The sequence below is a fragment of the Devosia sp. genome (genome assembly GCF_017744655.1).
Taxonomy (GTDB): domain Bacteria; phylum Pseudomonadota; class Alphaproteobacteria; order Rhizobiales; family Devosiaceae; genus Devosia.
In genome coordinates this window covers 226,425-280,116 of sequence record NZ_JAGIAW010000009.1, presented here as the reverse complement: position 1 = coordinate 280,116, position 53,692 = coordinate 226,425, and the positions used below count along the sequence as shown (strand labels likewise).

Annotated in this window: 60 protein-coding genes and 2 tRNA genes (1 of these 62 running past the window's edge); 39 read left to right on the top strand and 23 right to left on the bottom strand. The window is 61.6% G+C overall.

Annotated elements, in window-relative coordinates; translation table 11 throughout:
* Window positions 1–61 precede the first annotated feature (61 nt).
* Window positions 62–1,261: a class I SAM-dependent RNA methyltransferase gene (locus tag J7557_RS17740; RefSeq protein WP_291421367.1), complete on the bottom strand. Its 1,200-nt coding sequence runs from the start codon at window positions 1,259–1,261 to the stop codon at window positions 62–64.
* Between the two features lie 70 nt (window positions 1,262–1,331).
* Window positions 1,332–2,330: a complex I NDUFA9 subunit family protein gene (locus J7557_RS17735; RefSeq protein ID WP_291421366.1), complete on the bottom strand. Its 999-nt coding sequence runs from the start codon at window positions 2,328–2,330 to the stop codon at window positions 1,332–1,334.
* Between the two features lie 144 nt (window positions 2,331–2,474).
* On the opposite strand from J7557_RS17735, the gene J7557_RS17730 reads away from it, so the two are divergent.
* From J7557_RS17730 to J7557_RS17720, 3 genes are all read left to right on the top strand, one after another.
* A complete protein-coding gene (locus J7557_RS17730; RefSeq protein WP_291421365.1) occupies window positions 2,475–2,837 on the top strand; it encodes a GFA family protein in 363 nt (120 codons plus the stop codon).
* A gap of 56 nt (window positions 2,838–2,893) precedes the next feature.
* A tRNA-Leu gene (locus J7557_RS17725) sits at window positions 2,894–2,978 on the top strand.
* 107 nt (window positions 2,979–3,085) lie between these two features.
* Complete coding sequence (locus tag J7557_RS17720) at window positions 3,086–3,817, top strand: SDR family oxidoreductase (RefSeq protein ID WP_291421364.1); 732 nt, start codon at window positions 3,086–3,088, stop codon at window positions 3,815–3,817.
* Here the strand turns inward: J7557_RS17720 and J7557_RS17715 are convergent.
* From J7557_RS17715 to J7557_RS17705, 3 genes are read right to left on the bottom strand one after another with little or no spacing between them, the layout of a single operon-like run.
* A complete protein-coding gene (locus J7557_RS17715; protein ID WP_291421363.1) occupies window positions 3,807–4,223 on the bottom strand; it encodes a DUF2177 family protein in 417 nt (138 codons plus the stop codon). The genes J7557_RS17720 and J7557_RS17715 overlap by 11 nt on opposite strands.
* Before the next feature lie 15 nt (window positions 4,224–4,238).
* Window positions 4,239–4,886 carry a ChrR family anti-sigma-E factor gene (locus J7557_RS17710; RefSeq protein ID WP_291421362.1) on the bottom strand — a complete coding sequence of 216 codons (648 nt, stop codon included), beginning with the start codon at window positions 4,884–4,886 and terminating at the stop codon, window positions 4,239–4,241.
* On the bottom strand, window positions 4,883–5,560 hold the full coding sequence (locus tag J7557_RS17705; RefSeq protein WP_291421361.1) for a sigma-70 family RNA polymerase sigma factor: 678 nt from the start codon (window positions 5,558–5,560) through the stop codon (window positions 4,883–4,885). The genes J7557_RS17710 and J7557_RS17705 overlap by 4 nt, the downstream gene beginning before the upstream one ends.
* Window positions 5,561–5,694: 134 nt before the next feature.
* Between J7557_RS17705 and J7557_RS17700 the strand changes: the two genes are divergently transcribed.
* The 3 genes from J7557_RS17700 to J7557_RS17690 are packed head-to-tail and all read left to right on the top strand — an operon-like array spanning window position 5,695 to window position 8,056.
* Window positions 5,695–7,038 carry an NAD(P)/FAD-dependent oxidoreductase gene (locus tag J7557_RS17700; protein WP_291421360.1) on the top strand — a complete coding sequence of 448 codons (1,344 nt, stop codon included), beginning with the start codon at window positions 5,695–5,697 and terminating at the stop codon, window positions 7,036–7,038.
* The gene (locus tag J7557_RS17695) at window positions 7,035–7,823 is read left to right on the top strand and encodes a DUF1365 domain-containing protein (RefSeq protein ID WP_291421359.1); all 789 of its coding nucleotides are present in this window, start codon (window positions 7,035–7,037) and stop codon (window positions 7,821–7,823) included. Before J7557_RS17700 ends, J7557_RS17695 begins: the two co-directional genes overlap by 4 nt.
* Window positions 7,824–7,849: 26 nt before the next feature.
* Window positions 7,850–8,056, top strand: a complete 207-nt coding sequence (locus J7557_RS17690; protein ID WP_291421358.1) for a CsbD family protein — start codon at window positions 7,850–7,852, stop codon at window positions 8,054–8,056.
* Window positions 8,057–8,103: 47 nt separating this feature from the next.
* Here J7557_RS17690 and lnt read toward each other — a convergent pair whose 3' ends face one another.
* Window positions 8,104–9,735, bottom strand: coding sequence for an apolipoprotein N-acyltransferase (gene lnt / locus J7557_RS17685; RefSeq protein ID WP_291421357.1), 1,632 nt, complete (start codon window positions 9,733–9,735; stop codon window positions 8,104–8,106).
* A 136-nt stretch (window positions 9,736–9,871) separates the two neighbouring features.
* Here lnt and tsaB point away from each other — a divergent pair, with 136 nt between their 5' ends.
* The 5 genes from tsaB to J7557_RS17660 all read left to right on the top strand — a co-directional run bounded on the left by tsaB (window position 9,872) and on the right by J7557_RS17660 (window position 12,583).
* Window positions 9,872–10,483 carry a tRNA (adenosine(37)-N6)-threonylcarbamoyltransferase complex dimerization subunit type 1 TsaB gene (gene tsaB, locus J7557_RS17680; RefSeq protein WP_291421356.1) on the top strand — a complete coding sequence of 204 codons (612 nt, stop codon included), beginning with the start codon at window positions 9,872–9,874 and terminating at the stop codon, window positions 10,481–10,483.
* Complete coding sequence (gene rimI, locus J7557_RS17675; protein ID WP_291421355.1) at window positions 10,483–10,962, top strand: ribosomal protein S18-alanine N-acetyltransferase; 480 nt, start codon at window positions 10,483–10,485, stop codon at window positions 10,960–10,962. Before tsaB ends, rimI begins: the two co-directional genes overlap by 1 nt.
* A gap of 90 nt (window positions 10,963–11,052) precedes the next feature.
* The gene (locus J7557_RS17670; RefSeq protein ID WP_291421440.1) at window positions 11,053–11,451 is read left to right on the top strand and encodes a Fur family transcriptional regulator; all 399 of its coding nucleotides are present in this window, start codon (window positions 11,053–11,055) and stop codon (window positions 11,449–11,451) included.
* Complete coding sequence (locus J7557_RS17665) at window positions 11,451–12,257, top strand: 1-acyl-sn-glycerol-3-phosphate acyltransferase (protein WP_291421354.1); 807 nt, start codon at window positions 11,451–11,453, stop codon at window positions 12,255–12,257. The genes J7557_RS17670 and J7557_RS17665 overlap by 1 nt, the downstream gene beginning before the upstream one ends.
* A 77-nt stretch (window positions 12,258–12,334) precedes the next feature.
* Window positions 12,335–12,583 (top strand): hypothetical protein, encoded by a 249-nt coding sequence (locus tag J7557_RS17660; RefSeq protein WP_291421353.1) that lies wholly within the window; start codon window positions 12,335–12,337, stop codon window positions 12,581–12,583.
* Between the two features lie 189 nt (window positions 12,584–12,772).
* Here J7557_RS17660 and J7557_RS17655 read toward each other — a convergent pair whose 3' ends face one another.
* The 6 genes from J7557_RS17655 to J7557_RS17630 all read right to left on the bottom strand — a co-directional run bounded on the left by J7557_RS17655 (window position 12,773) and on the right by J7557_RS17630 (window position 18,857).
* Window positions 12,773–13,021, bottom strand: a complete 249-nt coding sequence (locus tag J7557_RS17655) for a hypothetical protein (protein WP_291421352.1) — start codon at window positions 13,019–13,021, stop codon at window positions 12,773–12,775.
* A gap of 123 nt (window positions 13,022–13,144) precedes the next feature.
* Window positions 13,145–14,452: a nicotinate phosphoribosyltransferase gene (gene pncB, locus J7557_RS17650; protein ID WP_291421351.1), complete on the bottom strand. Its 1,308-nt coding sequence runs from the start codon at window positions 14,450–14,452 to the stop codon at window positions 13,145–13,147.
* A 114-nt stretch (window positions 14,453–14,566) separates the two neighbouring features.
* Complete coding sequence (locus tag J7557_RS17645) at window positions 14,567–17,485, bottom strand: FAD-binding and (Fe-S)-binding domain-containing protein (RefSeq protein WP_291421350.1); 2,919 nt, start codon at window positions 17,483–17,485, stop codon at window positions 14,567–14,569.
* Between the two features lie 73 nt (window positions 17,486–17,558).
* Window positions 17,559–17,687: a hypothetical protein gene (locus J7557_RS17640; protein ID WP_291421349.1), complete on the bottom strand. Its 129-nt coding sequence runs from the start codon at window positions 17,685–17,687 to the stop codon at window positions 17,559–17,561.
* A 27-nt stretch (window positions 17,688–17,714) separates the two neighbouring features.
* The gene (locus J7557_RS17635; RefSeq protein ID WP_291421348.1) at window positions 17,715–17,894 is read right to left on the bottom strand and encodes a hypothetical protein; all 180 of its coding nucleotides are present in this window, start codon (window positions 17,892–17,894) and stop codon (window positions 17,715–17,717) included.
* A gap of 42 nt (window positions 17,895–17,936) precedes the next feature.
* Window positions 17,937–18,857, bottom strand: a complete 921-nt coding sequence (locus tag J7557_RS17630) for a LysR family transcriptional regulator (RefSeq protein ID WP_291421347.1) — start codon at window positions 18,855–18,857, stop codon at window positions 17,937–17,939.
* A 436-nt stretch (window positions 18,858–19,293) separates the two neighbouring features.
* On the opposite strand from J7557_RS17630, the gene J7557_RS17625 reads away from it, so the two are divergent.
* The 8 genes from J7557_RS17625 (at window position 19,294) to J7557_RS17590 (ending at window position 27,213) form a co-directional block, all read left to right on the top strand.
* Complete coding sequence (locus J7557_RS17625; protein WP_291421346.1) at window positions 19,294–20,586, top strand: extracellular solute-binding protein; 1,293 nt, start codon at window positions 19,294–19,296, stop codon at window positions 20,584–20,586.
* 154 nt (window positions 20,587–20,740) lie between these two features.
* Window positions 20,741–21,682, top strand: coding sequence for a carbohydrate ABC transporter permease (locus tag J7557_RS17620; protein WP_035084395.1), 942 nt, complete (start codon window positions 20,741–20,743; stop codon window positions 21,680–21,682).
* Window positions 21,683–21,740: 58 nt separating this feature from the next.
* A complete protein-coding gene (locus tag J7557_RS17615; protein ID WP_291421439.1) occupies window positions 21,741–22,559 on the top strand; it encodes a carbohydrate ABC transporter permease in 819 nt (272 codons plus the stop codon).
* A gap of 4 nt (window positions 22,560–22,563) precedes the next feature.
* Window positions 22,564–23,583 (top strand): Gfo/Idh/MocA family oxidoreductase, encoded by a 1,020-nt coding sequence (locus tag J7557_RS17610; protein ID WP_291421345.1) that lies wholly within the window; start codon window positions 22,564–22,566, stop codon window positions 23,581–23,583.
* Window positions 23,580–24,659, top strand: a complete 1,080-nt coding sequence (locus tag J7557_RS17605) for a Gfo/Idh/MocA family oxidoreductase (RefSeq protein WP_291421344.1) — start codon at window positions 23,580–23,582, stop codon at window positions 24,657–24,659. The genes J7557_RS17610 and J7557_RS17605 overlap by 4 nt, the downstream gene beginning before the upstream one ends.
* Window positions 24,660–24,676: 17 nt before the next feature.
* Window positions 24,677–25,732 (top strand): ABC transporter ATP-binding protein, encoded by a 1,056-nt coding sequence (locus J7557_RS17600; protein WP_291421343.1) that lies wholly within the window; start codon window positions 24,677–24,679, stop codon window positions 25,730–25,732.
* A gap of 107 nt (window positions 25,733–25,839) precedes the next feature.
* Window positions 25,840–26,652, top strand: coding sequence for an alpha/beta hydrolase (locus J7557_RS17595; RefSeq protein WP_291421342.1), 813 nt, complete (start codon window positions 25,840–25,842; stop codon window positions 26,650–26,652).
* Between the two features lie 90 nt (window positions 26,653–26,742).
* Complete coding sequence (locus tag J7557_RS17590) at window positions 26,743–27,213, top strand: VOC family protein (RefSeq protein ID WP_291421341.1); 471 nt, start codon at window positions 26,743–26,745, stop codon at window positions 27,211–27,213.
* Window positions 27,214–27,246: 33 nt separating this feature from the next.
* On the opposite strand, the gene J7557_RS17585 is transcribed toward J7557_RS17590, so the two are convergent.
* Both J7557_RS17585 and J7557_RS17580 read right to left on the bottom strand, forming a co-directional pair.
* Window positions 27,247–27,948: a glutathione S-transferase N-terminal domain-containing protein gene (locus J7557_RS17585; RefSeq protein ID WP_291421340.1), complete on the bottom strand. Its 702-nt coding sequence runs from the start codon at window positions 27,946–27,948 to the stop codon at window positions 27,247–27,249.
* A gap of 138 nt (window positions 27,949–28,086) precedes the next feature.
* Window positions 28,087–28,161, bottom strand: a tRNA-Gly gene (locus J7557_RS17580).
* 192 nt (window positions 28,162–28,353) lie between these two features.
* On the opposite strand from J7557_RS17580, the gene J7557_RS17575 reads away from it, so the two are divergent.
* The 3 genes from J7557_RS17575 to J7557_RS17565 are packed head-to-tail and all read left to right on the top strand — an operon-like array spanning window position 28,354 to window position 30,198.
* Window positions 28,354–29,286 (top strand): co-chaperone YbbN, encoded by a 933-nt coding sequence (locus tag J7557_RS17575; protein ID WP_291421339.1) that lies wholly within the window; start codon window positions 28,354–28,356, stop codon window positions 29,284–29,286.
* Between the two features lie 10 nt (window positions 29,287–29,296).
* Window positions 29,297–29,962: an LON peptidase substrate-binding domain-containing protein gene (locus J7557_RS17570; protein WP_291421338.1), complete on the top strand. Its 666-nt coding sequence runs from the start codon at window positions 29,297–29,299 to the stop codon at window positions 29,960–29,962.
* Entirely contained in the window at window positions 29,962–30,198 is a 237-nt protein-coding gene (locus J7557_RS17565) for a Trm112 family protein (RefSeq protein WP_291421337.1), read from the top strand. Before J7557_RS17570 ends, J7557_RS17565 begins: the two co-directional genes overlap by 1 nt.
* A 63-nt stretch (window positions 30,199–30,261) precedes the next feature.
* Here the strand turns inward: J7557_RS17565 and J7557_RS17560 are convergent, their stop codons facing one another.
* Entirely contained in the window at window positions 30,262–31,476 is a 1,215-nt protein-coding gene (locus tag J7557_RS17560; protein ID WP_291421336.1) for an FAD-dependent monooxygenase, read from the bottom strand.
* Window positions 31,477–31,756: 280 nt separating this feature from the next.
* On the opposite strand from J7557_RS17560, the gene J7557_RS17555 reads away from it, so the two are divergent.
* From J7557_RS17555 to J7557_RS17535, 5 genes are all read left to right on the top strand, one after another.
* Complete coding sequence (locus J7557_RS17555) at window positions 31,757–32,095, top strand: P-II family nitrogen regulator (protein ID WP_035084363.1); 339 nt, start codon at window positions 31,757–31,759, stop codon at window positions 32,093–32,095.
* A gap of 27 nt (window positions 32,096–32,122) precedes the next feature.
* The gene (locus J7557_RS17550) at window positions 32,123–33,454 is read left to right on the top strand and encodes an ammonium transporter (RefSeq protein WP_291421335.1); all 1,332 of its coding nucleotides are present in this window, start codon (window positions 32,123–32,125) and stop codon (window positions 33,452–33,454) included.
* A 335-nt stretch (window positions 33,455–33,789) separates the two neighbouring features.
* On the top strand, window positions 33,790–36,513 hold the full coding sequence (locus J7557_RS17545) for a DNA translocase FtsK (protein WP_291421334.1): 2,724 nt from the start codon (window positions 33,790–33,792) through the stop codon (window positions 36,511–36,513).
* A gap of 136 nt (window positions 36,514–36,649) precedes the next feature.
* On the top strand, window positions 36,650–37,294 hold the full coding sequence (locus tag J7557_RS17540) for an SRPBCC family protein (protein WP_291421333.1): 645 nt from the start codon (window positions 36,650–36,652) through the stop codon (window positions 37,292–37,294).
* Window positions 37,294–37,623 (top strand): helix-turn-helix transcriptional regulator, encoded by a 330-nt coding sequence (locus J7557_RS17535; protein WP_291421332.1) that lies wholly within the window; start codon window positions 37,294–37,296, stop codon window positions 37,621–37,623. Before J7557_RS17540 ends, J7557_RS17535 begins: the two co-directional genes overlap by 1 nt.
* Window positions 37,624–37,629: 6 nt before the next feature.
* On the opposite strand, the gene J7557_RS17530 is transcribed toward J7557_RS17535, so the two are convergent.
* Entirely contained in the window at window positions 37,630–37,929 is a 300-nt protein-coding gene (locus tag J7557_RS17530) for a hypothetical protein (protein WP_291421331.1), read from the bottom strand.
* Between the two features lie 98 nt (window positions 37,930–38,027).
* Here J7557_RS17530 and J7557_RS17525 point away from each other — a divergent pair, with 98 nt between their 5' ends.
* On the top strand, window positions 38,028–38,669 hold the full coding sequence (locus J7557_RS17525) for an outer membrane lipoprotein carrier protein LolA (RefSeq protein WP_291421330.1): 642 nt from the start codon (window positions 38,028–38,030) through the stop codon (window positions 38,667–38,669).
* 71 nt (window positions 38,670–38,740) lie between these two features.
* Here J7557_RS17525 and J7557_RS17520 read toward each other — a convergent pair whose 3' ends face one another.
* Window positions 38,741–39,553: an undecaprenyl-diphosphate phosphatase gene (locus tag J7557_RS17520; protein ID WP_291421329.1), complete on the bottom strand. Its 813-nt coding sequence runs from the start codon at window positions 39,551–39,553 to the stop codon at window positions 38,741–38,743.
* Window positions 39,554–39,663: 110 nt separating this feature from the next.
* Here J7557_RS17520 and J7557_RS17515 point away from each other — a divergent pair, with 110 nt between their 5' ends.
* From J7557_RS17515 to J7557_RS17500, 4 genes are all read left to right on the top strand, one after another.
* The gene (locus J7557_RS17515) at window positions 39,664–40,341 is read left to right on the top strand and encodes a glutathione S-transferase family protein (protein ID WP_291421328.1); all 678 of its coding nucleotides are present in this window, start codon (window positions 39,664–39,666) and stop codon (window positions 40,339–40,341) included.
* A 198-nt stretch (window positions 40,342–40,539) separates the two neighbouring features.
* Entirely contained in the window at window positions 40,540–41,229 is a 690-nt protein-coding gene (locus J7557_RS17510) for an NAD-dependent epimerase/dehydratase family protein (RefSeq protein ID WP_291421327.1), read from the top strand.
* On the top strand, window positions 41,226–41,876 hold the full coding sequence (locus J7557_RS17505; protein ID WP_291421326.1) for a GNAT family protein: 651 nt from the start codon (window positions 41,226–41,228) through the stop codon (window positions 41,874–41,876). Before J7557_RS17510 ends, J7557_RS17505 begins: the two co-directional genes overlap by 4 nt.
* Window positions 41,873–42,373 (top strand): DUF6886 family protein, encoded by a 501-nt coding sequence (locus J7557_RS17500; protein ID WP_291421325.1) that lies wholly within the window; start codon window positions 41,873–41,875, stop codon window positions 42,371–42,373. Before J7557_RS17505 ends, J7557_RS17500 begins: the two co-directional genes overlap by 4 nt.
* Before the next feature lie 135 nt (window positions 42,374–42,508).
* Here the strand turns inward: J7557_RS17500 and J7557_RS17495 are convergent, their stop codons facing one another.
* The gene (locus J7557_RS17495) at window positions 42,509–43,279 is read right to left on the bottom strand and encodes an alpha/beta hydrolase (RefSeq protein ID WP_291421324.1); all 771 of its coding nucleotides are present in this window, start codon (window positions 43,277–43,279) and stop codon (window positions 42,509–42,511) included.
* A gap of 165 nt (window positions 43,280–43,444) precedes the next feature.
* Here J7557_RS17495 and infC point away from each other — a divergent pair, with 165 nt between their 5' ends.
* Window positions 43,445–43,981: a translation initiation factor IF-3 gene (gene infC, locus J7557_RS17490; RefSeq protein ID WP_291421438.1), complete on the top strand. Its 537-nt coding sequence runs from the start codon at window positions 43,445–43,447 to the stop codon at window positions 43,979–43,981.
* 212 nt (window positions 43,982–44,193) lie between these two features.
* On the opposite strand, the gene J7557_RS17485 is transcribed toward infC, so the two are convergent.
* On the bottom strand, window positions 44,194–44,805 hold the full coding sequence (locus J7557_RS17485; RefSeq protein WP_291421323.1) for an NAD(P)-binding domain-containing protein: 612 nt from the start codon (window positions 44,803–44,805) through the stop codon (window positions 44,194–44,196).
* Window positions 44,806–44,907: 102 nt separating this feature from the next.
* Here J7557_RS17485 and J7557_RS17480 point away from each other — a divergent pair, with 102 nt between their 5' ends.
* Window positions 44,908–45,801: a LysR family transcriptional regulator gene (locus J7557_RS17480; protein WP_291421322.1), complete on the top strand. Its 894-nt coding sequence runs from the start codon at window positions 44,908–44,910 to the stop codon at window positions 45,799–45,801.
* Here the strand turns inward: J7557_RS17480 and J7557_RS17475 are convergent.
* From J7557_RS17475 to J7557_RS17460, 4 genes are all read right to left on the bottom strand, one after another.
* A complete protein-coding gene (locus tag J7557_RS17475; RefSeq protein WP_291421321.1) occupies window positions 45,795–46,526 on the bottom strand; it encodes a HesA/MoeB/ThiF family protein in 732 nt (243 codons plus the stop codon). The two genes, J7557_RS17480 and J7557_RS17475, sit on opposite strands and share 7 nt — an antisense overlap.
* Entirely contained in the window at window positions 46,516–47,244 is a 729-nt protein-coding gene (locus tag J7557_RS17470) for a DUF2259 domain-containing protein (RefSeq protein ID WP_291421320.1), read from the bottom strand. Before J7557_RS17470 ends, J7557_RS17475 begins: the two co-directional genes overlap by 11 nt.
* Before the next feature lie 18 nt (window positions 47,245–47,262).
* The gene (gene dut, locus J7557_RS17465; RefSeq protein WP_291421319.1) at window positions 47,263–47,748 is read right to left on the bottom strand and encodes a dUTP diphosphatase; all 486 of its coding nucleotides are present in this window, start codon (window positions 47,746–47,748) and stop codon (window positions 47,263–47,265) included.
* Window positions 47,749–47,865: 117 nt separating this feature from the next.
* On the bottom strand, window positions 47,866–49,020 hold the full coding sequence (locus J7557_RS17460; protein ID WP_291421318.1) for an ROK family transcriptional regulator: 1,155 nt from the start codon (window positions 49,018–49,020) through the stop codon (window positions 47,866–47,868).
* Between the two features lie 208 nt (window positions 49,021–49,228).
* Here J7557_RS17460 and J7557_RS17455 point away from each other — a divergent pair, with 208 nt between their 5' ends.
* From J7557_RS17455 to J7557_RS17435, 5 genes are all read left to right on the top strand, one after another.
* The gene (locus J7557_RS17455; protein WP_291421317.1) at window positions 49,229–50,539 is read left to right on the top strand and encodes an extracellular solute-binding protein; all 1,311 of its coding nucleotides are present in this window, start codon (window positions 49,229–49,231) and stop codon (window positions 50,537–50,539) included.
* A 66-nt stretch (window positions 50,540–50,605) separates the two neighbouring features.
* The gene (locus J7557_RS17450) at window positions 50,606–51,499 is read left to right on the top strand and encodes a carbohydrate ABC transporter permease (RefSeq protein ID WP_291421316.1); all 894 of its coding nucleotides are present in this window, start codon (window positions 50,606–50,608) and stop codon (window positions 51,497–51,499) included.
* Between the two features lie 3 nt (window positions 51,500–51,502).
* Entirely contained in the window at window positions 51,503–52,420 is a 918-nt protein-coding gene (locus J7557_RS17445) for a carbohydrate ABC transporter permease (RefSeq protein ID WP_291421315.1), read from the top strand.
* A 1-nt stretch (window position 52,421) separates the two neighbouring features.
* Window positions 52,422–53,528 (top strand): ABC transporter ATP-binding protein, encoded by a 1,107-nt coding sequence (locus J7557_RS17440; RefSeq protein WP_291421314.1) that lies wholly within the window; start codon window positions 52,422–52,424, stop codon window positions 53,526–53,528.
* An 11-nt stretch (window positions 53,529–53,539) separates the two neighbouring features.
* Window positions 53,540–53,692 carry the 5' portion of a glycerophosphodiester phosphodiesterase family protein gene (locus J7557_RS17435; protein WP_291421313.1) on the top strand. Its footprint extends 672 nt past the window's final position, so 153 of the gene's 825 nt are visible here — the first part of the coding sequence; it begins with the start codon at window positions 53,540–53,542; the stop codon falls past the right edge of the window.

Sequence of the window (53,692 nt, the reverse complement as noted above, 5' to 3'; positions counted from 1 at the left end):
GGAGTGGCAGGCTAATTACCGGTGATAGCTTAATAAAATCCGTTGCTTTGACGAAAAGAACTTAACGCCCACGGATGAATTTTGCGGCGATTTCGATATGGCTTGACCACACAAACTGATCGAAAGCGGTCAATTCTGACATGGAAAAGCCCGATTTCATCAAGGTTGAAGCGTCGCGCGCAAAGCTCTTCGGATCGCAGGCGACCATGACGACATGGCCGAGCTTCGACATTGCGATTTCCCTGACCTGTGCATCGGCGCCGGCCCGCGGCGGATCGAGCACCACGCAGTCGTAGTCGAGCTCGAATCGGGTCAGGGGGTCGCGAAAGAGATCCCGTGCCTTGGCGGTGACTGCCTTGAGGCCCTTGGCATGGCGCACGGCCTTGTCGAGGGCGGCTACGCCCGGCTTGTCGCTATCGGCCGCGAAGACCGTCGACTTTTCGGCAAGACGCAGGGCAAAGGGGCCGATGCCGCAAAAGAGATCGGCGACTGATCTGGCCTTGCCGACGGCTGCGGTCACGTAGTCGGCCAGTGCCTGTTCGGCTTCGCTGGTGGCTTGCAGAAAACTGCCGATGGGTAGCTCTACCTCGCCCTTGCCCATGCTGACGCGCGGCATCTGCGAAAGGAAGAGCATTTCCCCGTTGAAGGCGAGCCGGGCAAGGCGGAAGCGGTTGCCCAGCCCAGTCAGCCGGTCGCCCTTGAGGCCCTTTACTGCGCTTCTGACGGAAACGTCGATGCCCGTATCGGTCGCGGTAAAGCTCACGTCGCAGGGGCCGATCATGGCGCCAATGGCCCGGGCTATATCCGGAGCCTGCCTGAGCGAAGGCACCAGAATGGGGCAGATATCAAGATCAAGGAGGTCGTGACTGCGCAGGCGCATGTAACCAGCAGCATCTTTTCGCGCATGGAGGGTTGCGCGACGGCGCCCCGTGCCGCCTGCATCGACGAATTTTTCGACTTTTGCCTCAATGCCGGCCTGCCGCAGCGGGGTTTCGACAAGACCGATCTTGAAGGCGCGATAAGCCTCGGGCGCCAGATGTTGGAGCTGGCATCCGCCGCAGACACCAAAATGGGGGCAGAAGGGGGCCTGACGGTCGGCAGAAGGCGTCAAAACTTCAAGCAGCGTACCGCGGTCGTCGTCGCGGGTGAGCATCACCTCTTCGCCGGGCAGGGCGAAGGGCACAAAGACACGCTCGCCATCAATAAGGGCGACGCCCTCGCCCTTGTGGCCGAGGTATTCGATTTGGGCGGTTGAAGTCATGATAGTCCGGGGCTTGCTGCCCCGGAACTACAGCATGTCTCCCGAAAATGCCTAGCAGTTTCGGATTTTTTTAGCGGCTGTTTGCCAGAGAGACGTCGCCGGTCTTGGGGCGATCGAACTGGCCGTGCTTGCTGAAGCGCCACAGATATTGCGGCAGAATCGTATCCATCGAGGTCGGCGTGATGCCGAAGGCCGCAAGTGTGCGCTTGTCCTTGATCGCAGCATCGGAGACGACATTGTCGACGCCGAGCAGTTCGATCTGGTCCGCTGTCACCAGCGGAGCGACCGGCAGAATGGCGAAGGGCAGGGCAAAAAGCTTGGCAAGGCCGGACGGCAGGGCCACGAGCGGGCGACTGCGGCCGGTTTCGCGCAGCACGCGGGCGAGAAGCTCCTTCTGGGTCTCGATGGTGGGACCACCGAGTTCATAGACCTTTCCGGTCTTCACCTTGCCTTCGGCGGCAGCGACGATGGCTTCGGCAACGTCGCCGACATGCACCGGCTGGAAGCGCGAGGCGCCCGAAATCACCGGCATGACCGGCAGGCCACGAGCGAGGGAACCCATCTTGTTGAAGAACCCGTCGCCATGGCCGAACATCAGCGAGGGACGCAGGATGACGGCCTGCGGATAGGCAGCCAACACAGCCTCTTCGCCGGCGAGCTTGCTCGCGGCATAGGTGCTGACTTCGGCAGCTTTATCGACGCCGAGGGCGGAAAGATGGACCAGAGCCGAGGCGCCAGCGGCCTTGGCGGCGCGGGCGACGGTGGCGGCGCCTTCGACATTGACGGCGGCAAAAGTCTGCTTGCCGCTTTCATAGCCGAGGCCGACGAGATTGATCACCACATCGGCGCCGGCAACCGCGCGCTGGACGGAAGCTTCATTGCGGATATTGGCCTGGATCGGCACGATCTGGCCGACGCCGCCGAGCATTTTCGCGTCCCCGGCGAGATCCGGGCGTCGTACGGCGAGGCGCACACGATAACCGGCGCGGGCCAGAACCTGGGCCAGATGGGTGCCGACAAATCCCGAACCGCCAAAGACAGTGACGAGTTTGGGAGAGAAGCGATCCATTTTGGACTCCGGCAAGGCGTTTGGGCACAAAGTTTGGAATGCTTCTATCCCAGCCAAGCCGCCGATGTCGAGGAAATCGTGATATTCTCGCGCTTGACTCCTAACAGAATATGTTCTTGATTTGTTCTAGTCAAGGAGATCAAAATGCCCCAAAAGCAGGATTATGAAGGCCAGTGCCATTGCGGCGCCGTGCGCTTTTCGGCCCATACCGATCTTTCGGGCCTCGGCGATTGCAACTGTTCGCGCTGCCGGCGGCTGGGCTGGGTGATGCAGTCCATGCCGGAAGCCGATTTCACGCTGATCTCGGGGGCGGAGAACCTGACGACCTATCGGTTCAATACCGAAATGATCGACCATCTCTTCTGCAAGACCTGCGGCATTGAGAGCTTTGCCCGGGGTTCCGACGGCAAGGGTAATGTCATGTACATGATCAATGTGAACTGCCTCGAAAACCCGCCCAAGGTCGATCGAGAGGCGATAAAGCATTGGGATGGGGCAAACTTCTAAAAACCGTCACAAGCCCGTTGACTTTGAAATGGCTGGGCCCTAGTTACACGCCCGTCGCCCAGATGGCGGAATTGGTAGACGCGCACGGTTCAGGTCCGTGTGCCGCAAGGCGTGAAGGTTCGAGTCCTTTTCTGGGCACCAATTTCTCGATGCGAAAAGCCCCGTGACCTCCCGGTCCGGGGCTTTCGTGTTTTTTGCGCATCCAAATGCGTCTTTGCCTCGTATCTCCTTCACACAAGGAGATTTCCATGGCTGCGACGGGCGAGAAAATCTGGATCATCGGCGGCAGCAGCGGCATCGGCACGGCGCTGGCCAAGGCTTATGCGCAAAAGGGCGCGCGAATCATCGTGTCCGGTCGCAAGCGGGATGCACTCGATGCGGTGGTGGCTGAACTTGGGGCCGGGCATGTCGGGGCTGTGGCCGATGTCATCGATCCTGCTTCGCTCGAAAAGGCGGCTGCGGCGCATGGGCCGTTCGATCGGGTCATCGTCACGGCGGCGATCTATGATCCGGGTTCGGTACTGAAGGCAGATCAGCAGAAGGCCGAAGCGATTTTTGTGGCGAATTTGACGGGGACGTTCAATGTCGCCCGCTGTGCGGCAAAGCACCTGCGAAAGGGCGGGCAGCTGGTGCTATTCGGTTCGGCGGCGGCGCTGTTTGGCCTGCCGCAGGGGCAGGTCTATTCGGCGACCAAGGCCGGTATCGTCAATCTGGCGCAGAGTCTTCGCGTCGAGCTCTGGCCCGAAGTTGACGTGCGGCTGGTGACGCCGGGCTTTGTGCGCACGCGGCTGACCGACAAGAACGATTTCGATATGCCGGCTTTGCTGGAGCCCGAGGATGCGGCGAAAAGGATCCTGCGCGGGCTCGACGGAAAAGGCTTTGAAATCGCCTTCCCGCGCCGGTTGATCTGGCCGTTGCGGCTCCTGGGCATTTTGCCCTATGCGCTGTCGCTGCCGATCGCTGCAAAACTCAAGCGGTGAGGCGGGCGGCCCAGTAGCCGGCAAGGGCGGCGAGCCCGCTGAGGAAGCCCCCCCAGCAGAGGTCAATGGCGCTGACCTTCCATGACCAATCTTTTAGGGTCGCGAGATTGGTCATGTCATAGGTTCCATAAGCGATAAGACCCAGGGCGACGCCGGCAATGACGGCCCAGAGCCAGGATTGGGCCGAGACCGCCGGGACCACGGCAAAGCCGACAATGCCGGCCACATAGAAGAGGTAGAAGGCGCTGGCCGCCATGAAATTGGGGCGTTCGAGCAGCAGGGTACCGATTTCGGCGCGATAGAAACCGATGGCGATGACCGAGAGCCACAGGAAATCGAGGGCGAAGAAGACCGCAGCGGCGCCCGCATAGGCGGCGAGCAGCGTCAGCAGCGAAAGTCCGGCCATGGTCTTCTCCTTAACTCAGATGCCGAGGAACGGCTGGATGATCCGCATGAGACGGCTGCGGAATTTTAGCGGTGCGTCAGTGATGGCGAGGCAGATGCAATCTTCCTCGGGATCCGCCACCGGCTGATGGGTCAGCGAACCATCGGCGTCTTCAAGATCGCCGGGGCCAAAACTGTCGACTTCGTCGTGGAAGCGGCCGGTAAGAACCAGGGTCAGTTCGCGACCGCCATGAGTGTGTTCGGGCACGGGCGTGCCGGCACCGATGCGCAGGAGCCGCACCTGGGTCTCGTTGTCATTGGTGCGGATCACGATCTGCTTGGCCGTGCCCATGCTGCGCCATTTGAGCGTATCAAGATCGCCGCCGACATAGGAGCGCAGGGGTTCGGGCAGAGTAGCCTTGGCCGGACGTTTCACCGGTTCGGCAACGTCCCGCGGTTCGGTGAGGAGGCGCGCCTTGAGGCGTTCCCAGGAATCATCGGGGCCGGGCTCGGGGGGCAGGGTTTCCATCAGGGCGCCGGCCGCAGCTTCCGCGGTGGCGAGCGTGCGCCGGCATTCCGGGCACATGGCGAGATGGCAGGCAACCGCCAGCGACCAGCCTTCGGCGAGATTACCCGAGGCATAGGCGAGGAGGAGATCGTCGTCGATATGGTGGCGGATGGTCATTTCAGATCCTCCAGCGCCGTGCGCAGGCGCCCGAAGGCGAGCCTGATGCGCGACTTGACCGTGCCGATGGGCAGGCCGAGCCGGGTGGCAATGGTGCTGTGGGAGGCCTCGTCGAAGAAAGACAACTTTATCAGCTCGACCTGCTCTTGCGGCAGGTTTTTCAGGGCCGCGTGAAGGGCGGCGCTGCTCTCTCTGTCTTCCATGAGTTTTGGGGCATCGGGTTCGGGGTCGGCGACAAGCGCCGGATCGTCGGGATCGAAAACCGGCCGGCGCTGGCGCCGCCAGGCATCGATCCAGATATTGCGGGCGATGGTATAGATCCAGGCCGAGGCATGGCCGCGCGAGGGATCGAACTGGCCGGCCTTGCGCCAGATGGCGATCATGGTTTCCTGCATCAGGTCTTCGGAGGCCTGCGGGTCGCGCGTCATTTTGAGGAGATAGGCGCGGATGCGGGGCGAGAATTCGCGGAACAGGGCCTCGAAGGCCACCATGTCGGCCGAGGCGGCAATGGCGACCAGCTTTGTACTGAGATCGTTGGGGAAGGAGCCGTCTTGGTTGTCGTCCGTGGTCATGACCTGCCGGTTTTTGTCCTTGCGGGGCGCAGCACGCCGTGGGCGCATCGTCGCCGCGCCATCGTCGCACTTCCCGGTCAGTGGGTAAATTGCCAGTGTCATGTCGCAATCTACGGCGCCAAGAAATCGGTGGATCACCGAACCGGCAAAAAATCGCTCGCAGCAAAAATATGAGCCGAAGAGTGATCTAAAGGCGTTGTGCACCCGTATCTGCTTGAAACAGACGGGACCATACTATGTTTCATTCCGCCGGCGCTTTTTCCGGACCACAGCCAGCACGCCAGCGGATCGCCGTCATCGGGAGCGGCGTTTCCGGTCTCTCGGCGGCCTGGATGCTGTCCAAGACCAATGACGTGGTGCTCTACGAGGCCGAAGACTATGTCGGCGGCCATGCCCATACCGTCGATGTGCCGGGGACCGGGCCGGTGGATACCGGCTTCATCGTCTACAACGACCGGAATTATCCCAACTTCGTCGCCATGATGCGGCACCTTGAGCTTGAGAGCGTATCGACGGAAATGTCGTTCTCCGCCTCGCTCGATCAGGGCACGTTCGAATATTGCGGCGAGGGCCTTGCCGGCATGCTGGCGCAGCGCCGCAACGCGTTTCGGCCGCGCTTCTGGACCATGCTGCGCGATCTCATCCGCTTTTACCGCGAAGCGCCCTCGGTGATCGAACGGCCTGACCTGCATGGCATGACGCTCGACGAATATCTGCGGGCGCAGCGCTATTCGCGCTCTTTCGTTGATGACCATCTGCTGCCCATGGCCGCGGCCATCTGGTCGTCTTCGGCCAATGATATTCGATCCTATCCGCTGCTGGCCTTCGTGCGCTTCTTCGAAAGCCATGGCTTGCTTCTGCTGACGGCGCGCCCGCTCTGGCGCACGGTGCGGGGTGGCAGCCGGGTCTATGTCAATGCGCTGCTAAAGCAGTTTGCGGGCGAGGTGCGCCTGTCCTCGCCGGTCGCAAAAGTTTTCCGCGATGCGACAGGTGTCACCGTGCGGGATCGGAACGGCAGTGAGGATCGCTTTGATCGCATTCTGATCGCGACCCATGCCGATCAGGCGCTGCGCATGCTCGACGAGCCGGCCAAGGATGAGCGCGAGCTGCTGGGAGCGTTTGAATACACGAAGAACTTGGCCGTGCTGCATGCTGATGCCAGCTACATGCCGCGCCGCAAAAAGGTCTGGTGCTGCTGGAACTACATCTCTTCGGCTGAAGCCGAAGGAAAACCGCTCTGCGTATCCTATTGGATGAACAAGCTGCAGCATCTGGAAGGGCGCGATCTCTTTGTGACACTCAACCCGCCGGACAATCCGCGCGAGGAAATCGCCCGCTTCGAATACACGCACCCGCTTTTCGACGCCAAGGCGATCGCGGCGCAGGAAAACCTCTGGCGCATTCAGGGGCACAGGAACACCTGGTATGCCGGCGCCCATTTCGGCCGCGGTTTTCACGAGGATGGTCTGCAGGCGGGGCTCGCCGCCGCTGAGGATATGGGGGCGCTGCCGCGTCCCTGGATTGTGCCCGACCAATCCGGGCGCATCACGCTGGCGCCGCTGGCGAGCATGGTTGCATGATGACGGGCTCGGCCATCTATGTCGGGGAGGTGGTGCATCAGCGCCACCGGCCAAAGCGGCACAGTCTGCGCTATCGCGTGTTTTCGATCCTCGTGGATTTGGATGATCTTCAACAACTCAATCGTCTGAAATACTTCGGCTACGATCGAAAAGCCCTCTTTGCCTTCATGTCTGGGGACCATGGGCATGGTCAGGGGCTTCGCGACTGGGCTACGGAGCAGCTTCGCGGGGTGGGTCTGCCGGCGCCGGCGAGAATTCGCCTCCTCTGCTATCCGCGTATCCTTGGCTATGTGTTCAATCCACTGAGCGTCTGGTTTTGTGACGACAGCAGCGGAAAGCCGCTCGCGACGATCTACGAAGTGCACAACACGTTTGGCGAGCGGCACACATACGTGCTGCCTGTTGGTGGTGAGCAGGCGGCCGACAAAGAGTTCTACGTGTCGCCCTTCATCGGGCTCGACTGCCGCTATCAGTTCAAGATCGTGCCGCCGGAAGACCGGGTTCGCATTGCGATCAACGAGACGGAAGCAGGCGAACCGCTTCTCTATGCGGCCTTTTCGGGGACGCGTCGGGACTTCACCGATGCGAATCTTCTAAAACTGTTTTTCAGCCATCCGTTGATGACGCTGAAGGTGACGGCGGGCATCCATTGGGAAGCGCTGCGCCTGCTGCTCAAGGGCATTCGCGTGCATGGCCATATGCCAAAGGACCGGATCGCGACAGCCCGTTCACAGAGGCGCGAAGCCGATCACGTTTCGGAACCTGTTGCTCTGTCCAGGGATTAGCCCTTCATAACCGAAAGGAGCTTTTCATGGACTGGAACCGCGTTGAAGGTAACTGGAAGCAGGTCTCGGGCAAGGTCAAGGAACAGTGGGGCAAGCTCACTGACGACGATCTGACTGAGATCAACGGCAAGCGCGAGCAGCTCGAAGGCAAGATTCAGGAGCGCTACGGCAAGGCCAAGGACGAGGTCCGCAAGGATGTCGACACCTGGTACGATCGCCAGACTTGGCATTGACGTCAGTCTGTCGTTTGCAAAGAGGCCCCGGTTTTCCGGGGCCTTTTTTATTCCGGCAGTTTTCGACGTCCGCGGCGGGAGGCGACGAAGCCGATGAGGATGCCGGCGATGATGGCGATGGCCAGCGGATAGTGCCGCAACTGGGCAAAGATGGTCGGGGCCAGCCGCTGGTGCGGGCGCACGTCGAGCGCGGCCATCTGGCCGGGGACGAGTTGGGCGGTGATGCGGCCCAGGGGATCGGTAGCAAAGGTCAGGCCGGTATTGGCGGCGCGGAGAAGGCTCATGCCCTCTTCGACGGCGCGAAGGCGCGCGTGGTGGGCGTGCTGGGCCGGGCCGATGGAACCGTCGAACCAGGCGTCATTGGTGACATTGAGGATGAACTGGGCATTGGCGGTATCGCCGAGATCGCCCGAGAACAGCACTTCGTAGCAGATGACGGCGAGGAAGGCCGGCGTGCCCGGCAGTTCCATCAGTCGGCGACGCGCATCGCCATGCGACCAGCCATCGGCGCCCGGCACGAACTGCTTTATGCCCACGCGTGAGAGAATGTCTTGGAAGGGCAGGTATTCGCCGAAGGGTACGAGGTGGGACTTGTCGTAGCTGGCGATGATCTCGCCATCGGTATTGATGGCGACGAGTGAATTATAGGGCGCGCCCTGCGGCTTTTCGCCGTCGAGCCCGAAAATCTGGCGCGGGACGCCAGCGAGCAGGGTCGCGTTTTCGGGCAGCATGCGGGCAATGCGCGCCAGGGCATCGGGATAGGTATCGAGGAAGAAGGGAACGCTCGATTCGGGCCAGACCAGATGGGTGATGTCGGCTAGGCCCTGATCGGTCGGGTCCATCCGCATGTCCGAGAGCATGAGCAGGCGGTCGATGAGGGCGACCGGGTCGACATTGCCGAAATCGGCATGCTCATAGACCATGGGCTGGACGAGGCGCATGGCGACGTCCTGGCGTTCGGTGGAGACCGTGCCGGAGAGGCGGTTCCAGCCATAGGCGAGTTGGCCGGCAATGACGGCGAGCGCGAGGAAGAACGGAAAGAGCCGCCGGCTCATCGGGCGGTCGTCGGCGGGCCAGATCAGAGCCGGCGTCATGGCGAGGAGCGGGGCGAGGAAGGTCAGGCCATAGACCCCGATCACCGAGGCCAATTGCATCAATTCATCGGTGCCGGTCAGCGCATAGCCCAGGAGATCGAAGGGGAAGCCGGTGAGCACATGGCCCCTGGCGAATTCGGCGAGCGTGAGGAAGGACGCTAGCGTGACGATACGCGCGGCGCCGTGGCTCCAGAAAAGATGGGCGAGAGCGCTTGCGAGGCCCCAGAAGAGCGCGATCAGAGCCGCGAGAGCGGCAATCGCAAAAGGCATGAGGGCGAGCATAAAACCCCCATCGACGAAGAAGGCGGCGCCGAGCCAATGGAAGGCGACGAGGAAATAGCCCCAGCCAAACGCGAACCCAATCGTGAAAGCGGGGCCAAAAATCCGCCGGAACCAGCTACGTTTGCGCTCGGCGCCATCGAGCGCCCAGACCCAGAAGGGCATGGCGACAAAGAGCGCGGGCAGCACGAAAAACGGTGGGACCGAGAGGCCGGCAACGGCGCCGGCGACAAGCAGAATGCAAAAGCGCTGCCAGCCATGGCTGAGCATGGTGGTTTCGGCCAGCCAGGTCACGGGCTTGATCATGGTGGGGGCAGACGCGAATCACGGCACATGCCGGGGAAGGTCGCCCCGAGGACGGGGGGCGTCAAGGCAGTGGACTTGGCCTCGCGCTAGCGTTACGAGCCAAAGAGCCCGAAGGTCGCTGCCGACAGGAGCGAGAATGACGAAGCCGCCCATCACCCTAGCCATCGACACAGCCGCGCCGCGCCTGCAGCTGGCTGTTCTGCGGGCCGATGGCGGCACGGATGTGAGCGTCGACGATATTGCGACGGGCCACGCGGAAATTCTGTTCGATCGGCTGGCGGCGCTGCTTGAGCGCAACAGTCTGACTCATGCTGATATCGAGCGGGTTGCTGTCACGACAGGCCCGGGCTCGTTTACCGGGCTACGTATCGGGCTGTCTGCGGCGCGTGGCCTGGGGCTGGCGCGAAAACTGCCGGTGCTGGGGATTCCCAGTCTGCTTTCCCTTTCGCTTGGCGTCGCTTCGGGTCCGGTAACGGTTTTGCTCGATGCGCGGCGGGGCGAAGCTTATTTTCAGGCTTTTTCGGCGCCGGGTGTCACTGAAGCCGAGCCGATGCTGCTGCCCATCGAGGAAGCGCGTGGTCGCGTCGTGCCGGGTGTGACGCTGATTGAGCAGCCCTTTGTCGATCTCGCCGCCATGGTGCGCTTTGCTGGTTCGGTCGATCCGCTTTCGTATCCGCCGCACGCTGCCTATATCCGGGATGCCGACGCAAAACCGCAGGATGCGGCAAAAGTGCCGAGGCGGGTGTGATGGACAAGCTCTGGATGGCCCCGCATGGGCTGCATATCGAACCGGCCGAATTGAAGGACGCGCAGCGCCTCGCGCAATTGCATGCGCAGGGCTTTTTCCGCGGCTGGCCTGTCGCAGATTTCCTCGGCTTTCTCGAAGACAAGGCGACACCCACCTATATTGCCTGCGACGCGAAGCGCCGCATTGCCGGCTTTGCGCTGATCCGTCTCGTTGCCGATGAAAGCGAGTTGCTCACCATTGCCGTCGACCCGAAATGGCGCGGCAAGGGGGTGGGCCGGGCGCTGCTCGATGCGGTCTTTGCCGATCTGATGATGTCGCCGGCACGAAAAATGTTTCTCGAAGTCGACGAACAGAACCGGCCGGCGATTAAACTCTATGAGAGGCTCGGCTTCTCGACGATTTCATCGCGAAAAGGCTACTATGCCAAGGCCGATGGCAGCGCGGCGACCGCGCTTGTCATGACGCGCGATCTTGGGTAACCCCATGCCGAACAAGGCTAGGCAAGGAGACATGGCTTGAGCAAGACGCCGTCCGATCCGACCCTGGAAGAAGCCTGCGTGGCGCGCGGCATGCGCATGACTGATCAGCGCCGCGTCATCGCCCGGGTGATCGAGGAAAGTTTCGACCATCCAGACGTGGAAGAGCTTTATCGTCGCGCCTCGGACATTGACCCAAAGATTTCGCTTTCGACCGTCTACCGTACCGTCAACCTCTTCGAGGAAGCCGGGCTCGTCACCAAGCATGATTTCAAGGACGGTCGCGCCCGTTTCGAACTGATCCCGGACGAGCATCATGACCACCTGATCGACATCCGTTCGGGCAAAGTCATCGAATTCCGGAACGAGGAAATCGAGGCTATCCAGGAAGTCATCGCCAAGCGGCTGGGATATCGGCTCGTCGACCACCGTCTCGAACTCTATGCCGTGCCGCTGACTGACAAGGCGGGCCAAAAGGACAAGCCCGAATAATGATCCGCCGCAGCCTGTTTTTCATCTTCATCTTCCTGCCCGTCTTGATCGTGATCATCCCGCTGCAGGCGCTGGTCATTGCCCTGAAACTGCCGGTCTGGCCGGTCCTGCCGCAGGTCTTCCACAAGGTCGGCTGTTGGTTCCTTGGCCTCAAGGTGCGGGTGATCGGCGCTCCGGCGAAGGGCCGGCCGACGCTGCTGGTCTCCAACCACATTTCCTGGACCGATATCGTCGCCATCGGCTCGGTGGCACCGGTGACCTTTGTGGCCAAGCAGGAAATCGCCAAATGGCCCTTCGTGAGCATGATGGCGAACCTGCAAAAGACCATCTATGTCGACCGCACCCGCCGCTCGGGTACCGGCCGCACGGCCGAGGCCATGGGCCGGCATATGGCGGATGGCAATGCGGTGGTGCTTTTTGCCGAGGGCCAGTCCGATATCGGCACGCATGTGCTGCCCTTCCGTTCGGCGCTGGTGGGCGCGGCCCAGCACGCCATGGAAGCGGCGGGCGCGACGGAAGTGAACATTCAGCCACTGACCGTGGCCTACACGAAACTCGAGGGCCTGCCGATCAGTCGCAACGAGCGTTCGCTGGTGGCCTGGATCAAGTCCAAGTCGGTCAAGCAGAACATTGCCGAGATTCTCGGGGGGCCGCGGAAGGACGTCACCGTGGCCTTTGGCACGCCGCAGGTTCTCGCTCATGGCGCTGACCGCAAGACGGTGACCAAGGCCGCCGAAAAGGAAGTGCGCGCCATGCTGGTGGCGCTCAATCGCGACTTGCCCCTGCCGGTTTCGACGCAAGTTTAGACATTAGGCTTAACGCCGGGCTTCGCTTCGGAGTTAACGCTTCATTAGCTATGTTGGCCCGGTTCAAGGAGGCCGATATGGATTGGCAAATTATCGCTATCGTGCTGATCGCGGCATCTACGCTTTTTGCCTTTGTGCGCAGCGAGAAGCGGCACAAGGTCGCCGCCATGGCGGCGCAAGCCCGCCATTTCGCGACCGCCCCGGCCTATCGTCACAGGGCCGCCGGCACTGTTGCGCCGGCACCGGCCTATATTCCCATGGGGCTTTCGCCCTCGGACCGCATGTTTCTGCAGTCCATTGCCAGGACGGCGAAACGGAAGGGTTAGGGCGTTCAGGTTTGAACCGCAGTCGAAATCGACCTCATTCTGAGGTGCGGAGCGGAGCATAGCCTCGAAGAACAAGGTCGTGGCACCAAACCTCCACTCGACCGCCCCCTTGGTTCGAGGCTTTGCTGCGCAAAGCATCTCACCATGAGGGTTTTGTGCGTTTCCATGTCAAAGCAAAACCGAAACAATCTAATCCGCGAGGCGTGCCTTCAGCCGCCCGACGATCTTTGCCGCCTTGACCATGAGGGCGAGGTCGATGTCGCCCTCATCCATGCCATCTTCCCGCTCGATCCAGGCCGGGATGAGAATTTCGTGCCGCTGCTCGCGGCCGTCAATGGTTTCAGTGAGCACGGCCTTCACCTTTCCCGTCACCCGGTTGGCCAGCCGCGGGTGATCGTGGCGCTCGGCGAGCGCGATATCGATTAGTTCAAGACTCATATTCGGCTCCATGGGAGCCCCCATTGCCGAAACTGGCCCTAGTTGGTTCATGAGGCATTAATGCGCCGACCCGCTCATGGTTTCTCCACAAGCGGGTTTGTTCACAGCGATCATGCGATGGAATCAGACGCGGACGGCGTGCTCCACGCGGCCGGCGTCACCGAAGACGCGGATATAGCGTTCGATTTCGCTTTGCTCTCCGGTCGCCTTGGCCGGATTGTCCGAGAGTTTTACCGCCGGGCGGCCATTGGCTTCGCTGACCTTGGCGACGATCGAAATCGGATCGAGGCCGCGATTGGGTTCGGGCGAACAGCCTTCAAAGTCATTGGTGAGATTGGTGCCCCAGCCAAAGCTCATGCGCACGCGACCATCGAAATGGAGATAGGCCTCTTCGATCATGTCGACATCGAGCCCGTCCGAGAAGATCAGCAGCTTTTCCTTGGGGTCGCGGCCGCGGCTCTCCCAGAATTTTATGATTCGCTCCCCGCCTTCGATGGCTGGCGCGCTGTCGGGGCGGAAGCCGGTCCAGTCGGCAACCCAGTCGGGCGCGTCGCGGAGGAAGGCGTCGGTGCCAAAGGCATCGGGCAGGACGATGAGGAGGTTCCCACCATAATAGCTCTTCCAGTCCTGCAGCACGCGATAGGGCGCCTCGCGCAGCTCGTCGTCGGAACGCGCCAGCGCTGCGAGGACCATGGGCAGCTCATGGGCATTGGTGCCCAGCGCCTCGAGGTCGGTGTCCATGGCAAGCTTCACATTGGACGTGCCGGTGAAATTTTCGCCGATCCCTTCCTTGAGCGCTTCCACACACCAGCGCTGCCAGAGGAAAGAGTGGCGGCGGCGGGTGCCGAAATCGGAAATTTTCAGGTCCGGCAGCTTTTGCAGGCGTTCGACCTTTTCCCACATCTTGGCCTTGGCGCGGGCATAGAGCACGTCAAGGTTGAATGGGCCGTAGCTCTTCATCGCGGCGCGCGAACGCAACTCGTTGATGATGGCGAGGGCGGGGATTTCCCACATCGAGGTTTCGACCCAGAGGCCGGGGAATTCGAGCACGAACTGACCGTCGCGCTTTTCCAGGCGATATTCGGGGAGCTGGAAATTTTCGAGCCAGCGGAGGAACCCGGGCTGGAAAATCTGCTTGGAGCCGTAAAATGTGTTACCGGCCAGCCAGATCATCTCTTTCTTGGAAACGCGCAGCGTACGGCAATGGTCGAGCTGGGCACGCAGCTCGTCGATGTCGATTTCATCGGCGAGACGGACGGATTTGGTGCGGTTGATCAGCGAAAAGGTGGCGTCGACCTTGGGGTAGAGGCCCCAGATCATCTGCAGCATGAGGAGCTTGTAAAAATCCGTGTCGAGCAGGCTGCGGATAATCGGATCGAGCTTCCAGGTGTGGTTGTAAACGCGCCGCGCAATATCGGTATAGGTAGCCATCTCGTCCCCACTTCGCGACGCGTCTTGTAGCGCGGGACGCCTCGGCTTGAAAAGCCGCGGAAGCCTTGGGGCGTCCAGTGCGGCCCCGGCGAGGTGCCGGGACCGTGTTTGTGATCAGGGCCGGCTGGCCCATTCAAGTAAGCTCGCAAGGCTCACGAAGGGGATTTCGGCCCTTTCGGTGAGACCGGAAGCGCAGGTCGAGACGGTCGAAACGCCGAGCGTGCAATTGTCTGGAATGTCATTGTGAACGCGTCTCGTGGCGTGGGCATTGAGTTCGGGCAGGAACAGGCCCTTGTCCCCGGCATAGCCGCAGCAGGTGATCGAGGAGAGCACGGCGAGCTTTTCGGCGCAGGCCGCTGCTACGGCTTCCGTCGCCGGCTGTTCGGCAAGGCGTTGCGCCGAGCAATTGTGATGCACGGCGACGACAGGCAGTTTTTGCGTGATCGCCAGTTTTGGCAGCACATGGGTGACGAGGAACTGCGCTGAGTCGGCGACCGGCGCATCGCCGGGGAATTCCTTCAAATGCTTGGCGCAGGTGGAGGCGTCGGTGACGACATTGAGTCGACCGGCGTCGGACAAGGACGAAAGCTCGGCCTTGAGGGCCTTGCCGACTTCGGCAGCTTGCTCGGGAAAACCCTTGGACTGGAAGGGTTGGCCGCAGCATTGGCCCGTCAGATGGTCGGGCACGATAACGTCGTAACCGGCGCGTTCGAGGAGGGCCATCATTGCCGCGGGCGTGTCGAGCAGGTCATGCTCAGTTTTCGGCGCGCCGAACATGCGGCTGGGGCAGGCGGGGAAATAGACGATCTGCGGCCGGCCCGTCTGCGCGGTGGGGACCGGGAAGCCGGTTTTCCGCGGGTCTTGTCGGTTGTCGCGGGCGCGTGGGGCGCCGGGACCGTGGTGGAGGGCACGAGACACGCGGGGCACGCGCTTGTTGGTCAGGCGTCGGGCCGTCTCGGTGATCGCCTCGACGGCGGGCGCCGGGATGATCGTGCGGGCCGCATCGGCAAGGGCGACGCCGCCGCGCATGGCGCGTTCCACCGTGCCGCGATGGTCGGCGGCGAGGCGGGCGACGGTGTGGGCCGTGCCGCCGCGGCGGCGGGCGCGTTCGCCCAGGATGAGTGTGCCGGTTTCGATGCCGACCGGACAACGCAGCGAGCAGAGATTGCAGGCGGCGCAGGTGTCCATGCCGGCATATTGGAAATCTGCCTCGAAGCGCGCGAGGCGGGCCGGATCTTCGCCCGATGCACGCAGGCGGGCGCGTTCGCGGGTGACGGCGATGCGCTGGCGCGGGGTCAGGGTCATATGGTGGCTGGGGCAGGCCGGCTCGCAGAAACCGCATTCGATGCAGAGGTCGACGATTTCGTCGGCGAGCGGCATGACCTTCAGGTTCTTGACGTGAATTTTCGCGTCGTCATTGAGCAGCACGCCGGGATTGAGCAGGCGTTCGGGATCGAAGAGAGCCTTGATGCGATGCATGATCGCATAGGCTTTTGAACCCCATTCGGCCTCGACGAAGGGTGCAATGGCGCGGCCGGTGCCGTGCTCGGCTTTCAGCGAGCCGCCATAGCGCAGCGATACGAGCTTGCTCAGCTCCTGGTTGAAGGTGTCGAATTTTTCCGCGGCGCCGGGTTTGGAAAAATCGTCGCCCATCTGGAAATGGAGGTTGCCGGCGAGCGCGTGGCCGAAAATGACGGCGTCGGTATAGCCGTGCTCATCGAGCATGGTGCGGAGGTCGACGACGAATTCGGCGAGCTTTTCGATCGGGGCGGCAACGTCCTCGGTGAGCATGATCGTGCCCTTGGGGCGCGCGGCGCCGGCCGAGGTGAAAAAGCCTTTTCGAATGTCCCAGAGGGCGTGGCTGCGATGCTCGTCCGTCGAGAGATCGATATGCGTTGCGCCATGGCGGGCGAGAAGGGCGTTGGCTTTTGCCACTTCCATTTCGAGCGTCGCGGCATCGGGGGCCGTGACGTCGATCAGCACGGCCGGCGAATTGTCCGTCAGCCAGGGCAGCAGCGGAGCCATGGGCGCAAGATGTTCGACCGTGGCGAGGGCGCGGCGCTCGATATATTCGGCGGCGGTGACGCCTGTTGTCACCTGCACGCCGCCATTGGCCATTTCAATGATGGCGCGGCCGGCTGATTGCGGATCGGGGAAGGGGATCAGCCCGGTCGCCTTGAACGGGTGTTCGGGCACGGTGTTGTAGGTGACTTCGGAGACGAAGCCCAAAGTGCCTTCGGAGCCCACCATCAGGTGGATCAGGATGTCGAGCGGGTCGTGGTAGTCGACCAGGGCATTGAGCGAATAGCCGACGGTGTTCTTGATCCGGTATTTGTGGCGGATCAGGGCGACGAGTTCATCGTCTGCCATGACGTCGTGATGGAGCTGGTGCAGGCCTTCGAGCATGCGGCCATGGCTCACGCGAAACGCGTCGCGGCTGGCGGCATCGCCCGAATCCAGCATCGTGCCATCGGTGAGGACGATCCGCAGGCGATCCATGGTGTGATAGGTGTTTTGGGCGACACCGCAGCACATGCCCGAAGAATTGTTGTTGACGACGCCACCGATCTTGCAGGTCGCCTGGCTCGCCGGGTCCGGCCCGATCTTTTTGTCAAATTGCTTCAGCGCCCGATTGGCCTCGGCGACGATGATGGCTGGCCCCAGCGTGATCTTTTCAGCGCCGGGCTGGATATCGAGCTTGCGCCAACCATCGCCCAAAACCGCGAGTACGCCATCGGTGACGGCCTGGCCCGAGAGCGAGGTGCCGGCGGCGCGAAACGTGACAGGGAGCCCCTCGGCGCGGGCGGCCTTGAACACTTCACGCACATCGTCTTCGGAATTGACGAAGACCACCACGGCCGGAATCAGCCGGTAGGAGCTGGCGTCGCCGCTCCAGGCATAGGTCATCAAGGGGTCGGTATGGATAGCGCCGCGCACCAGGGGTTTTAGGCGCGCCGCAACGCGCTCGCCGGCGGCGAGGCGATCGGGTGTGGGGGCTGTGGGCTGAATCGAAAAGAGAGGGGCTTGCTGCATGGGTTGAAGCTAACATGTTAGCTACGCGGCTGGCGAGGGTGTTTGAGAAAACGCCGCCGCTCCATCCCGCCGCTCAGCTCGGGATTGCCCAGACCAGAGCCGCAAGATTGAACAAGGCCGTGAGGGCTGGACCGAAGGTCTTGAGACGATCCTTTGTGGTGGTGCCGATATAAGCGTCTGCCGCCTGCACGATGATCATCATGGTGGCGATGGCGAAGAGCCAGCCGGCCTACTGCAAAACTAAGGCCGCTATTGCACCAAGCAGCAATGCTGCGCTTCTGCCGCCGGCATAGAGCGCAAGAGTTTTGGCCTCGCCCCCGGCGGTTCGAAGTGCAGCGACCGAATAGCCGAAGCTGACGGCGGCGCTGATTGCCGTGATGATGGCGCAGACAAGATAGGGCCGGGTCATGGCATTCCTTGAAACGAGCTGCGGTCCGAAAAGATGTGCTGGCTAGAGCGGTGGCAGCGTTGCCTTTGCCCCCTTGGAAATACGCGCAATCAGGTCTTCGACCCGTTCTTCGCCGCGTCTTTCCTTGAGCACGTAGATGCCGGCGACATTCGTGCGCAGCGGTTCGGCCTGTTCCACCTCGCAAAGGCCGCTTTTGGTGAAGGCGTCGCGCATCACATGTGTGTGTGTGAGCACGGCCTGGGTCGAGAGGGCGTAGTCGATGCAGGCGGCGAGAGAATTGGAGCGGAAGGCATAATGGGTGCGGTCGAACACGGTTTCCGCTCGGGTGCGGCGCCGCGAAATGTCGAAGAAACGCTCGTGCCGGCTTTCGGCTAGCGAGCTGATGATCTGCGGATAATCGTTGATCTGCGCCCGGCTGCGCGGCGCCCCCAGCAGCGGGTGCTGCTTATGGACAAAGTGAGCGTTGTAGACCCGGCTCAGGGGGATGAAATCGGTACCGATGCTGGGATTGAGCCCGTCGATTTCGTGCGCGAGGAAAAGCGAAATATCGCCCGAGAGCATCTGGTCGAGAAGGCGGAGCTGGTTGCCGAGGCTAACCTGCACGGGTGCCTTGGGAAATTCGTGCTGATAGGCGATGACCAGATCCTTGAGAAACATGGTCCACCATGAATAGCCCGAGCCCACGGTAAGCCCCCTTTCGGTGCCGCGCTGCTGGTCGGCAATGGCGCTCAATGTGTTGTCATAGAGTCGGTTCATCAGCCGCGCATTTTCGTAGAGCGTCTCGCCATAGCGCGTCAGCCGCACCCCGCGCGAGGAGCGCTCGAAGAGCGGCGCCCCAAAAGTCTCTTCGAGCTTGCGCATGTTGAAGGTGAGGGTGGGCTGGGTGATGAGGAGGGTCGTCGCGGCGCCGCTGAGCGAGCCGGCATCGGCCACCGCCAGGAACTGGGTGAGCAACTTGTCCAAAAACGATCCTCCCGACACCAGCCATAGATTTCTTCTATAATATGCCTGGCAATTTTGTAGTTTTCCAAGAGGAGATTTTGCGCCACTGTGCAGCAGAAACAAAAGGCCCCGGCGAGAAAGCGCGATGCGCGCCGCCACCGGGCAAACGGGGAGGACAGCGCCAGGACGAATCGCGCGGCAGGGGCCGCCACGCGGCGTCTCAGTCAAAGAAAATCTTCCATACAAGGATTGTTGCCCCGCGGCGCGGTCCTATGGTAGGGGTAACTGGCTGGTTATTTGTGAGGAGAGGTTTTGCGCAAAGCGGCAGGCACAGCAGTGTTGGCGATGCGCTTCATATGCTCAATACAGTAACTGGTTGGTGATTTAGCGACGGGGAGGTCGCTGGTTCGATTCGCTCCGCAAGGCTGGAGCAACAACTGTTCATGGGAGGAAACACATGACATTTCGTATGGATCGCCGTCAGTTCCTGATGGGAACTTCGGCTCTCATGGTAACCGGTGTCGCCGGCATCAGCCCCGCCTGGGCCCAGGCCGCCAATATGCGGCTGATCTTCTGGGGCGGCCAGAGCCGCGCCGACCGCACCTATGGCGTCACCGATCTCTTCGAAGCGGCAACCGGCAACAAGATCGAAGGCGAATTCCTCGCCTGGAACGATTATTGGCCCAAGCTCGCCACCCAGACTGCCGGCGGCAATGCCCCCGACATCATCCAGATGGACTATCGCTATATCGTCGAATACGCCAAGCGTAACGCCATTGCCCCGCTCGACGAATTCGTCGGTGGCGCGCTGAAGCTCGACGGTTTCGATGAAGACCAGCTCGAAGGCGGCAAGGTCGACGGCAAGCTCTACGGCATTTCGCTCGGCGCGAACTCGGTGGCGACCCTGGTCAATACCGTGGCCTTCGAAGAAGCCGGCGTCGAGCCCCCGACCAATGACTGGACGCTCGACGACATCATGACCAAGGGTGAAGCCTTCTCCAAGGCCAATATCCGCAATGGCATGAAGATGATGTCGGACGGCTCCTATACCGAGCCGATGCTGGACAACTGGCTGCGCCAGAAGGGTCTCGCGCTCTATACCGCAGAGGGCAAGCTCGGCTTTGGTGCCGACGAAATGACCGAGTGGTTCAACCTCTGGAAGACCTTCCGCGATGCCGGCGTGATCGTGGCGCCGGACGCCCAGGCTCTCGATACGGGTCCGCTCGAAACCACCATGCTTGTTTCGGGCAAGTCGGCCTTGATGCCGTCGAACTCGAACCAGCTCGTCGGTTTCCAGGCTCTCGTGCCCGACAAGCTCGACATGGTCGGCTATCCGCGCCTCGCAGCCGGTGTCGGCGGCGGTCACTACCGCAAGCCCTCGATGTTCTTCTCGGTTGCCGGCTCTTCGGCCGCCAAGGAAAAGGCTGCCGAATTCCTCAGCTTCTTCATCTCCGATCCGGAATCGGCAAAGATTCTCGGCGTCGAGCGCGGCATTCCCTGCCTGCCCGAGACCCGCGACATCGTCGCTCCGACCCTCGATGAAGCCAACCAGATCGCCCTCAATTTCGTGGCGAATCTGGGTGACCTGCTTGGGCCGCTGCCGCCGCCCCCGCCGGCCGCTGCTGGTGAAATCGATCTCTCGCTGCTGCGCGTCATCGGCCAGGAAGTGGCCTTCGGCGCCCGCACGCCGGAAGATGCTGGTCCGTACTTCGTCGCCGAAGCCACGGCCATCCTCGAACGCGCAAGCTGATTTCAAGCAAAGCCACGCGCCCTCAGGGGCGCGTGGTCGATCTTCGGTTTCAATGGCGGCGGTGCTGCAGGGGAATGCCCCTGCGGAGCGATGTCAGCCATGACCGGCCCTGCCCTTATGACCAGGTGATCGGCCTGGGGAGGACGAGCTAAGCATGACACTGCAACACGTCGCGACGTCGGCGCCGGCAGAGGCTGAAAAGCCTTCGGTCTGGCGACGCATCTGGCAACAGGATGCCCCCGGCTACCTGTTCCTCCTGCCCTGGTTCATCGGCTTTTTCGGCCTGACCCTGGGGCCGATGATCTCTTCGCTCTATCTGAGCTTCACCCATTTCGACCTGTTGACCGCGCCGCGCTGGGCTGGCGTCGACAACTATGTCCGCATGTTCACCAATGACCCGAAATTCGCCGCCTCCATGCGCGTGACGATGTTCTTCGTGGTCTTTTCGGTGCCGCTGAAACTCGCTTTTGCGCTCGGCGTTGCCCTGCTGCTCAATCGCGGCATGAAGGGTCTCACCCTTTATCGTTCGCTCTTCTACCTACCGAGCCTTCTCGGCGCTTCGGTCGCCATCGCCATTCTCTGGCGCCAGATTTTTGCTGCCGATGGCTTAGTCAACAAGTTCCTCTCCCTCTTCGGCATTATCGGGCCGAGCTGGATTTCGAACCCGAATTATTCGCTCTGGACCCTGATCGTGCTCTCGATCTGGCAGTTCGGTTCGCCCATGATCATCTTCCTCGCCGGTCTCAGGCAGATCCCGCAGGACATGTATGAGGCGGCCTCGCTCGATGGCGCCAGCAAGTGGCGCCAGTTCTGGAAGATCACCCTGCCGCTGCTGACACCGGTCGTGTTCTTCAACGCCATCATCCAGACCATCGAAGCCTTCAAGAGCTTTACGCCCGCCTTCATCATTTCGGGTGGCACGGGCAATCCGATCAATTCGACCCTGTTCTACACACTCTATCTCTACCAGGAGGCGTTCGGCTTCTTCCGCATGGGCTATGCCTCCGCGCTTGCCTGGGTGCTGCTGGCGCTCGTTGCCATCTTCACCGCCTTCTCGTTCCTCACCTCGAAATACTGGGTGCACTACGATGACTGATGCCCCCATGAAATTGACTGTGGTCGGCGCGGAAACCCCGATCTGGCGCAAGCGACTGATGTCGGTGGTCAGCCATGGCCTGCTTATAGCCGCCTCGATCCTGATGCTCTATCCGCTGCTCTGGATGCTGGCTGCGTCCTTCCGGCCGGAAAATGAGATCTTTACCTCGGCCAGCATCATTCCATCCTCGTGGAGTCTCGACGCCTATTTCCGCGGCTGGCATGGCCTCAGGACCAGCTTCTCGGTCTTTTTCACCAATAGCTTCATCGTCTCGACCTTTTCGGTGATCGGCAATGTCTTTGCCTGTTCGCTGGCGGCCTTTGCCTTTGCCCGCCTCGAATTTCGCGGCCGGCGCATCTGGTTCGCGCTGATGCTGATGACGCTGATGCTGCCCTATCAGGTGACGCTGATTCCGCAATATGTGCTGTTCCGCCAGCTCGGCTGGGTCGACACCTTCCTGCCCCTGATCGTGCCAAAATTCCTCGCGTCCGACGCCTTCTTCATCTTCCTCATGGTGCAGTTCTTCCGCGGCATTCCGCGTGAACTCGATGAGGCTGCGATGATGGACGGCGCCGGACCCTGGCGCATCTATTGGAAGATCATGCTGCCGCTCTCGACCCCGGTTCTGGCGACGGCTGCCATCTTCACCTTCATCTGGACCTGGGACGACTTCTTCGGGCCCCTGATCTATCTCAACCGGATGAGCGACTACACTGTCATGCTCGGCCTCAGGACCTTCACGGACTCGACCGGCATGTCGGACTATGGCGGGCTTTTCGCCATGAGCGTCCTCTCCATCGTGCCGATCTTCCTCTTCTTCCTCATCTTCCAGCGCTTGCTCATCGAGGGCATCGCGACCACCGGTATGAAGCGTTAAAACTATGTCTGACCTGAAATTCGCCGCCATCGGCATCAACCACGCGCACATCTATGGGCAGGTCGACTGCCTGAAACGCGCCGGCGCAGAATTCGTCGCCTTCCACGCCGTGGAAGACGATCTCGCCGCCACGTTCGGTGCCAAATATCCCGAAGCCAAGCGGGTGTCAGATCCGCGCGCCATTCTCGAAGATGCGTCTGTCCAGATCGTCGTCACTGCCGCCATTCCGGGTGACCGCGCCGATATCTGTCTTGCCGCCATGCGGCACGGCAAGGACGTGCTCACCGACAAGCCGGGCATGACCACCCTTGCCCAGCTTGACGAGATCAAGCGCGTGCAGAAGGAAACCGGCCGCATCTTCTCCGTGCTCTATTCCGAGCATTTTGAAGTGCCGGCCACCGTCGAAGCCGGCAATCTCATTGCCAAGGGCGCCATCGGCGAGGTGATCAACACAGTGGGTTTGGGGCCGCACTCGCTGCGCCTCAACAATCGCCCCGACTGGTTCTTTACCCGCAATCGCTACGGCGGCATTCTCTGCGATATCGCCAGCCACCAGTTCGAACAGTTCCTGTTCTTCTCCAATGCCAATGATGGGGAAGTGATCTCCTCGAGCGCCTACAATCGCAACCATCCGCACCGTCCCGGCCTGCAGGATGTGGGCGATGCCCATGTCCGCACCGAGCGCACGACCGGCTATATCCGCGTCGACTGGTTCACCCCCGAGGGTCTGCCCACCTGGGGCGATGGTCGCCTGACCATTTTGGGCACCGAAGGCTATATCGAACTCCGGAAATATATCGATGTCGCCGGCAAGCCTGGCACCGACCATCTGTTCCTCGTCGACAAGAAGGGTGTGCAGCATATCGACTGCTCCCAAGTCGACCTGCCCTTCGGCCGCCTCTTCCTTGATGACGTCAGAAACCGCACCGAGACGGCCATGCCGCAGGAGCGTTGCTACAATGCCATGAAAATGGCGCTGACTGCCCAGGCCAAGGCCGAACAGGGTACGGAGTGGGTGAAATGAGCCGGATTCTCAATGTTGCCGTCGTCGGCTGCGGTATTGGCCGCTCGCATATTGTGGAAGGCTATCTGCCCAATTCCGACAAGTTCAAGGTACTGGCGCTCTGCGACCTCGATCCCGAGCGTCTTGCCAAGATTGGCGATGAATTCGGCGTCGAACGCCGCATCACCAATTTCGACGACCTGCTCACCATGGACGACATAGACGTGATCGACGTCTGCACCCCGCCCGGCGTGCATTTCTCCATGGTCACCAAGGCGCTCGCCGCCGGCAAGCATGTCGTCTGCGAAAAGCCGCTCGTCGGTTCGCTCGCTCAGATCGATGAGATCGTGGAAGCCGAAAAAGCCGCCAGGGGCAAGCTGATGCCGGTGTTTCAATATCGCTTCGGCGATGGCATCGAGCAGGCCAAGAAGATCATCGACTCCGGCATTGCCGGAAAGCCCTATGCCGGCACGGTCGAAACCATGTGGCGCCGCGAGGCTCCCTATTATGCTGTGCCCTGGCGCGGCAAGTGGAAGACCGAACTCGGTGGTGTGCTGATGGGCCATGCTATCCATCCGCATGACATCTTTACCTATCTCATGGGCGACATTTCGCGCGTTTTTGGCCGCGTGGCGACGCGCGTTAATCCGATCGAGGTGGAAGACACCATTTCCGCTTCGCTCGAAATGAAGAGCGGCGCTTTGGCGAGTTTCACCGCGACTCTGGGTTCGGTGGATGAGATCACCCGCATCCGCCTGCAGTTCGAAAATGTCACCATCGAGAGCGACCACGCGCCCTATAATCCGGGCCACGCACTCTGGAAGATCCTGCCGCGCAATGATGAGGTGAAAGCGAAAATCGAGGCAGCGCTCGCCAATTGGCAGCATGTGCCGAGCCGGTTCCAGACGCAGATGTCCCGTTTTTACGATGCCATCGACGGCAAGATTCCGCTGCCCGTCACGTCGGCTGACTCCCGTCGTTCGCTCGAACTGGTGACGGCCTTCTACCATTCCTCTTCCACCCACCAGGAGGTCGTTCTACCCCTGGGCCCCGACCACCCGCTCTACCAGAGCTGGGTTCCGGCCGAGTTCCGGTAAGCTTTAGGAGAAGACCCATGGCGACCAGCATTCAACTCCGCCAGATCCAGAAATCCTACGGCGACGTCGCTGTGATCCACGGCGTCGACCTCAATATCGAGCCGGGTGAGTTCACTGTTTTCGTTGGCCCCTCGGGCTGCGGCAAGTCCACTTTGCTGCGCATGATTGCGGGGCTCGAGCCGATCACCGGCGGCGACCTGATCATCGATGGTCAGCGCATGAACGACGTGCCGGCGGCCAAGCGTGGCATCGCCATGGTTTTTCAGTCTTATGCGCTTTATCCGCATATGAGCGTCTACCAGAACCTCGCTTTTGGTCTCGAAACGGCAAAGATGCCTAAGGACGAGATCGAAAAGCGCGTGCAGCGTGCGGCAGAAATCCTCAAGATCGAGCCGCTGCTGAAGCGCAAGCCCAAGCAGCTTTCGGGCGGTCAGCGCCAGCGCGTTGCCATCGGCCGCGCCATTGTGCGCGAACCCAAGATTTTCCTTTTCGACGAACCGCTCAGCAATCTCGATGCCGAACTGCGCGTCGCCATGCGCGTGGAAATCGCCAAGCTGCACAATGATCTTGGAAACACCATGATCTACGTGACCCACGACCAGGTGGAAGCCATGACCATGGCCGACAAGATCGTGGTGCTGCGCGCTGGCGTCATCGAACAGGCCGGTGCCCCACTCGAACTCTATAACAATCCGGGAAATCTCTTCGTCGCCGGTTTCATCGGCTCGCCGAAGATGAATTTTCTCACTGCGACCGGCGAGGGCGAAACGGTCAAAACCGCCAGCGGCTCGCTGCCGCTCGGTCGCTCGGCTGTGGGCACGGCGATGCTGGGCGTTCGTCCCGAGCACATCACCATTGTCGAAGGTTCTGGTGCAAAGTTCGCGGACCTGCGTGTCGATCTCGTCGAAAATCTCGGTGGCCAGACGGTGCTCTACGCAACCACCACCGACGGCCAGGCCTTGACCGTGGTGCTCGAAGGCCAACGCCATGTGGAGCTGGGTTCGAGTGTTCCGGCCTATATCGATCCGGCCAAGGCGCATGTCTTCAATGCCGAAGGCATTGCGATCCGCTAGAAATTGCCGCCATTCGAGAAATACCGTGTGATCCCCGCGCAAGCGGGGATTTCCGTTTTGGCGCCTCCAGCCCTCGTGCATAGTGTCGGCAAAAAGGGGATTCTCTCATGCCGCAGGTTACCTCCAAGGATGGCGTCACCATTGGCTATGACGTGACCGGCTCGGGCCCGGCGGTGATCCTTGTGGCCGGCGCGACGCAATATCGGGCGGTGGACCGGGTGACCCCGATATTGATCGAGCTTCTGGCGCAGCACTTTACGGTGATCAACTACGACCGGCGCGGCCGCGGGGAATCGACGGATAAATGGCCCTATGCGGTGGCGCGCGAGGTGGAGGACATTGCCGCTCTGCTCGATGTGGCCGGCCGCGAAGCTTTTGTCTTCGGCATGTCCTCGGGCGCCGTGCTGGCGCTTGAAGCCGCCGCAGCCATGCCGAGAAAGATCAAGGCCCTGGCGCTCTATGAGCCGCCGATCGATCCCGGCCGTTCGGGTGACGCCTACCGCTATGAGCATATGCAGATGGCCGTCCAGGCCGCGCAGGGACGCGCTGCCGAAATGATGAGCGACTTTCTGCTCGGCGTCGGCATGTCCGGCGCGGAACTGGATGGGTTCAAGCAGAGCCCCGCCTGGCCGGCCTTTGCTGCGGTCGGCCTGACCCTCGAACATGACTACCGTATTCTCGCGGATGCGCGGGGAAGCGACGGGCCGCCGGAACGCTGGCAGAACGCCATCATGCCGGTGCTGGTGCTCGATGGCGACAAAAGCTTTCCTTTCATGGCGGCGGGCGCCGAATGGGTGGCCTCGGGCCTCCACAATGTCGAGCGCATGACGCTGGCCGGCCAGAGCCATGAATATGACCCCAAAATACTGGCGCCGCTGCTGACGGTGTTTTTCCAGCTCGGGTCGGTTCAGGTTCACTAGCCCCGGCGAGTGCCACCTAATCCTGGGACCATGTCGAAGTCATCAGCGTTGAATCGTCTTGAAGGCAGACGGTTCAACAGGAGACGAACGATGAAGATCACCCAGCATCTCTGGTTCGAGAGGGATATGGACGCGGCGATCAAGTTTTATACGTCGCTGATTCCGGGCTCGAAGATCGAATGGGTCTCGGCCATTCCGGCGGATAATCCCAGCGGCCCGGCCGGCAGCGTCGGCATGGCCGCTTTCACCATTGGCGACCAGCGCTATATGGCGATCAATGCCGGCCCGCTTGATCCGTTCAACCATAGCTTTTCGATTCTGGTCGAATGCGACACCCAGGCCGAGATCGACCGGCTCTGGGATGCGCTGAAAGAAGGCGGCTCGACCGAACAATGCGGCTGGCTACGGGACCGTTGGGGGCTGAGCTGGCAGATCACCCCGAAACGCCTTGGCGAACTGATGATGGACCCCGATCCGGCCGTGTCGAAGCGCGTCACGGAAGCTATGCTCAAGCAGGTGAAATTCGATATTTCGGCGCTTGAGGCGGCGGCAAGGGGTTAGTCGAAAACCTCCTGCCGCCGCCGGTAGCAAAAATTAGCTGGCGGCGGGGATCGTCAGGCCGCGCTGCACGGCGGGGCGGGCAAGGCCGCGTTCGAGCCATGCGGGAACGCGCTTGAGCGTGTCGAATTCGACGATGTCGCGGGCGCCATAAAAGCCGATGAGATTGCGGACCCAGCCCAAGGTCGCGATATCGGCGATGGAATAATCGTCCATGATCCAGTCGCGACCATCGAGACGAGTGTCCAGCACTTCGAGCAGCCGGCGCGATTCGGCGCGGTAGCGCTCGAGCGGGCGCTTGTCCTCAAACTCTTTGCCGGCGAATTTATAGAAAAAGCCCACCTGGCCGAACATCGGGCCGATGGCGGCCATCTGGAAGAAGACCCACTGGATGGTTTCGTAGCGCAGTGCCGGATCGGCTGAGAGGAATTTTCCGGTCTTTTCAGCAAGGTACAGAAGAATGGCGCCCGATTCGAAGAGGGCCAGCGGCTTGCCGCCGGGGCCATTGGGATCGATAATAGCTGGAATCTTGCCGTTCGGATTGAGCGAGAGAAATTCGGGCGTCCAGGTTTCGTTCTTGCCGATCTGGATCGCATGCGCCTCATAGGGCAGGCCGATTTCCTCGAGCATGATGGAAACTTTTACGCCATTCGGCGTCGGCCACGAGTAAAGCTGCAGCTGTTCGGGATGCGCGGCGGGCCAGCGCCGGGCGATAGGGAAATTCGTGAGGTCGGTCATGGAAGTCTCTTGTCTCAAGGCAGGGGGCGCCAGCTAGATCGCGAGTCGACCAGTCCGGCAACGAAACAAATGTCGGAAAAACAAAAAGGGTCCCGAAGGACCCTTTGTTTCTCTCCCGGCTTGCCAACCTGAGAGAATTGGAGCGGGCGAAGGGATTCGAACCCTCGACCCTAACCTTGGCAAGGTTATGCTCTACCCCTGAGCTACACCCGCATCCGTGTCGCAGCGCCTTGAAGCGCGTCGACGAGGCGCTATATGCCTAATCATCAGACCGATTGCAACCCTTCTTCTTCGCTTTCATGTCATCTTGTTGAAAGCCTGTGGGAACTAGGACTTGCAACCGCTGTGGCGCGGGCGCAAAAAGGCCCGCGACTGCTCCCTCAATGACTTTCGCGAGAGCTCTTTATGTCGATTTCCACCAATGGCGCTGCCCCGGCCAGCCAGGCCTATATCAGCGAATCCACCGATGCCGGCTTCCGCGCCGACGTGCTCGAAGCCTCGCGCGAGGTTCCGGTTCTCGTCGATTTCTGGGCGCCCTGGTGTGGCCCCTGCCGCCAGTTGACGCCGGCGCTTGAAAAGGTGGTCAACGAAAAGGCCGGCAAGATCCGGCTCGTGAAGATCAATATCGACGATCACCCGGGCGTTGCCGGGCAATTGGGCGTGCAATCGATTCCGGCCGTCTTCGCCTTCGCCGGTGGCCGGCCGGTGGACGGTTTCATGGGCGCCATGCCGGAAGGTGAAGTCCGTAAATTTGCCGATCGCGTCATTGCCGCCGCCCCTCCGGGCGCGCCGCCGGCCGATTCGATCGAGGCACAGATCGCCGATGCCTTGAAGGTCGCCGAAGAGGCTTTTGGCGCCGGTGACCTCGGTCAGGCGGCGCAGATTTTTGGCATGGTGCTGCAACACTCTCCGGAAAACGAAGTGGCGCTGATTGGCCTTGCCCGCGTCTATCTCGAAGCCGGTGAAGTCGAGCAGGCCCGCGCCACGCTCGACATGGTGCCCGAGGACAAGCGCAAGGGCGACGCCTATACGGCTGTCGCCAATACTATACGCCTGCAGGATGAAGCCGCCGGCCTTTCCGAATCGGCCGCGCTTGAAGCCGCCATTGCTGCTGACCCTGAAAATCACCAGGCGCGATTCGATCTGGCCGTCGTGCTCAATGCCGAAGGCAAGCGCGTCGAGGCCGCCGAGGCCTTGGTCGCGATCTTCAAGAAGGATCGCACCTGGAACGAGGACGGCGCGCGCAAAAAGCTGCTCGAATTCTTCGACGCCTGGGGCGCCAAGGATCCGGCCACCCTCAAGGGCCGCCGCCTGCTTTCTGCTGCCCTCTTCTCCTAGGTCGAAAAATATGCCGCAGCGCCCAGCGAGCCCTCAGCAAGTGCCGGACGTGGTCCCGATCTTTCCGCTGACCGGGGCGCTGTTGCTGCCCTATTCCCATCGCCCGCTCAATATTTTCGAGCCGCGCTATATCGAGATGGTAGATTTCGCCCTCTCGACCGATCGCTTGATCGGGCTGATCCAGCCCGAGGACACGAGCGAGGAAAGCCCCGTGGGCCTCGTGCCGCTGCACAGGATCGGCTGCCTGGGACGGATTACCCATTTCGAGGAAAGCGGCGATGGCCGCTATTTCATCATCCTCGAAGGCGTGACGCGGTTCACGCTCACCGAAGAGGTCGAACGCGGTACACCCTATAGGCTCGCCAAAATTTCGGCCGAGGCCTTTGCCGCCGATTTCGCCCGCAATGACGGGGAGGACGAAGTGGACCGGGCGCGCTTTGTGAAAATGATGCGCGACTATGCCGAATTCGCCAGCATCGAGCTCAATTGGGAAGAGATCGAGCGCACCGGCACGGCGGACCTGGTCAATTTCTGCGCCATGGTTTCGCCCTATGGGCCGGCGGAAAAGCAGGTATTGCTCGAAGCACAGACCCTCAACGACCGGGCGGAAACGCTGATCGCCATGACCGAATATGAAATGGCTGGGGGCGGCAAGGGCGCCGTGCCGCTCAACTGATGGCAGAAACCCCGGTCGATCCCCGCCACGTTATCGACCGGCAGGTGCTGGAAATGCTGGTCTGCCCGTTGACCAAGACGCGGCTGACGCTATCGTCGGACCACAAGGAACTGATTTCCATTGCCGCGCGGCTGGCCTTTCCCATCGTCAAAGGGGTGCCGCTCCTCAGCCTTGAAGAGGCGCGCAATGTCGAGCCGGAAGAGCTGCAGGCGCTGTCCAAAAGAGCGGTTGACTAGAAAAGGCCCTCACCCGTCTTGCTACGCAGGCCGACCTCTCCCTTCAGGGAAGGGAGCCTTTTTCTAGATCGGTAGCCCGCTGAGAAGCTTTGGGCCGCTTTGGGACACACCGGAGGCGGCGCGGATCATCGCATCCTTCAGCGGCCCGGCGCGGTCGACCAGGCCGAGACCGAAATCGCGGATGGCGCGGACCGGGGCAACATCGTTGGAAAAGAGCCGGTTCATGCCGTCGGTCACCATGACCATGCTGGCCGTATCGAGCCGGCGCCAGGCCTGGTAGCGGGCCAGTACGTCTTCGCTGCCGTGGTCGAGCCCGAGACGGATGGCGTCGATGATGACTTCGGCCAGCGCCGCGACATCCTTCAGGCCGAGATTGAGACCTTGCCCTGCAATCGGATGGACGACGTGGGCAGCATCGCCGATGAGCGCCAGACGCGGCCCGACAAAGTCACGGGCAATCTGCAGGCGCAGCGGGAAACCCATCAATTTGTCTTCGAGCGTCACTGCGCCGAGGCTCGAGCCCATGACGGCCTCGATCTCGCGCGCCAACTGGTCGCTGTCCATGGCCAGGAAGGTCTTGGCGTTTTCGCTGGTTTCGGTCCAGACGAGCGAAGAGCGATTGCCCTTGAGCGGCAGGCTCGCAAAGGGGCCGGAGGGGCGGAAATGTTCGTAGGCGACCCCGTCATGGGGCAGTTCGTGGCTGATGGTCGCGACGAGCCCGGTCTGATGGTAGTCATGGCCTGATGTTGAAATACCGGCGCGCTGGCGCAGGGCCGATTGCGCGCCATCGGCGGCGACGATCAGTGGCGAGGTGATGGTGCGCCCATCGGCAAGCGTCAGCCGGCCCTCTGACCAATCGGTGATTTCGGCCGGAGCGATGACTGTGACGAGGTCGCCCATGGCCCCGAGCAGGGCCGCCTGACTCGCCGTATTGGGCACCATATGGGCAAAGGCTTCGCCCGGCGCGACTTCGCCTTCGAACTGCAGGAACAGCGGCCGCGCGATATCGCCGCTGCCCGAATCGGTGATCCGCATGGCAGTTATCGGCTGGGACTGGGCTTCCATCTCGGCCCAGACACCCAGTGCCTCGAAGACGCGGCGTACGCCGGTTGCAATGGCCGAAGCGCGGTTGTCTTTGGGGACCGTCAGCGGACGGCGGTCGATGAGCGCTACCCGAATGCCGCGCATCGACTGGACCAGCGCCAGCGCCAGGGTCGTGCCCACCGGGCCGCCACCCACGATCGCCACGTCGAAATGATCTTCTGCCGCTGCGCTCATCGCCGTCTCCTTGCGTCTTCTTCCATTGTCAGGCCCCCGGCGGCGCGGTGCAAGTGCGCCCTATGCCGCGGGGATGACTCGTGTTGTTTAAAAAACAGGCAAACACCAAATCATCCGCACAAAAAAGCGGCGACGATCTGCCCATTTCAGAGTCGTCCACGTTTGGCCTCTGGTTAAGTCATTGTAAAAATAACGAAAATCCGTGCCACTTGGTTTGGCACGGCACTTGAATTCATCAGTTGCAGTTCCAACACGCGCCTAAGGCGCCAAAGGGGGTCATATGAAACTGGTGGTTGCCATCATCAAGCCGTCCCGGCTCGAAGAGGTTCGGCAGGCGCTCAATTCGCTCGACGTGCACGGCATGACCGTCACCGAAGTGAAGGGCTATGGGCGTCAGAAGGGTCACTCCGAAATCTACCGCGGCACGGAATATGCCGTGCATTTCCTGCCCAAGCTCAAGCTCGAAATCGCTGTCGACGACAGCCTGGCCGACAATGTGAGCAACGCCATTCGGGACTCGGCTCAGACCGGCCGCATCGGCGACGGCAAGATCTTCGTGCTCGATCTCTTGGCCGTTACCCGCATCCGCACCGGTGAAACCGGCGCGTCCGCCCTCTAGGACCTTCCCCAATTGGAGACAACAACAATGAAGATGTCCAAAATCCTGGGGAGCGCTGCTCTGGCCTCCCTGCTGCTGGCCCTTCCCGCATTCGCACAGGATGCTGCCGCGGCTGTCGAGGAAGTCGCCACCATCGACACCGGCGACACGTCCTGGATGATCGTTTCGACGCTCCTCGTCATTCTCATGACCATTCCGGGCGTTGCCTTGTTCTATGGCGGTCTCGTCCGTGGCAAGAACGTGCTGTCCGTCGTGACCCAGGTGTTCGGCGCCTTCTCGATGATCGCCCTGCTCTGGGTGGCCTATGGCTACTCGCTCGCCTTCTCCGGCCCATCCGAAGGCGGCCTATCGGCCTTCATTGGTGACTTTTCGAACCTGTTCCTTGCCAATGTCAGCCCCGATTCGGTTTCCGGCACGATTCCTGAACTGGTCTTCGTGGTCTTCCAGCTGACCTTCGCCTGCATCACGGCGACGCTGGTCGTCGGTGGCATTGCCGAGCGCATGAAGTTCGGTGCGGTCATGGCGTTCCTCGCCATCTGGTTCACCTTCTCTTACCTGCCGATCGCCCACATGGTCTGGTCGGGTCCGGGCCTGTTCTTCAACATGGGCGCCCTCGACTTTGCCGGCGGTACCGTCGTTCACATCAATTCCGGTGTGGCCGCTCTCGTCGCCGCAATCGTGCTCGGGCCGCGCCTTGGCTACATGAAGGAGCCGATCGCCCCGCATAACCTGGTGTTCGTCTTCATCGGTGCCTCGCTTCTGTGGGTCGGCTGGTTCGGCTTCAACGCCGGCTCGGCTCTCGGTGCCAATGGCCTTGCCGCTCAGGCCTTCCTCAACACCATTACCGCCCCGGCCGCTGCAGCTATTGCCTGGGCTGTCGGCGAAAAGATCACCCGCGGCCATGCTTCGGCCCTGGGCTTCGTCTCGGGCGCCGTTGCCGGTCTCGTGGCCATCACCCCGGCCGCCGGCTTCGCCGGCACCTTCGGCTCGATCGTGCTCGGCGCCGTGACCGGTTTCGTCTGCCTCTGGGCCGTCGTTACCCTCAAGCCGATGCTCAAGTATGACGACAGCCTCGACGTGTTCGGCATCCACGGCGTGGGCGGCATTGTCGGCGCCATCGGCACCGCCATCGTCGCAGACCCGGCTCTCGGCGGCTTTGGTGCCGAAGGCTATGCCATGGGCGGCCAGCTGGTCACCCAGGTCCTGGCAGTACTCGTCGCCATCGTCTGGTCCGGTGTCGTGGCTCTCGTCGCCATGCTCATCGTCAAGGCGATCTTCGGCGGTGCCCGCGTTAGCGAAGCCGGCGAAAGCGACGGCCTCGATCTCTCGAGCCACGGCGAACGCGCCTACAACGGCTAAGAACCTTGCAGGTGGCGCTTCGGCGCCACCTCTTTTCCAAAAGACTTTCTCGCGGTGTGCGGCCTGCTTCCTCTTGGCCCGCCACAGAGGCTTCCCACGCACAATGGTGGGCCGCACTCCCCGGGAAAGTTTTGGGATCGAAGTAGAAAACTTTCGCTCCCACACGCCATTCGAGCCTGGTTCTCATGGCCTCCTCACCTAAAATCGCCCTACTGGGGCGATTTTTGCTGTCAGCCCAGTTCGGAGTGGTTAGCGTGCGATTAACCACATCGCTCTAGCATGCAGGCGATGCGGGGCCCGCGAATGGGTCGTGGCCCCAAAAAGTAATGCGTGTCATGCCCAGCCATCCCGTTCCGACGCTCGACGATGTCCGCCCCGTGCCACCACGCGGCGCTGCCCGCCAGAAGACGGCGGCCTCCATGCCGAAACCGGCCCCGGTCATCGCCATTCGCATTCCCCTGCGCGTGGCCGGCATGGTGCTGTTCGGCATTGTCACGATCCTGCTGCTGTCGCTGAGCTCCTGGTCGGTCGATGATCCCTCGCTCTCCTATGCGACGAGCAAGATTGCGCAAAACTGGCTGGGTTATCCCGGCGCGGTCATTGCCGATCTCGTGTTCCAGTTCCTGGGGCTGGGCGGCATTGTCGCTATCGTGCCCCTGGCGCTGTGGAGCTGGGCTCTGCTGCGCAAGCGTCGCTTGACCCACGTCATCTTGCGCACGCTCTCCTGGCTTGGCGCGATTGTGCTTTCGACCGGCGTCTTCGCGTTCCTGCCGACGCCGGAAAGCTGGCCGCTGCCGACTGGACTGGGCGGCCTTGCCGGCATGCTCTTCATCAGTCTTGCCGCCATGATCGCCGGCGCCGATCCGCAGCCGATCACAGGCGCGCTTTTTGGCGTGATCATCGCGGTGCCCGCTCTGGCTCTGCTCTGGATCGCCATGGGCCTCGGCACTTCCGTCCCAGCCATGCCTGCTAAATCCTCGCGCAAGGCCGCACAGGTCGAGGAAGAAGACGAGCGCGAAGCCAATCCGCTGGTGGAAGTGGCCCTCGGCGCGGTGGTGCATATGGGTTATTCCCTCCGCACGGCCTGGCGCCGTGCCCGTGCTGCCCAGGCGGCCCGCCACGAGGAAGAGGAAGAATGGCGCGCGCATGGTGAGGAGCCCGATCTCGACGGCTCCGTCTCCCCGCGCGCCCCGGCCCATCAGGAACCGACGCTCGCCGTTACCCAGCGCCGCATTCATGCCCCGGTCGAGCCTGCCTTCGAAGCGGCCCCCGTCGTATCGGCCCGTATCAATGCCGGTCCGTCCTATGACGAGACTGAAATCGACTATCCCGATGAAGCGGAAGACGATTCGATCCCCTTCGTACCGGACATGCCGATCGCCCAGCATCCGGCCGTGGTCAACCACACCCAGCGCGGCGATTCGCGCTTCCAGCCCGTCGATCATTCGGCGCCGCGTGTTGCCGCGCCCGCCCCGCGCCCGGCGCAGGGTCAGCGCCAGTTCCGCGAAGCGCAGCCGAGCCTCCTCGACGAGCCCATGGGCTTTGAACTGCCGGCACTGAGCCTGCTTGCCGAGCCCAAGCGCTCCGGGCCTTCGGCAGAGCATTCGCCGGAACGGCTCGAAGAAATGGCCCGCCGTCTCGAAGAAGTGCTTGGTGACTTCGGCGTAAAGGGCGACATCATCAATGTGCGCCCCGGTCCGGTCGTGACTCTCTTTGAACTCGAGCCTGCACCGGGCATCAAATCGTCCAGGGTCATTTCGCTCGCCGACGATATTGCCCGCTCGATGTCGGCCATTTCGGCCCGTGTCGCCGTGGTGCCGGGCCGCAATGCCATTGGTATCGAACTGCCCAACCAGACGCGCGAAACCGTCTATTTCCGCGAAATGCTGGCCTCGTCCGATTTCGAGAAGATGAAGGGCAAGCTGCCGATTTGCCTGGGCAAAACTATTGGCGGCGAGCCGATCATCGCCGACCTCGCGCGCATGCCGCACTTGCTGATCGCCGGTACCACCGGTTCCGGCAAGTCGGTGGGTATCAATACCTTCATTCTCTCGCTGCTCTACCAGATGACGCCCGAGCAGTGCCGCATGATCATGATCGACCCCAAAATGCTGGAATTGTCGATCTATGACGGCATTCCGCATCTTCTTACGCCGGTCGTCACCGATCCGCAGAAGGCTGTGGTGGCTCTGAAATGGGCCGTGCGCGAGATGGAAGACCGCTATCGCAAGATGAGCAAGATCGGTGTCAGAAACATCGACGGTTTTAATCAGCGCGTCTCGGAAGCGGCCAAGGAAGGCCGGACCATTACCCGCACGGTGCAGACCGGTTTTGACCGCGAAACCGGCGAGGCGATCTACGAAAGCGAAGAATTCGATCTCGAGCCATTGCCCTATATCGTTGTGATCGTTGACGAAATGGCCGACCTGATGATGGTCGCCGGCAAGGACATCGAAGGCGCAATCCAGCGCCTCGCCCAGATGGCCCGCGCCGCCGGCATCCATATCGTCACCGCCACGCAGCGCCCGTCCGTGGATGTCATCACCGGCACGATCAAGGCCAACTTCCCGACCCGTATTTCGTTCATGGTGACGTCGAAGATCGACTCGCGCACCATTTTGGGCGAGCAGGGCGCCGAACAGCTCCTCGGCAATGGCGACATGCTCTACATGGCCTCGGGCGGTCGCACCAAGCGCCTCCACGGCGCCTTCGTGTCCGACGCCGAAGTCGAGGCGGTGGTCAACCACCTCAAGAGCCAGGGCGCGCCGGATTATCTCGATTCCGTCACCGCCGAAGAAGACGAAGGCGGCATGGATGCCGGTGGCTCCAGCGGCGGCGATGATTATGCCGGCTCGGGCGACGAGCTCTATGACAAGGCCGTCCATGTCGTGCTGACGGACAAGAAGGCCTCCACCTCCTATGTCCAGCGGCGTCTCGCCATCGGCTACAACAAGGCAGCGACGCTGATCGAGCGCATGGAACGCGAGGGCGTCATCAGCCCGGCCAACCATGCGGGCAAGCGCGAAATCCTCGTCGGGAACAATGCCGACGGCTATTGAGCTGACCGAATAAGGTATTGAAAAGCCCCGGCCTTGTGCCGGGGTTTTTGTTTTGTGATCGGCGATTGGGTCATGCGTCTCGACATTATTTCAGTTTGCACTTATATAAGTTTGCACTGAAATAAAGGATAGAGCCATGACATTCGACATCGCGGCGCATCTGGGCGCTGTTAAGCGGGAAGTACGCGACCTGGAAATCGACGGGCAGCCCGGCAAGGTGATCGTCGCCTCACGCGTCTATGATACGACGGTTTCGGACCTATGGGATGCCTTGACCAAGCCGGACCGTCTGAAGCGCTGGTTTGCGCCGGTGACGGGCGACCTGCAGCTCGGCGGCCGCTATCACATCGAAGGCAATGCGAGCGGGACGGTCACCGCTTGCGAACCCGAGAAACGTGCGGAGCTGACCTGGGAATTCGGCGGCTATACCAGCTGGGTCAATTTCTCTGTTGCACCGGCCGAGGGCGGGGCGCTGCTGGTGCTCGAACATATCGCGCCCGTCAGCCCGCACTGGACCCAGTATGGCGCCGGCGCCGGTGGTGTCGGTTGGGAACTGGGCCTTCTGGGGCTGTCTGAACACTTCAAGCGCCCGGATGCCGATGTACGCGCCGAGGGCGTCGGCGGTTGGGAAACCTCGCCCGAGGCCAAGGACATGGTGCGAAAGGCGAGCACAGCCTGGGGCGAAGCCGAAATTGCTGCTGGCGAAACGCCCGAACAGGCGCGAAAAGCGGCCGAGGCGACCCGGCGCTTTTATACCGGCGAAGCGCCTATGGAGGGGTGATGCACGCATTCGACGTTCTCGGCGATCCTGTTCGTCGGCGCATTCTGGAGCTGCTCGCCGAGGGCGAGCGCTCATCGGGAGAGGTGGTTGAGGTCATCGCGCCGGCTTTCGGCATTTCCCAGGCCGGGGTCAGCCAGCATCTGAAAGTGCTGCGCGAAAATGGTTTTGCCCGCGTGCGCCCGGAGGGAACGCGTCGTGTCTATGAACTGGACACGACGCCCCTGCGCGGCGTCGACGATTGGCTTGAACGGTTTCGCGTCTTCTGGCCGCACAAGCTTGAAGCACTGGCGACCGAAGTCGCGCGTGGCAAGAAAGAACGGGGCGAATAACCACGCCTAGCAGGCGAGCGGGTCGGGCACGGCCTCGAACTCACGCGGGCCGACCCAGCCGGGCGCGTGTTCCTTTGGTGCATTGACGATGCGGACGGTGAGCGTGCAGCTGCCGGAGCGGACGGAATAGACGTCGGGTGCGGTAAATTCCACGGCATCGATGATATGGCCGATACCAAAAGTCTCGGTCGCGACATTGAGGACGGCAGTCAATTCGGCGCGTCGCTGGTATTGCGGCGGCAGGGCCGCCATGGCCGGCAGTGTCGTTGCAAGCACCAGCGTTAAGCACATCACCAATTTGCGCATTGTTGTCCCCCTCCGGCCGGTGGAACTTTCCACCTCTTGCCGCAATTGCTTCCTAGGTTAGTTTATCAGACTAAAAACTCAGCGAGGATATCCCGCCGATGATTCGCCGCCGCCACGTTCTGCTTCTTGGTGCCGCCGCCGCTCTGGCTCCCATCATGCCGGTTTTGGCGCAGGGCGGCCGGACGCTGACGCCGGAAGAGCAGCAGCTGATCAACGAGATCAACACCCACAATTCGGCGATCCGCACCATGGTCGGGCGCTTCCTGCAGATCGACACCAATGGTGGTCGTACTGAAGGGACGTTTTTCCTCGAACGACCGGACAAGATCCGCTTCCGCTACAATCCACCAAGCCGCGAAGAGATTGTGTCGGTTGGCCGCGGCTTTTATGTGCTCAACCGTCAGGACGAGACCTATTACGCCTATCCGCAGGACTCGATCCCGCTGCGCCAGTTCCTCGGCGACCAGATCAACCTCCTCAATGCCAATGTGATCGATGTCACCACATCGGACGGCTATATGGCCATTACCGTAGTCGACGAGACGGTTGCGGGCACCGTTCAGGTTTCGCTGATTTTCGACGTCGAGACGAAGGACCTCGCGCAGTGGAGCCTCGTCGAGCCGAGCGGCGCGGAGCTGACCTTTTCGCTCTATGATGTCGAAAAGGGTGTCGAAATCCCGCGCTCCTATTTCTCCATTCCCGCGACCTACAAGGGTGTCGATCCCTCGACACGCCGCTGATCCAGCGGCCGCCGAAATTAAAAAGCCCTCCCGATCCGATCGGGAGGGCTTTTTGTTTTGGGTATCGAGCCTTAGCGGCCGAAGAAATAAATTCCGATCAGGCCAAAAATGCCGACGGCGATGCGCCACCAGGCGAAGGGGGCAAAGCCGTAGCGCGAGACGAAGTTGAGGAGGTACCGCACGACGATGGCGCCGACGATGAAGGCGGCGGCAAAACCGACGGCGACATTGAGGGCAATGGACGCATCGATCAGGTCGCGGCTCTTGTAGAGATCATAGCCGAAGGCACCGACCATGATGGGCAGGGCGACGAAGAAGGTGAACTCGGCAGCGGCGCGCTTGGAGGCGCCGAACAGCATGCCGCCGACCACGGTCGAACCCGAGCGGGAAACGCCGGGAACCAGCGAGAGCATCTGGAAAAGGCCGATGATCAGGGCCAGGTGCCAGGGAAAAGCGTAGATATCGTCGTACTTTGGCTCAAGTTTCAGTCGATCGACGATGAGCAGGACAAAGCCACCGATGAGGAGGGTCCAGCAGATCAGGGCCGCCGATTCCCAGAGATCGCCCTGGATGAAATCGCGCAACAGCACCCCGGCAATGACTGCCGGGAAACAGGCGAGAAAGACCGAGAGCGCGAACTGCCAGGCGTAGCGCTTGCCGGTCAGCGCATCGCGAATGAGCAAGCCCAATTTGGCGAAATAGACGGTGACGATGGCCAGAATGGCACCGAGCTGGATGAGCACGACGAAGGTTGCCGGCTGGGTCAGGCCGAAGAAATGACCGGCTAACAAAAGGTGTCCGGTGGAGCTGACCGGTAGGAATTCGGTAAGGCCTTCCAGAATTCCCAGAATAAGGGGCACAAAAAGACCTTGATCGGCGTTCATCTGATCTCCTAACTCGTCTCTTGGGCCAATTTGCCCCCTCTTAGCGGTGTTCGCCCACCGCGCCAAGCGAGGGATCGGCAAAGCAGCCTCGCGTCAACCGGGGCCCCTTCATGCCGACACTCGTGCACCATCCTCTTGATCCCGCCTCGCGGCTTATTCGGCTGATGTGCGCCGAATATGGCGTACCGCTGGATGTGGAGGAAATAAAACCCTGGCTGCGTGAGCCGCATCTGCTCGACCTTAACCCCGCCGCGACCCTTCCCATTCTGGTGACCGACGAGGACGTGCCCATCATCGGCATTCTCGCTTCGATCCATGTGGTGGAAGATATCTACACGCTCGAGACCGTGGGTGGGCTGGTGCCGACCCATCCGCTCGACCGCGCCGAAATGTGGCGGCTGGTCGAATGGATGCTGGTAAAGCTCAACGACGAAGTGACGCGCTATCTTGTCGAGGAAAAGATCGCCAAGCGCGACCTCAAGGGCGCAACGCCCGAACCCTCGGTCTTGCGGGCGGCAAAGGCCAACCTTGCTGAGCATATGCTTTATTTCAACTGGCTCTTGGCAAGCCGGAAGTGGCTGGCCGGCGACGAGATGACGCTGGCCGATTTTGCCCTCGCCGCGCATCTCTCGACTCTCGACTATATGGGCGATATCGACTGGGCCAAGGCGGCAGAGACGCGCGACTGGTATTCGCGGCTGAAATCGCGCCCGGCTTTCAGGACCCTCCTCAACGATCGCGTCGTTGCCATGCCGCCAAGCAAGGGCTATGCCGACCTCGACTTTTAGGGCCGGGGATAACTTATGCGCGCATTCTTTTTCGGCCTTGGCTACTCGTCGCAGGCGAGTGCGCAACTCATGCAAAAGAGTGGCGAGTTCGTTGACACACTGGGAACAGTGAGGACAGCGGACAAGGCGAATGCGTTAACGCAAAGCGGTCTTTCAGCTGTTGTCTTCGATGGTTCTGCTCCGGGGCGGGAAGTGGGCGTGGCGCTGAGCGATTGCACCCATGTCGTGGTCTCGATTGCGCCCGATGACGAGGGCGATCGCGTACTGCGGCACCACCGGGCCGAACTCGATGCCATGCCAGACCTGCAATGGCTCTGCTATTATTCCACGGTCGGGGTCTACGGGGATTTCGGCGGCGCCTGGATCGACGAATCGGCGCCGCTGAGCCCGCGCAATCTGCGCTCGGGCGTTCGCGCCAGCGCCGAGGAAGAGTGGATCGACTATGCGAGGGCCCGCGGCGTGCCGCTCTGCATCTTGCGATTGGCCGGCATTTATGGGCCGGGTCGGTCGAGCTTTGACAAATTGGCCGATGGTACAGCGCGGCGTGTCATCAAACCGGGTCAGGTGTTCAACCGTATCCATGTGGCAGACATTGCCCGCGTGACCATGCTGGCGGCGGAGCGGCGGCTGGCCGGTAGTTTTAATCTCGCTGACGACGAGCCTTGCCCGCCGCAGGATCTCATCACCTATGCCGCCCAAAAGATGGGCGTGGAGCCGCCGCCTGAGGTGGATTTCGAGACGGCCGAGATGACGCCCATGGCGCGCAGTTTTTATCGCGACAACAAGCGGGTGTCGAACAAGGCGATCAAAGAGGCGCTCGGCGTGGAACTACTCTATCCCAATTATCGCGCTGGCCTCGATGCCATCTGGAAGGATTTTGTTCGATGAGCCCCAAACCCGCAAAGTCTGCACCTGAGCGGATCGTGCTCGAAGGCCAGTATGTGCGGCTGGAGCCGTTCGACCGGCGCCATGCGGCCGACCTTTTTGCTGTATCGACCATGGATGGTGGCGCGGAACGGTATCGGTGGCTTTTCAGCGATGCGCCGACGTCGATTGCCGCGATGGAAGCGCGGATTGAAGAGACCAATGCCGGTATCGACCGCTATGTCGCCATCGTCGACAGGAAGAGCGGCAAGGCGCTGGGTCAGCAGGGCTGGATGCGCATCCGCCCCGAGCATGGGTCCATCGAGATCGGCGGAGTCTATTGGGGCCTGCCTATGGCGAGGACGCAGATGGCGACCGAAGCGCTCTACCTCTTTGCCCGCCATGCCTTTGACGATCTCGGCTATCGGCGGTTCGAATGGAAATGCAATGATCGCAATGAGCCGTCAAAGGCGGCGGCGACGCGGTTTGGCTTCAAGCATGAAGGCGTGTTCCGGCAGGACATGATCCTCAAGGGCGAGAGCCGGGATACGGCCTGGTTTTCGATTGTGGATGGCGAATGGCCGGCTCTGCGCGCCGAATATGAGCGCTGGTTGAGCCCCGATAATTTTGACGATTTGGGACAGCAGAAGACCAGGCTGACGACCCGGTGAAACTGTTTCATCTCAGCGATGATCCGGGGATTGCCCGGTTCGAGCCGCGGCCCTCGGCCTATACCGAGGAACCGGTGGTCTGGGCGATTTCGGACCAGCGTATTGCCAATTATCTCTTGCCGCGTGACTGCCCGCGTGTGTGTTTTCGCGCCGGAGCGGAAAGTTCGGACGCGGATATCGAGCGGTTTCTGGGTGATGAAGCCGTGGTCATCGCCATCGAGGAGGATTGGGCAGAGCGGCTGCGGGCGGGAAAACTGCATCGCTATGCCATGCCCAATGATGGCTTTGTGCTCAAGGATGAGGGCGCGGGATATTGGGTATCCTATGACGCCATAGAACCGCTTGGGGTTGAGATTTTGGACGATCTGCCGGGGGCCATCGCCGCCGAAGGGGTTACGCTCAAAGTGCTGCCTTCGCTGTGGGAGTTGCATGACGCGGTGAAGGAATCGAGCCTGGTGTTCTCGATGATCCGGATGCGGAATGCGGGGGCGCGATAGCGTCGGGTGCTTGGCTCCACCCCCTCCCAGCCTCCCCCATCTAGGGGGAGGTGCCGCACCGAGTGTGTGGCAGCATATAGCCAAAAGCACCTTCTCTTCACCTCCCCCTTGATGGGGGAGGACGGGTGGGGGTGACTAAGCCATCATCCCCAGTACCGCCTGCCGCAAGCGCTCCAGATCTTCTTCCCGGCTCAGGCGGTGGTCGCCATCGGGGATCAGCGTGAAGGTCACGGGATCATGCAGAATATGGCTCAGCAGCTTTTGCGCGTGGGCGGGTGGCACGTCGGGGTCTTGCCCGCCCTGCAAAATATGCACCGGGCAGCCGGTTTCGATGACGCGGCCGAAGAGCAGGTGGTTTTTCCCGTCGTCGAGCAGCGCCTTGGTATAGCGATAGTCGCCATCGCCATATTTGCTGACCCGCTCGACAAAGCCTTGGCTTGCAAGGGTCGAAAGCTGTTCCGGCGTGAAGCGGGTGGGAATGAGGTCATGGGTGGCATCGACCGCGGGGGCGATGAGAACAAGGCCCTGCAAACGCTTCTGGCCGGTTTTGAGGAGGTGTCGCGCGAGGAGCAGAGCCAGCCAGCCGCCCATGGAGGAACCGACGACGATCTGGGGACCGTGGGTCCGCTCGAAGACGGCAACGGTCTCTTCGAGCCAGCGTGTGATCGTGCCGTGGTCGAAATCGCCACCCGACTCGCCATGGCCGGAATAATCGAATCGCGTCACCTCAAGACCCTGGTCGGCACCGAAGGCGTCGAGCGCGCTGGCCTTGAGCCCGGTCATTACCGAGCGGAAACCATTGAGCCAGAAAAGCCCCGGACCTTTGCCCGCGCGCTGGACATAGGCGATATTGCGCTGGTTTTCGGCGTCGCCGATGCTAAGGAACTGTCGGGGAAGGGAAGTCACGCGGAACTCTTTGGTCGTTTGCGATCTTTACCGGCAAACGGATAAGCGTCCCCCGGGCGCAACACCCGGAAAATCACCATATCCGGCTGTTGACTTCTTACCCCGCTAACACGATTTTAGGCCCGAATTCACCCCCTCGCTTGAACAGCACAAGGAACGCTTGCCATTCGTCGTCCAATGAGACCAACGGCGCCCCAGAAAGATGGGCCGCTTGCCAATGAGGACATTACCAGCCCCGACGTCCAGCTTATCGATGCCGAAGGCGAAAACCGCGGCATAGTTCGAACGCGCGATGCACTTGCCGAAGCCCAGGAAGCCGGGCTCGACCTCGTGCTGATCGCTGCGAACTCTGCCCCGCCGGTTGCCAAGATGCTTGATCTTGGCCGCTTCAAATATGCTGCCCAGAAAAAGGCAGCCGAGGCCCGCAAAAAGCAGAAGGTCATCGAAGTCAAGGAAGTTCAGCTCCGGCCGAACATCGATACCCATGACTACGAGACCAAGATGAAGGCTGTGCAACGGTTCCTGGGCGAAGGCGACCGTGTGAAGGTGACGATGCGTTTCCGTGGCCGCGAAATGGCCCACCAGGACATTGGCATGTCACTTCTCGTGAAGGTGCGCGAGCAGATGGAAACCATCGCCAAGGTAGAAAGCCAGCCGCGCTCGGAAGGCCGCCAGATGGTCATGGTGCTGGCGCCCAAGTAGGGCGACGGTATTTTTGGAATTGAAGAAGGCGGGCTTTTGGCCCGCCTTTTTTGTTTTGTGGGGTGCAGGGATTGCCGCTCCACCCCTTCCCGGCCTCCCCCATCGAGGGGGAGGTGAAGGGACGGTGGACTGGGCAGGATAGTGCCACCAACGCGATGCGACACCCCCCTCGATGGGGAGAGTGGGAGGGGGTGAACTGCCGGAGGGGGCGATCAGACGCTCAGCCAGGCCGGGGCAATCGCCGTGCCGCGGCCGAGGCCGTAGCCGAAGCGGATGTTGAGCATGCCAACGGGTTCGAGGAGACGGGCGGCGTCGAGCGCGCCGGTCTTTTCGACGGCGAAGCCGGAATTCTTCACCAGCGTTTCGACTTGCGCCACGGCGTCATCGTCACCGGCGAGGAAGACGGGCACATTGGCCGTGTCATCCTTGGGCGCGGCAAAGAGGCCGGCAAAGATCGTGTTGAAGGCTTTTACGACCTTGGCGGCGGGAGCAGCCTTCTGGATCTCTTCGGCGGCCGAGGTTTCAAAGCCGATGGAAAGGCCGGAAAAATCGGGCTTTACCGGGTTGGAGATATCGACGACGACCTTGCCATCGAGCGCACCTGACTTTGCGAGTTCGAGGGCCGAAGCATAGGGCACGGCGAGGACGACAATATCGGCACCGGCAATGGCGGCTTCGATCGACGCGCTCTTGGCACCGATTTCGGCAGCCAGCGTTGCGGCCAAAACTTCATTGCGGGCGGCGAGCACCAGATCGCCCTTGCCGGCCAGACGACGGGCGAGGCCCGAACCCATATTTCCAAGACCGATGATTGCGGTGGTCATTTTCTCTCTCCGTGTGGCGGTTTCGATGGAGAGAATTTAGGCCCGGACCATTCTCGCGATAATGTCTTGAAATGGAACAAGATAATTGCATAAAAGTATCGGATGGTTGATCTCGTTAATCTGCGCACCTTTGTCACCGCCGCAACCTCCGGCAGCTTTTCCAAGGCGGCGGGGAGGCTCAACGTATCACCGGCCATGGTCGGTCGGCGCATCCTGGCGCTGGAGGAGGACTACGGCGTAAAACTGATCGAGCGGACGACGCGTAGCCAGCGGCTGACCGAAATGGGGCAGGTGTTCCTCGCCAAGGCCATGCGCATTCTCGAAGAGGTGGAGGAGCTGGAGGATATTGCCCATCCGCAGGCCGAGGACCTCGTGGGGCATATCAGGATCAGCGGTTCAACGACGCTGGGCGTAAAAATGCTGACGCCGGCTTTGGCGCGCTTCACCAATGCGCATCCTGCCGTGTCGGTGGAAATGACGCTGCTCGATCGCAATGTGGATCTGGTGGCGGAAGGCTATGATCTGGCCTTTCGGATCGGCAATTTGAAACCCTCGAGCCTCATTGCGCGGCGAATAGGAACCTATGATTTCGCCTGTTGCGCCTCGCTGGACTATTTGAAGCGCGCGGGCACGCCGGGGCATCCGGATGAATTGGGAAAACATCGCTGCGTTATCAGCCTCAATCTCTCGCCGCGCGACCTCTGGCGCTTTTGGGACGCGGAGGGGCGCGAAGTTTCGGCGGCGGTCCGGGGCAATTTCGGTGTCGACAATGGCGAGGCCATGCGAGCGGCGGCGCTGGAAGGCGTGGGCCTGGCATATGCGCCGCGCGTGCTGGTGGAAGAGGACTTGGCCAGTGGCGCGCTGGTGGAAGTTCTTACGGGGTGGCGGAAATTGGCTTTGCCGATCCACGCCGTCTATCCGTCGCGGCAATTCGTGCCGCGAAGATTGGCCGGGGTGATCGAGTGGATCGCGCGGGAACTGCGCGAGCTTCAGTAAGAAATTTCGGAGAACTGGGCGTCGCGCGCTTCGTAGACGAGGACGCGACCGATCAACGGCGTGCCGGTGCCGGTGATGAGTTTTATGGCTTCCATCGCCATCAAGGTGCCGATGACGCCGGTAACTGGCCCCAAAATGCCGTTGAGTTCGCAGGAGGGGAGGCTTTCGTCATCCGCCTCGTCGGCAAAGAGCGCGTCGTGGCTGGGGCCGCCGATATGCGGGGCGAAGACTGTCACTTGGCCCGAAAACATCGACACGGCGCCCGAGACCAGCGGCTTTTGCCGGGCAGCGGCCGCGGCGGCGACGAGGCGGCGGGTGACGAGATTGTCGGTGCCGTCGAGAACGAGATCATAGGGCGCGAGCATGGCTTCGGCATTTTCCGCCGTGATGGCCTCGGCCATGGCGTCGATCGCGACATGCGGATTGAGATTTTCCGCGAAGCTTTTGGCGCTCTCGGCTTTGCCCCAGCCAATGCCGGCACTGGTGTGGACGATCTGGCGTTGCAGATTGGAGAGAGACACCGTGTCGGGGTCGACAATGCCCAGCCGGCCGATGCCGGCAGCGGCGAGATAGGCTATGGCCGGGCTGCCAAGGCCGCCGGCGCCGACGACGAGCGCGCTCGCCGCCTTGAGCCTTTGCTGGGCGGCGCCGCCAAAACCCTTGAGGACGAGGTGGCGCGCATAGCGCCGGGATTCCTCAGGCGAAAGCGGAGCGTCAGAAGGCAAGGGGCACCGCGAGGAAGCGCCGGTCCGGCCCTTCAAAGCCGCCGGGATAGGTCGAGACAATGGCAACGCCCCTGCCCCGCGGCGCATCGAGCCCGGGAAGGACCACGGCATAAAGGCGATAATCGAGCACGCAGCCGCGCGATTTCGGCAAGGTCTCGTCGCGATGGATGATGGTGCTGCTCTCGCCCGTGGCAAGGGTCAATTCAAAACCCTGCGGCGGGGTATCGAACCAGAGGTCGCAATCTTCGGAGGATTTTAGCGGGAAGGTTTTGAGGGAAAGCAGGCGCTCTTCCTCAACCGTGCCGCGCTCATAGCCGGGTAAGCCGAAGGCGAGGCTTTGCGCGTCGGCTTCCACCGCCCCATCGCCGATGAGGACGGCGATTTCGGCAGGCACAAAGATTTCCTTGTCGGCGATGATCTTGATGGCCTGGCTATTGGCCTCGGAGCGAACCTGCAGCAGCGGCTTGTTTTCGTCCTCGCTGCGCATGCGAATGGGCGTGCCCTCGAGCCAGGTGTCGTTTTCGAGATCGACGACGAAAATATTGGAATAGGCAAAGCCCGAACCGTCCTGGATACCGAATTCCTCGAAGGCGAAGTATTTGGCATCGGGCGAAAAGCCGATGAAGTCGATCAGTGCCCGGTCGCCGGCCAGAGCAGGCGGAGTGAGCAAGGCAAAAAGCCCGAAAACCTGGGCGATCCGGGCAAGGTTCGATTGCATCGGCCACTCCTCCTGGCGCTAGATGCCGGTTCCGGTCGAGCCAAAACCGCCCGATCCGCGCCCGCTGGCCACAGAAAATTCCTCGACGATTTCATAGGTAGGGCGCAGCACCGGCACGAAGAACATTTGCGCGATCCGCTCGCCGGGCTGGATGACGATGGGGTCGCCGGATGGATTCCTGTTCCAGGCGCTGACGAAAACCTGGGCCGTATAGTCGGCATCGATGAGCCCGACACTATTGCCCAGGACCAGGCCGCGCTTGTGGGCGGAGCCGGAGCGGGGAATGAGCAGCGCCGCGATATGGGGATCGGCAATGTGCATGGCAAAGCCCGAGGGAACCAGCACCGGGGCTTCCTGCGGGTGAATGGTCCAGGGCGTATCGATGCAGGCATGGATATCGACCGCGGCGGCCAGTTCGGAGTGGTATTTCGGCAGGCCCCATTCGGCAAGGCGCGGATCGAGCACCTTGATTTCCAGCTTAAAAGACCCGGCAAAGCCTGACATGCGCACTCTCTTTTCTGGGATTGTTTTTCGCGACTTTTGCGATCGAAACGCCTGGCAAGGTTGTAGCCCCCATCGCCGGGATCGACAACAGCACCAAGCCGCCCTGTGGATGTCCGCCTAGTAGAAGGCGGCCCTGAAAGGGGTGACGGCGGCGCCCATGGCCGAGGCGTCGGTGGAAATTTCCGAGACGATCAGTTTTGGGCCGGGACGGTTTACGCCATAGCGGGGCCGATCGAAGATATGGGTCTTGGCGATCAGCATCTGCGCCAAGTCCGCGGGGACCTGGCCGCCGAAGACGATGGCCTGCGGGTCGATGACGGCGCGGATGGCGTTGATCATGCGGTTGTAAGCCGGCGTTACCTCTTCCACCCATTCGGTGACGCCCGGCCAGTTGGGATCGAAATATTTCCGCATGTAGCTGATCGAGGGCACTTCGACCCCATTATGGTTCAGCCGCTCGATCAGATATTGCAGCGCCGGACGGCGCTTGGATTCTTCGGCGTCGTAAATGCCCGAGAATTCGCCGGCATTGCCATTGCCGCCGAGCAGCAGTTCGCCATCGCTGATCAGCCCGCCGCCAAAGCCGTAGTTGAAGCTGAGATAAGCGAAATGCTTGATATAGCGGCCGACGCCGAACATGGATTCGGCGATGGTGCCGGTATTGGCGCCATTGTGGACCCAGACCGGACGGCCAAAAAATTCGGCCATCAGGGGGCCGAGTTCGATCAGTGACCATTCGTGGAGCGGCAGGGGCGCATTGTAGCGCGTACCCCCGACATGGTAGCCGGCAATGGCAAAGCCGATGCCGAAGAAACTGTCTGGTGAGAGCGCATTGGTGCGCTGCAGGCCGGACAGTTCCTCGGCGACGAGGTCGAGCGCTTCGGCCATGCTGGATTCGCGCAAGGGAACGCTGGCTTCGCCAAGGATGCGGCCGGCGAGGTCCATGAGGCAGATGCCGATGACGTCGGTATTGACCGAGATGCCGCAGCTATAGGCGTGCCGCCCATCGAGCCGCAGGGTCGGGCTCGGCTGGCCGCGGCCGACGCCGGGCTTTGGGGCGCCCAAGGCAACAATGCCGCGTTCGGCTAGTTGGTCGATGATGCGATAGACCGACTGCTGGGTCAGATCGATATGGGGCGTGATCTCGGATCGCGACATGCCCGGATTGCGCCAGATCAGCCGCAACAGCGCCCGCTCATTGGGCGAGACGACGCCACCCTCGGCGGCACGGGAAAAACGCGGGGCAATGAGCGTTTCGGGCGAATAGGTCATCGTTTCTCTCCACCCGCTTTCATTACCAAAAGAGTGTAATATTTCAACGACGAAACACCGATCCTGGCCGGAGATATCGGCCAAACGACGAGACAGTCGTGCAGCCTTGCCAGCACTGTCATGGATTTGTTACACCTAAAGTGTAGTAATAGCAGCGTCGGTCGACCGGGGCTCACCGCGACCGTTTTCATGACAGGCGAGGCAATCTATGAAAATGTTCACTCTGGCAGCCACCACGGCTGCCCTGTTGGCTGGCGCCGGTGCGGCCCAGGCCACTGATTTCGAATTCTGGTACGGCAATACCGGCAGCGTCGAGACTGCCATTCTCGCCCAGTGCGATGCCTTCAACGCGTCCCAGTCGCAGGACAAGGTCACCTGCGTCGGCCAGGGCAGCTATGAAGTCTCGATGCAGAAGGCGATTGCCGCCTATCGCTCGGGCAATGCGCCGGTGCTGATCCAGTTCTTCGACGCCGGCACGCTCGACCTGATGCTGTCCGATGCCGTGGTGCCGGTGCAGGAAATCCTGCCCGATGTCGATTGGGCCAATTATATCGACGGCGCTCGCGCTTACTACGAAACCTCGGACGGCCGCCTCTTCTCGCAACCTTACAACGCCTCGACGCTGCTGTTCTACACCAACAAGACCCAGCTTGCAGAAGCCGGCATCACTGAGACGCCAAAAACCTGGGAAGAGATCAAGGCTGCCGCCGAAAAGCTGAAGGCAGCCGGCCATGCCTGCCCCTTCGTCACCGATGGCGATACCTGGCGCGTGCTTGAGCAGTTCTCGGCCCGCCACGGCCTGCCGATCGCGTCGAACCACAATGGCTATGACGGGCTCGACGCCGAATATGTGCTCAACACCACCTTTGTGGTTCAGCACCTGACCAACCTCGTCGAATGGCGCAAGGAAGGTCTCGTTCGCCTCGGTGTCGATACCAAGGCCGGCAAATATGCCGACGCTTTCAATGCCGGCGAATGCGCGATGATGGAAGGGTCTTCGGGTTCTTACGCCGCTTCGGCCAAGGCCTTCGAGGGCAAGTACGAAGTCACTGTCGACATGGCCCCGATGTATGAAGGCTACGAGCGTCACAATACGCTGGTCGGCGGCGCTTCCATCTATGTGATGAAGGGCCACGAAGATGCCGAAGTCGCAGCTGCCAAGGGTTTCCTCGACTTCCTGCGCCAGCCCGAACAGCAGATGGCCTTCACCGCCGCCACCGGCTACGTCCCGGTGACCAAGGACGTGCTCGGCGCCATCGAAGCCTCAGGCGAAGCCGACGCTGCCAAGTATGCGACCGCTGCCATCGGCATCGAATCCATGAACCAGCCGCGCACCGAAGACAGCCGCGGCGTGCGTCTCGGCTTCTATGTGCAGTTCCGCGAAGTCTTCATGGAAGAAACCCAGAAGGCCTGGAACGGCGAGCAGACCATGCAGGTCGCCCTCGACAATGCCAAGAAGCGCGGTGACGAACTGCTGCGCCGCTTCGAGCAGACCTACCAGGGCGTCACGCTCCCCTGATCTTCGGTAAGAAACGGCACGGGGTAGCAATGCTCCGTGCCGGTCCCCTCATTCTGGGCCGCATCCATGTCCTCGCCAACTCAAGCGCTCTTTGCCAATCGCTGGCTGCCGGTCCTGCTGGTCACGCCGCTGGCGCTGCTGATCGTCATCTTCTTCTATGTGCCGATCTTCCAGGCCTTTTACTGGTCGTTCTTCCTGGAGCGTCCGTTCGGTGGTGGCTCGATCTTTGTCGGCTGGGCCAATTTCGCCCGCGTCCTTGCCGATCCGCAATTCTGGGAAGCGGGCAAGCGCACCGTGATCTTCATGGTGATCGGCTCGAGCCTTGCCGTGCTGGTGCCGCTGATCCTCGCCGTGGCGGCCGATCGGCAACTGCGCCTGTCGCAGCCGGCGCGCAATGTGCTGGTCTGGCCCAAGGGTGTTGCCGGGGCATCCATCGGCGTCATCTTCGCCTTCATCTTCAATCCCTTCGTCGGCATCCTGTCCCCGCTCAACCAATGGTTTCCCGGCATCTGGGCGCCGGGCATCGACGGCACCGATGCCTTCATCATGCTGATCGCCGCGCATGTCTGGAGCGGCATTCCGTTCAATTTCGTCATTCTGTTGGCGGGCCTGCAATCGCTGCCGCGCACCATGCATCAGGCTGCGGCCATGGATGGCGCCGGCGCCTGGCGCCGTATCTTCGATGTGCAATTGCCGCTGATCATGCCGCAGGTGTTTTTGACGCTCGTGCTCGAATTCACCGAAAGCGTTACCTCGGCCTTCGCTCTCGTTGACACCATGACCAAGGGCGGGCCGGGCGGTTCGACCAATCTCCTCGTCTACAAAATCTATGTCGACGGTTTTAACGGCTATGACCTCTCGGGCGCCGCCACCCAGACCGCCATTCTCATGGTCTTCGTCGTGCTGCTGACGGGGGCACAGTTCGCCTTCCTCGGCCGACGCATCAATTACGAGCGCTGAAAGATGGTCGAAAACGCCCGCTCCCTTAATCTCGTCGCCAGCGCCGTCCTATTCCTCGGCATGCTTTATATCCTGGGGCCGCTGTATCTGACGCTGACGACATCAACGCAGTCCTACGAGTTCATGCTGCGCAATGGCCTCGTCTGGTATCCCGGCGATCAGTTCTTCACCAATGTGATCCGCATTTTTTCGGAGACGCGCATTCCCCAGCAGATGGCCAATTCCATGGTCGTTGCCGTGGGCGACGCCGTCGTCACCTGCGTGCTCTCGTTCATCTCGGCCTATGCGCTGGTGTTTTTCCCAGTCCGCTGGGGCAGCGTCGTTTTCGCGCTGATCCTCGCCACCATCATGCTGCCACTCGATATCCGCGTCATCACCACCTATCAGGTGGCGTCGAACGTCCTCTCGCCCATCAATGCCCTGCTTGATGTCACGGGCCTCAATGGCCTCATTGCGAATGTGTTTGGCGCGCCGATCGCGTTCGAATGGAGCGTGCTCAACACCCATTTCGGGCTGATCGCACCACTTGTCGCGCATGGCACCGGCACGTTCCTGTTCCGCCAGTTTTTCCTCGTGCTGCCCAAGGATCTGGTCAAGGCAGCGCGCATGGATGGGGCGGGGCCCATCCGCTTCCTCTTCGATATTCTGCTGCCGCTGTCGCGGCCGAGTTTTGCCGCACTTTTCGTCCTCACCTTCCTCGGTGGCTGGACGCAATATCTCTGGCCGCTCGTTGCCAGCTCCACCCCCAATATGCAGACCGCTGTTGTCGGCCTCGCGCGCCTTGCGCCCGACATGGAGGGCGTGATGCCCGATTTTCCGCTGATTATGGCCGGCGCTGTCGTCGTCTCGATAATCCCCCTCGTCATGATCGCCGTGCTGCAACGCTATCTCGTGCGCGGGCTCGTGCTTTCGGAGAAGTAAGATGAACGCCATCGACACTCGCATCGATACCGCCATTCGCGCTGCGGCCTCCGCCATCGTGCTCGACAAGGTCAGCAAGTCCTATGACGGCACCACCCAGGTCATTCCCCCGCTCGATGCGGAACTGCGCGCCGGGGAATTCACCGTCGTCCTCGGCCCCTCGGGCTGTGGTAAGTCCACGCTCATGCAGATGATTGCCGGCCTCGAACGCGTCTCCGGCGGCACCATCAGTTTTGGCGCGCGACAGGTGCAGGATCTTGAACCCAAGGCGCGCGGTTGCGCCATGGTGTTCCAGAATTATGCGCTCTATCCGCATATGAGCGTCTTCGAGAACATCGCCTATAGCCTCAAGGTCGCCGGCATGCCGAAACCCCTGCGGGTGGAGCGCGTCGAGGCGGTGGCAAAAATGCTCGGCCTTTCTGATCTCCTCGCGCGCAAGCCGGGTCAACTGTCCGGCGGCCAGCGCCAGCGCGTCGCCATCGGCCGGGCCATCGTACGCGAGCCCGGCGTGCTGCTCTTTGACGAGCCGCTCAGCAATCTCGACGCCCAGTTGCGCCACGACATGCGCATGGAACTGGCGGAACTGCATCGTCGCATCGGGGCGACCACCGTCTTTGTCACCCATGATCAGGTCGAAGCCATGACGCTGGCCGACCGCATCCTGATCCTCAACAAGGGCCGGATCGAGCAGTTCGATACGCCCAAGGCGATCTACCACCACCCGGCCTCGGTCTTCGTTGCCAAATTCATCGGTGCGCCGCCGATGAATATCGTGCCGGTTACCGGCGACGGTAAAGTGCTGCGGCTCGCCGATGGGCAGGTCTTGGCCGAATGCCCGGTCTTCGGGGATTACCAATTGGGCATCCGTCCGGAAGACATTTTAGTTGGCGAGGGGCCGATCAAGGCGAGCCTGCGCTATCGCGAGGACCTCGGCTCCCACGCCATTCTCGCCGCCGATCTCGGCGGCAATCTCCTCCGCATCGCCACCCCCTTTGGCGCCGATATCGGCGTGGAAGCCAATCTCTCGCTCACCTTCCCGCCTCTGCGTCTCCATCTTTTCGACGCGGAGACCGGCCGTGCCATCCCCGGCGCCTTCAGCGCCCAATGAAAGCAAGACCAATGACTTATAAGGATTTTATCGCTGATCCCGCACGCCGCTGCGCCGTCGTGGCCCATCGCGGCGCCTGGCATGGCGCGCCGGAAAATAGCCTCTCGGCAGTCGAGAATGCCATCGCCATCGGTGTCGACATCGTCGAGCTCGATGTGCGCAAG

What these genes read in the sequence shown, in the direction of transcription:
- J7557_RS17635 (WP_291421348.1), bottom strand. Translation starts at nt 17,894, where the DNA reads ATGACCCGGCCCTATCTTGTCTGCGCCATCATCACGGCAATCAGCGCC.
- J7557_RS17460 (WP_291421318.1), bottom strand. Translation starts at nt 49,020, where the DNA reads ATGACCTATTCGCCCGAAACGCTCATTGCCCCGCGTTTTTCCCGTGCC.
- J7557_RS17600 (WP_291421343.1), top strand. Translation starts at nt 24,677, where the DNA reads ATGGCGACCAGCATTCAACTCCGCCAGATCCAGAAATCCTACGGCGAC.
- J7557_RS17525 (WP_291421330.1), top strand. Translation starts at nt 38,028, where the DNA reads ATGATTCGCCGCCGCCACGTTCTGCTTCTTGGTGCCGCCGCCGCTCTG.
- J7557_RS17735 (WP_291421366.1), bottom strand. Translation starts at nt 2,330, where the DNA reads ATGGATCGCTTCTCTCCCAAACTCGTCACTGTCTTTGGCGGTTCGGGA.
- J7557_RS17515 (WP_291421328.1), top strand. Translation starts at nt 39,664, where the DNA reads ATGCCGACACTCGTGCACCATCCTCTTGATCCCGCCTCGCGGCTTATT.
- J7557_RS17485 (WP_291421323.1), bottom strand. Translation starts at nt 44,805, where the DNA reads ATGACCACCGCAATCATCGGTCTTGGAAATATGGGTTCGGGCCTCGCC.
- J7557_RS17505 (WP_291421326.1), top strand. Translation starts at nt 41,226, where the DNA reads ATGAGCCCCAAACCCGCAAAGTCTGCACCTGAGCGGATCGTGCTCGAA.
- J7557_RS17640 (WP_291421349.1), bottom strand. Translation starts at nt 17,687, where the DNA reads ATGATGATCATCGTGCAGGCGGCAGACGCTTATATCGGCACCACCACA.
- dut (WP_291421319.1), bottom strand. Translation starts at nt 47,748, where the DNA reads ATGTCAGGCTTTGCCGGGTCTTTTAAGCTGGAAATCAAGGTGCTCGAT.
- J7557_RS17690 (WP_291421358.1), top strand. Translation starts at nt 7,850, where the DNA reads ATGGACTGGAACCGCGTTGAAGGTAACTGGAAGCAGGTCTCGGGCAAG.
- J7557_RS17665 (WP_291421354.1), top strand. Translation starts at nt 11,451, where the DNA reads ATGATCCGCCGCAGCCTGTTTTTCATCTTCATCTTCCTGCCCGTCTTG.
- J7557_RS17720 (WP_291421364.1), top strand. Translation starts at nt 3,086, where the DNA reads ATGGCTGCGACGGGCGAGAAAATCTGGATCATCGGCGGCAGCAGCGGC.
- J7557_RS17520 (WP_291421329.1), bottom strand. Translation starts at nt 39,553, where the DNA reads ATGAACGCCGATCAAGGTCTTTTTGTGCCCCTTATTCTGGGAATTCTG.
- J7557_RS17555 (WP_035084363.1), top strand. Translation starts at nt 31,757, where the DNA reads ATGAAACTGGTGGTTGCCATCATCAAGCCGTCCCGGCTCGAAGAGGTT.
- J7557_RS17660 (WP_291421353.1), top strand. Translation starts at nt 12,335, where the DNA reads ATGGATTGGCAAATTATCGCTATCGTGCTGATCGCGGCATCTACGCTT.
- J7557_RS17470 (WP_291421320.1), bottom strand. Translation starts at nt 47,244, where the DNA reads ATGCAATCGAACCTTGCCCGGATCGCCCAGGTTTTCGGGCTTTTTGCC.
- J7557_RS17645 (WP_291421350.1), bottom strand. Translation starts at nt 17,485, where the DNA reads ATGCAGCAAGCCCCTCTCTTTTCGATTCAGCCCACAGCCCCCACACCC.
- J7557_RS17615 (WP_291421439.1), top strand. Translation starts at nt 21,741, where the DNA reads ATGTCGGTGGTCAGCCATGGCCTGCTTATAGCCGCCTCGATCCTGATG.
- J7557_RS17540 (WP_291421333.1), top strand. Translation starts at nt 36,650, where the DNA reads ATGACATTCGACATCGCGGCGCATCTGGGCGCTGTTAAGCGGGAAGTA.
- J7557_RS17545 (WP_291421334.1), top strand. Translation starts at nt 33,790, where the DNA reads ATGCCCAGCCATCCCGTTCCGACGCTCGACGATGTCCGCCCCGTGCCA.
- J7557_RS17590 (WP_291421341.1), top strand. Translation starts at nt 26,743, where the DNA reads ATGAAGATCACCCAGCATCTCTGGTTCGAGAGGGATATGGACGCGGCG.
- J7557_RS17710 (WP_291421362.1), bottom strand. Translation starts at nt 4,886, where the DNA reads ATGACCATCCGCCACCATATCGACGACGATCTCCTCCTCGCCTATGCC.
- J7557_RS17625 (WP_291421346.1), top strand. Translation starts at nt 19,294, where the DNA reads ATGACATTTCGTATGGATCGCCGTCAGTTCCTGATGGGAACTTCGGCT.
- J7557_RS17730 (WP_291421365.1), top strand. Translation starts at nt 2,475, where the DNA reads ATGCCCCAAAAGCAGGATTATGAAGGCCAGTGCCATTGCGGCGCCGTG.
- J7557_RS17620 (WP_035084395.1), top strand. Translation starts at nt 20,741, where the DNA reads ATGACACTGCAACACGTCGCGACGTCGGCGCCGGCAGAGGCTGAAAAG.
- J7557_RS17455 (WP_291421317.1), top strand. Translation starts at nt 49,229, where the DNA reads ATGAAAATGTTCACTCTGGCAGCCACCACGGCTGCCCTGTTGGCTGGC.
- J7557_RS17705 (WP_291421361.1), bottom strand. Translation starts at nt 5,560, where the DNA reads ATGACACTGGCAATTTACCCACTGACCGGGAAGTGCGACGATGGCGCG.
- J7557_RS17695 (WP_291421359.1), top strand. Translation starts at nt 7,035, where the DNA reads ATGATGACGGGCTCGGCCATCTATGTCGGGGAGGTGGTGCATCAGCGC.
- J7557_RS17575 (WP_291421339.1), top strand. Translation starts at nt 28,354, where the DNA reads ATGTCGATTTCCACCAATGGCGCTGCCCCGGCCAGCCAGGCCTATATC.
- J7557_RS17560 (WP_291421336.1), bottom strand. Translation starts at nt 31,476, where the DNA reads ATGAGCGCAGCGGCAGAAGATCATTTCGACGTGGCGATCGTGGGTGGC.
- J7557_RS17535 (WP_291421332.1), top strand. Translation starts at nt 37,294, where the DNA reads ATGCACGCATTCGACGTTCTCGGCGATCCTGTTCGTCGGCGCATTCTG.
- J7557_RS17670 (WP_291421440.1), top strand. Translation starts at nt 11,053, where the DNA reads ATGCGCATGACTGATCAGCGCCGCGTCATCGCCCGGGTGATCGAGGAA.
- J7557_RS17605 (WP_291421344.1), top strand. Translation starts at nt 23,580, where the DNA reads ATGAGCCGGATTCTCAATGTTGCCGTCGTCGGCTGCGGTATTGGCCGC.
- J7557_RS17570 (WP_291421338.1), top strand. Translation starts at nt 29,297, where the DNA reads ATGCCGCAGCGCCCAGCGAGCCCTCAGCAAGTGCCGGACGTGGTCCCG.
- pncB (WP_291421351.1), bottom strand. Translation starts at nt 14,452, where the DNA reads ATGGCTACCTATACCGATATTGCGCGGCGCGTTTACAACCACACCTGG.
- rimI (WP_291421355.1), top strand. Translation starts at nt 10,483, where the DNA reads ATGGACAAGCTCTGGATGGCCCCGCATGGGCTGCATATCGAACCGGCC.
- J7557_RS17700 (WP_291421360.1), top strand. Translation starts at nt 5,695, where the DNA reads ATGTTTCATTCCGCCGGCGCTTTTTCCGGACCACAGCCAGCACGCCAG.
- J7557_RS17595 (WP_291421342.1), top strand. Translation starts at nt 25,840, where the DNA reads ATGCCGCAGGTTACCTCCAAGGATGGCGTCACCATTGGCTATGACGTG.
- J7557_RS17530 (WP_291421331.1), bottom strand. Translation starts at nt 37,929, where the DNA reads ATGCGCAAATTGGTGATGTGCTTAACGCTGGTGCTTGCAACGACACTG.
- lnt (WP_291421357.1), bottom strand. Translation starts at nt 9,735, where the DNA reads ATGATCAAGCCCGTGACCTGGCTGGCCGAAACCACCATGCTCAGCCAT.
- tsaB (WP_291421356.1), top strand. Translation starts at nt 9,872, where the DNA reads ATGACGAAGCCGCCCATCACCCTAGCCATCGACACAGCCGCGCCGCGC.
- J7557_RS17480 (WP_291421322.1), top strand. Translation starts at nt 44,908, where the DNA reads ATGGTTGATCTCGTTAATCTGCGCACCTTTGTCACCGCCGCAACCTCC.
- J7557_RS17440 (WP_291421314.1), top strand. Translation starts at nt 52,422, where the DNA reads ATGAACGCCATCGACACTCGCATCGATACCGCCATTCGCGCTGCGGCC.
- J7557_RS17655 (WP_291421352.1), bottom strand. Translation starts at nt 13,021, where the DNA reads ATGAGTCTTGAACTAATCGATATCGCGCTCGCCGAGCGCCACGATCAC.
- J7557_RS17445 (WP_291421315.1), top strand. Translation starts at nt 51,503, where the DNA reads ATGGTCGAAAACGCCCGCTCCCTTAATCTCGTCGCCAGCGCCGTCCTA.
- J7557_RS17585 (WP_291421340.1), bottom strand. Translation starts at nt 27,948, where the DNA reads ATGACCGACCTCACGAATTTCCCTATCGCCCGGCGCTGGCCCGCCGCG.
- J7557_RS17550 (WP_291421335.1), top strand. Translation starts at nt 32,123, where the DNA reads ATGAAGATGTCCAAAATCCTGGGGAGCGCTGCTCTGGCCTCCCTGCTG.
- J7557_RS17715 (WP_291421363.1), bottom strand. Translation starts at nt 4,223, where the DNA reads ATGGCCGGACTTTCGCTGCTGACGCTGCTCGCCGCCTATGCGGGCGCC.
- J7557_RS17610 (WP_291421345.1), top strand. Translation starts at nt 22,564, where the DNA reads ATGTCTGACCTGAAATTCGCCGCCATCGGCATCAACCACGCGCACATC.
- J7557_RS17740 (WP_291421367.1), bottom strand. Translation starts at nt 1,261, where the DNA reads ATGACTTCAACCGCCCAAATCGAATACCTCGGCCACAAGGGCGAGGGC.
- J7557_RS17450 (WP_291421316.1), top strand. Translation starts at nt 50,606, where the DNA reads ATGTCCTCGCCAACTCAAGCGCTCTTTGCCAATCGCTGGCTGCCGGTC.
- J7557_RS17565 (WP_291421337.1), top strand. Translation starts at nt 29,962, where the DNA reads ATGGCAGAAACCCCGGTCGATCCCCGCCACGTTATCGACCGGCAGGTG.